Annotated in this window: 50 protein-coding genes and 2 tRNA genes; 13 read left to right on the top strand and 39 right to left on the bottom strand. The window is 43.5% G+C overall.

Going from position 1 to position 56537, the window contains the following annotated elements; translation table 11 throughout:
* Positions 1–393: hypothetical protein (locus ACYPWY_RS10885; RefSeq protein WP_459685555.1), on the bottom strand; the 393-nt coding region annotated here is incomplete at its 3' end.
* Positions 394–868: 475 nt separating this feature from the next.
* On the opposite strand from ACYPWY_RS10885, the gene ACYPWY_RS10880 reads away from it, so the two are divergent.
* Both ACYPWY_RS10880 and ACYPWY_RS10875 read left to right on the top strand, forming a co-directional pair.
* On the top strand, positions 869–3802 hold the full coding sequence (locus ACYPWY_RS10880; protein WP_459685554.1) for a calcium-translocating P-type ATPase, PMCA-type: 2934 nt from the start codon (positions 869–871) through the stop codon (positions 3800–3802).
* Between the two features lie 2 nt (positions 3803–3804).
* Positions 3805–5655 (top strand): YgiQ family radical SAM protein, encoded by a 1851-nt coding sequence (locus ACYPWY_RS10875; protein WP_459685552.1) that lies wholly within the window; start codon positions 3805–3807, stop codon positions 5653–5655.
* 143 nt (positions 5656–5798) lie between these two features.
* Here the strand turns inward: ACYPWY_RS10875 and ACYPWY_RS10870 are convergent, their stop codons facing one another.
* The 12 genes from ACYPWY_RS10870 to uxuA all read right to left on the bottom strand — a co-directional run bounded on the left by ACYPWY_RS10870 (position 5799) and on the right by uxuA (position 18238).
* Entirely contained in the window at positions 5799–6554 is a 756-nt protein-coding gene (locus ACYPWY_RS10870; RefSeq protein WP_459685551.1) for a succinate dehydrogenase/fumarate reductase iron-sulfur subunit, read from the bottom strand.
* Between the two features lie 11 nt (positions 6555–6565).
* Entirely contained in the window at positions 6566–8509 is a 1944-nt protein-coding gene (locus ACYPWY_RS10865; protein WP_459685550.1) for a fumarate reductase/succinate dehydrogenase flavoprotein subunit, read from the bottom strand.
* A 30-nt stretch (positions 8510–8539) separates the two neighbouring features.
* Complete coding sequence (locus tag ACYPWY_RS10860) at positions 8540–9028, bottom strand: hypothetical protein (protein WP_459685549.1); 489 nt, start codon at positions 9026–9028, stop codon at positions 8540–8542.
* 2 nt (positions 9029–9030) lie between these two features.
* Positions 9031–9699: a succinate dehydrogenase/fumarate reductase cytochrome b subunit gene (locus ACYPWY_RS10855; protein WP_459685548.1), complete on the bottom strand. Its 669-nt coding sequence runs from the start codon at positions 9697–9699 to the stop codon at positions 9031–9033.
* Positions 9700–9978: 279 nt separating this feature from the next.
* Positions 9979–10764 (bottom strand): acyl-ACP--UDP-N-acetylglucosamine O-acyltransferase, encoded by a 786-nt coding sequence (gene lpxA / locus ACYPWY_RS10850; protein WP_459685547.1) that lies wholly within the window; start codon positions 10762–10764, stop codon positions 9979–9981.
* 2 nt (positions 10765–10766) lie between these two features.
* Positions 10767–12152, bottom strand: a complete 1386-nt coding sequence (locus tag ACYPWY_RS10845) for a bifunctional UDP-3-O-[3-hydroxymyristoyl] N-acetylglucosamine deacetylase/3-hydroxyacyl-ACP dehydratase (RefSeq protein ID WP_459685546.1) — start codon at positions 12150–12152, stop codon at positions 10767–10769.
* 38 nt (positions 12153–12190) lie between these two features.
* Positions 12191–13234, bottom strand: coding sequence for a UDP-3-O-(3-hydroxymyristoyl)glucosamine N-acyltransferase (lpxD, locus tag ACYPWY_RS10840; protein WP_459685557.1), 1044 nt, complete (start codon positions 13232–13234; stop codon positions 12191–12193).
* Positions 13235–13354: 120 nt separating this feature from the next.
* A complete protein-coding gene (locus ACYPWY_RS10835) occupies positions 13355–14344 on the bottom strand; it encodes a hypothetical protein (RefSeq protein WP_459685545.1) in 990 nt (329 codons plus the stop codon).
* Between the two features lie 6 nt (positions 14345–14350).
* A complete protein-coding gene (purD, locus tag ACYPWY_RS10830; protein WP_459685544.1) occupies positions 14351–15622 on the bottom strand; it encodes a phosphoribosylamine--glycine ligase in 1272 nt (423 codons plus the stop codon).
* A gap of 86 nt (positions 15623–15708) precedes the next feature.
* A complete protein-coding gene (locus ACYPWY_RS10825; protein WP_459685543.1) occupies positions 15709–16116 on the bottom strand; it encodes an ExbD/TolR family protein in 408 nt (135 codons plus the stop codon).
* 33 nt (positions 16117–16149) lie between these two features.
* The gene (locus ACYPWY_RS10820) at positions 16150–16860 is read right to left on the bottom strand and encodes a MotA/TolQ/ExbB proton channel family protein (protein WP_459685542.1); all 711 of its coding nucleotides are present in this window, start codon (positions 16858–16860) and stop codon (positions 16150–16152) included.
* A gap of 205 nt (positions 16861–17065) precedes the next feature.
* The gene (gene uxuA / locus ACYPWY_RS10815; RefSeq protein WP_459685541.1) at positions 17066–18238 is read right to left on the bottom strand and encodes a mannonate dehydratase; all 1173 of its coding nucleotides are present in this window, start codon (positions 18236–18238) and stop codon (positions 17066–17068) included.
* A gap of 278 nt (positions 18239–18516) precedes the next feature.
* On the opposite strand from uxuA, the gene ACYPWY_RS10810 reads away from it, so the two are divergent.
* Both ACYPWY_RS10810 and ACYPWY_RS10805 read left to right on the top strand, forming a co-directional pair.
* A complete protein-coding gene (locus ACYPWY_RS10810; protein ID WP_459685540.1) occupies positions 18517–19635 on the top strand; it encodes a DUF362 domain-containing protein in 1119 nt (372 codons plus the stop codon).
* Positions 19636–19747: 112 nt separating this feature from the next.
* Positions 19748–21166: a tetratricopeptide repeat protein gene (locus ACYPWY_RS10805; RefSeq protein ID WP_459685539.1), complete on the top strand. Its 1419-nt coding sequence runs from the start codon at positions 19748–19750 to the stop codon at positions 21164–21166.
* A 26-nt stretch (positions 21167–21192) separates the two neighbouring features.
* On the opposite strand, the gene ACYPWY_RS10800 is transcribed toward ACYPWY_RS10805, so the two are convergent.
* From ACYPWY_RS10800 to ACYPWY_RS10785, 4 genes are all read right to left on the bottom strand, one after another.
* Entirely contained in the window at positions 21193–21507 is a 315-nt protein-coding gene (locus ACYPWY_RS10800) for a type II toxin-antitoxin system RelE/ParE family toxin (RefSeq protein WP_459685538.1), read from the bottom strand.
* The gene (locus tag ACYPWY_RS10795) at positions 21507–21704 is read right to left on the bottom strand and encodes a hypothetical protein (protein ID WP_459685537.1); all 198 of its coding nucleotides are present in this window, start codon (positions 21702–21704) and stop codon (positions 21507–21509) included. Before ACYPWY_RS10795 ends, ACYPWY_RS10800 begins: the two co-directional genes overlap by 1 nt.
* A gap of 119 nt (positions 21705–21823) precedes the next feature.
* Complete coding sequence (locus ACYPWY_RS10790; RefSeq protein ID WP_459685536.1) at positions 21824–22135, bottom strand: type II toxin-antitoxin system RelE/ParE family toxin; 312 nt, start codon at positions 22133–22135, stop codon at positions 21824–21826.
* Entirely contained in the window at positions 22132–22347 is a 216-nt protein-coding gene (locus tag ACYPWY_RS10785) for a hypothetical protein (protein WP_459685535.1), read from the bottom strand. The genes ACYPWY_RS10790 and ACYPWY_RS10785 overlap by 4 nt, the downstream gene beginning before the upstream one ends.
* A 91-nt stretch (positions 22348–22438) precedes the next feature.
* Between ACYPWY_RS10785 and ACYPWY_RS10780 the strand changes: the two genes are divergently transcribed.
* Positions 22439–22642, top strand: coding sequence for a hypothetical protein (locus tag ACYPWY_RS10780; RefSeq protein WP_459685534.1), 204 nt, complete (start codon positions 22439–22441; stop codon positions 22640–22642).
* Between the two features lie 282 nt (positions 22643–22924).
* Here the strand turns inward: ACYPWY_RS10780 and ACYPWY_RS10775 are convergent, their stop codons facing one another.
* The 7 genes from ACYPWY_RS10775 to ACYPWY_RS10745 all read right to left on the bottom strand — a co-directional run bounded on the left by ACYPWY_RS10775 (position 22925) and on the right by ACYPWY_RS10745 (position 29888).
* Complete coding sequence (locus tag ACYPWY_RS10775) at positions 22925–24052, bottom strand: metallophosphoesterase (RefSeq protein ID WP_459685533.1); 1128 nt, start codon at positions 24050–24052, stop codon at positions 22925–22927.
* Positions 24049–25164, bottom strand: a complete 1116-nt coding sequence (locus ACYPWY_RS10770) for a metallophosphoesterase (RefSeq protein WP_459685532.1) — start codon at positions 25162–25164, stop codon at positions 24049–24051. The genes ACYPWY_RS10775 and ACYPWY_RS10770 overlap by 4 nt, the downstream gene beginning before the upstream one ends.
* Before the next feature lie 252 nt (positions 25165–25416).
* Positions 25417–26097 (bottom strand): zinc metallopeptidase, encoded by a 681-nt coding sequence (locus ACYPWY_RS10765; RefSeq protein ID WP_459685531.1) that lies wholly within the window; start codon positions 26095–26097, stop codon positions 25417–25419.
* Between the two features lie 181 nt (positions 26098–26278).
* Positions 26279–27388, bottom strand: a complete 1110-nt coding sequence (locus ACYPWY_RS10760; protein ID WP_459685530.1) for a PDDEXK family nuclease — start codon at positions 27386–27388, stop codon at positions 26279–26281.
* Positions 27333–28097, bottom strand: a complete 765-nt coding sequence (locus ACYPWY_RS10755) for a DNA-methyltransferase (RefSeq protein WP_459685529.1) — start codon at positions 28095–28097, stop codon at positions 27333–27335. Before ACYPWY_RS10755 ends, ACYPWY_RS10760 begins: the two co-directional genes overlap by 56 nt.
* A gap of 19 nt (positions 28098–28116) precedes the next feature.
* Entirely contained in the window at positions 28117–29376 is a 1260-nt protein-coding gene (locus ACYPWY_RS10750) for an adenylosuccinate synthase (RefSeq protein ID WP_459685528.1), read from the bottom strand.
* Positions 29373–29888 carry a Fur family transcriptional regulator gene (locus ACYPWY_RS10745; protein WP_459685527.1) on the bottom strand — a complete coding sequence of 172 codons (516 nt, stop codon included), beginning with the start codon at positions 29886–29888 and terminating at the stop codon, positions 29373–29375. Before ACYPWY_RS10745 ends, ACYPWY_RS10750 begins: the two co-directional genes overlap by 4 nt.
* A 143-nt stretch (positions 29889–30031) precedes the next feature.
* Between ACYPWY_RS10745 and ACYPWY_RS10740 the strand changes: the two genes are divergently transcribed.
* The gene (locus tag ACYPWY_RS10740; protein WP_459685526.1) at positions 30032–30235 is read left to right on the top strand and encodes a hypothetical protein; all 204 of its coding nucleotides are present in this window, start codon (positions 30032–30034) and stop codon (positions 30233–30235) included.
* A gap of 88 nt (positions 30236–30323) precedes the next feature.
* Here ACYPWY_RS10740 and ACYPWY_RS10735 read toward each other — a convergent pair whose 3' ends face one another.
* The 12 genes from ACYPWY_RS10735 to ACYPWY_RS10680 form a co-directional block, all read right to left on the bottom strand.
* Positions 30324–32834, bottom strand: coding sequence for a hypothetical protein (locus ACYPWY_RS10735; protein ID WP_459685525.1), 2511 nt, complete (start codon positions 32832–32834; stop codon positions 30324–30326).
* 45 nt (positions 32835–32879) lie between these two features.
* Positions 32880–35354 carry an alpha-L-arabinofuranosidase C-terminal domain-containing protein gene (locus tag ACYPWY_RS10730; protein WP_459685524.1) on the bottom strand — a complete coding sequence of 825 codons (2475 nt, stop codon included), beginning with the start codon at positions 35352–35354 and terminating at the stop codon, positions 32880–32882.
* A 19-nt stretch (positions 35355–35373) separates the two neighbouring features.
* Complete coding sequence (locus ACYPWY_RS10725) at positions 35374–37689, bottom strand: glycoside hydrolase family 31 protein (RefSeq protein WP_459685523.1); 2316 nt, start codon at positions 37687–37689, stop codon at positions 35374–35376.
* 263 nt (positions 37690–37952) lie between these two features.
* Positions 37953–38025, bottom strand: a tRNA-Phe gene (locus ACYPWY_RS10720).
* A 65-nt stretch (positions 38026–38090) separates the two neighbouring features.
* Positions 38091–39278, bottom strand: coding sequence for a class I SAM-dependent rRNA methyltransferase (locus ACYPWY_RS10715; RefSeq protein WP_459685522.1), 1188 nt, complete (start codon positions 39276–39278; stop codon positions 38091–38093).
* Positions 39275–39868, bottom strand: a complete 594-nt coding sequence (locus tag ACYPWY_RS10710; protein ID WP_459685521.1) for a 3'-5' exonuclease — start codon at positions 39866–39868, stop codon at positions 39275–39277. Before ACYPWY_RS10710 ends, ACYPWY_RS10715 begins: the two co-directional genes overlap by 4 nt.
* Positions 39862–40431: a DUF5063 domain-containing protein gene (locus tag ACYPWY_RS10705; protein WP_459685520.1), complete on the bottom strand. Its 570-nt coding sequence runs from the start codon at positions 40429–40431 to the stop codon at positions 39862–39864. The genes ACYPWY_RS10710 and ACYPWY_RS10705 overlap by 7 nt, the downstream gene beginning before the upstream one ends.
* Positions 40432–40438: 7 nt before the next feature.
* On the bottom strand, positions 40439–41089 hold the full coding sequence (gene upp, locus ACYPWY_RS10700; RefSeq protein WP_459685519.1) for a uracil phosphoribosyltransferase: 651 nt from the start codon (positions 41087–41089) through the stop codon (positions 40439–40441).
* A 107-nt stretch (positions 41090–41196) separates the two neighbouring features.
* Complete coding sequence (locus tag ACYPWY_RS10695) at positions 41197–41862, bottom strand: hypothetical protein (protein ID WP_459685518.1); 666 nt, start codon at positions 41860–41862, stop codon at positions 41197–41199.
* Complete coding sequence (locus tag ACYPWY_RS10690) at positions 41859–42983, bottom strand: AAA family ATPase (protein WP_459685517.1); 1125 nt, start codon at positions 42981–42983, stop codon at positions 41859–41861. The genes ACYPWY_RS10695 and ACYPWY_RS10690 overlap by 4 nt, the downstream gene beginning before the upstream one ends.
* Before the next feature lie 41 nt (positions 42984–43024).
* Positions 43025–44377 (bottom strand): protoporphyrinogen oxidase, encoded by a 1353-nt coding sequence (gene hemG / locus ACYPWY_RS10685; protein ID WP_459685516.1) that lies wholly within the window; start codon positions 44375–44377, stop codon positions 43025–43027.
* Positions 44378–44475: 98 nt separating this feature from the next.
* Entirely contained in the window at positions 44476–45912 is a 1437-nt protein-coding gene (locus ACYPWY_RS10680; protein ID WP_459685515.1) for an OmpA family protein, read from the bottom strand.
* A gap of 173 nt (positions 45913–46085) precedes the next feature.
* Here ACYPWY_RS10680 and ACYPWY_RS10675 point away from each other — a divergent pair, with 173 nt between their 5' ends.
* The 6 genes from ACYPWY_RS10675 (at position 46086) to ACYPWY_RS10650 (ending at position 52794) form a co-directional block, all read left to right on the top strand.
* Positions 46086–46973, top strand: coding sequence for a beta-1,6-N-acetylglucosaminyltransferase (locus tag ACYPWY_RS10675; protein ID WP_459685514.1), 888 nt, complete (start codon positions 46086–46088; stop codon positions 46971–46973).
* A 418-nt stretch (positions 46974–47391) separates the two neighbouring features.
* Entirely contained in the window at positions 47392–48300 is a 909-nt protein-coding gene (locus ACYPWY_RS10670) for an ABC transporter ATP-binding protein (protein ID WP_459685513.1), read from the top strand.
* A gap of 4 nt (positions 48301–48304) precedes the next feature.
* A complete protein-coding gene (locus tag ACYPWY_RS10665) occupies positions 48305–49579 on the top strand; it encodes an ABC transporter permease (protein WP_459685512.1) in 1275 nt (424 codons plus the stop codon).
* Between the two features lie 45 nt (positions 49580–49624).
* Positions 49625–49696: transfer RNA gene (locus ACYPWY_RS10660), tRNA-Arg, on the top strand.
* A 342-nt stretch (positions 49697–50038) separates the two neighbouring features.
* Positions 50039–51004: a tRNA dihydrouridine synthase DusB gene (gene dusB, locus ACYPWY_RS10655; RefSeq protein ID WP_459685556.1), complete on the top strand. Its 966-nt coding sequence runs from the start codon at positions 50039–50041 to the stop codon at positions 51002–51004.
* Positions 51005–51120: 116 nt separating this feature from the next.
* Positions 51121–52794 carry a nucleoside kinase gene (locus tag ACYPWY_RS10650; RefSeq protein WP_459685511.1) on the top strand — a complete coding sequence of 558 codons (1674 nt, stop codon included), beginning with the start codon at positions 51121–51123 and terminating at the stop codon, positions 52792–52794.
* A 32-nt stretch (positions 52795–52826) separates the two neighbouring features.
* Here ACYPWY_RS10650 and ACYPWY_RS10645 read toward each other — a convergent pair whose 3' ends face one another.
* The 3 genes from ACYPWY_RS10645 to trxA all read right to left on the bottom strand — a co-directional run bounded on the left by ACYPWY_RS10645 (position 52827) and on the right by trxA (position 55860).
* A complete protein-coding gene (locus ACYPWY_RS10645; RefSeq protein ID WP_459685510.1) occupies positions 52827–54032 on the bottom strand; it encodes an ATP-binding protein in 1206 nt (401 codons plus the stop codon).
* Between the two features lie 138 nt (positions 54033–54170).
* Positions 54171–54986: an SDR family oxidoreductase gene (locus ACYPWY_RS10640; protein WP_459685509.1), complete on the bottom strand. Its 816-nt coding sequence runs from the start codon at positions 54984–54986 to the stop codon at positions 54171–54173.
* A 556-nt stretch (positions 54987–55542) separates the two neighbouring features.
* A complete protein-coding gene (gene trxA / locus ACYPWY_RS10635) occupies positions 55543–55860 on the bottom strand; it encodes a thioredoxin (protein ID WP_459685508.1) in 318 nt (105 codons plus the stop codon).
* Positions 55861–56084: 224 nt separating this feature from the next.
* Here trxA and ACYPWY_RS10630 point away from each other — a divergent pair, with 224 nt between their 5' ends.
* Positions 56085–56420, top strand: a complete 336-nt coding sequence (locus ACYPWY_RS10630; RefSeq protein ID WP_459685507.1) for a hypothetical protein — start codon at positions 56085–56087, stop codon at positions 56418–56420.
* Positions 56421–56537 lie beyond the last annotated feature (117 nt).

Genomic DNA, 56537 nt, shown 5'->3' with positions numbered 1-56537 from the left:
TATATTATTGTATTGATTGGGATTGTCGTGTGCTGGGCGTATGCCATACGCCCCTACGGATGCAACCGATGAATGGCGCCCCGCAATGACAGAAAATGGACGAATTATAAATTTATTTGCGAAAATCTGCGCAATCCGCGAAATTAGCGTTCCAAATGCACCATATTTGTTAAAATACGCGCACGAAAACGCGCCTCCGATAAAAATCGGCGGTAACATATTTTCAGAAAATAAATCAGGTTGTTTGTGTGAAAAGAAAAAATTTATTATCTTTCGCGAGAGTGAGCGTCTCTCTCTCTCTCTCTCTCTCTCTAATAAAATAGCTGTAACTGCCAAATAATCAGGAGAAAATCTGTCGTTAAAAATTACACAATTGTCAGTAAGATCAGCCATTAAAATCCGGTTATAAATCCGTACCAAGTTACAAAATTGAGTAAAGAATCCGCCAACCTAATGACGAAAGCATTCAAAACAGTCGTTAAATGTAATATGGTTTTTATTATATAACAAGCTACTTTGTGAAAGAAGGTGAAAATATGTAGTATTTTGGGTGGAATTCATACCTCACCCCCGGCCCCTCTCCAACGGGAGAGGGGAGGGAGCGCTTTTTCTGGGTTTGGCTAATTGTTCACCCGTAAGCTGAAGCATACGGTTAATAAAGTGTCGTCCCTGCGGGACTAAGTTTGTTTCTGTCGCTGTCATTGCGGGCCCCGACCCGCAATCTCCCGAGCATGGAACAAAACTCCTATTATTTTTGCAAAGATACAAAAATAATGTGCCAATAGGCCAATGTGAATAATTAGACTAATATTTTATAATCATAAAGATTCGTTCTATCTTTGATGCCGAAATTAATGTAAACGCTTGGATGAAAACTAAAAATCACATAACAGGCCTGACCAACGAGCAGGTTCTTGAAAGCCGTAAGAAGTATGGCGCCAATATTTTAACGCCTCCAGCCAAGGAGTCGTTGTGGAAAATGCTTCTCGAAAAGTTTGAAGACCCTATTGTCCGGATTTTGATTATTGCCGCCTTTCTGTCCTTGGCAATTGCTGTTTTTCAGCATATTTCGACGGGTGTTGGGCATTATTCCGAAACCATTGGCATTTTTTGCGCTATTTTTCTGGCTACCGGCGTGGCGTTTTGGTTTGAAATGGACGCAAACAAAAAGTTCGACGTGCTTAATCAGGTGAATGACAGCATTTCGGTGAAGGTGATTCGCAACGGGAATGTGATTGAGGTTCCGAAATGCGATATTGTTGTTGGCGACATTGTCTTGCTCGAAACGGGCGAGGAGGTTCCTGCCGATGGTGAACTGCTGGAGGCTATCTCGCTGCAAATCAACGAATCGTCCCTGACCGGAGAACCGGTTATTGATAAAACCACCAATCCCGACGACTTTGATGATGAGGCCACTTATCCTTCCAATCGGGTCATGCGCGGCGCCAGTGTGGTGGATGGTCATGGCACATTTGTTGTCGAGAAGGTAGGGGATGCCACCGAATACGGTAAAGTGGCCACAAAATCGGCTGAGATGACGGGTGAAATAACCCCGCTGAACGAGCAGCTGGATGGCTTGGCCAAGTTTATAAGTGTGGTGGGACTTGTTCTTGCCGTACTTACGTTCTCTGTCCTGTTCCTGAAGGATATTTTTGGCGGGAATGTTTCTTATGCGCTGGGGCAATTGGGTTTGCTTGGCGCTGTTATTACCGGTTTAGTTATTTCATTGATAAAAATCTGGTTGCCAATTGTCTATGATGGACTGGAGGCTATCGGTAAGAAAAAGGAATTGCCCTCAAGCGTAGAAAAAGGCGGCTGGCTGAGGTGGCTGGGTTCAGGCATTTTGGCCTTTACCGTATTGGCGGGTATTGGCTCTATTTTTGGCGTAAATCCCTTAGCCTCGGCTTCGTGGATAGATTTGGAGAGCGCCGGACGGATATTGCAATACTTTATGGTGGCTGTTACGCTTATCGTGGTCGCCGTTCCCGAAGGATTGCCGATGGGCGTTACCCTGAGCTTGGCGCTGAGTATGCGCCGCATGTTGAAAACAAATAACCTTGTCCGTAAAATGCACGCCTGCGAAACAATGGGCGCTACCACCGTAATTTGTACCGACAAGACGGGTACGCTGACACAAAACCAGATGCGGGTATCCGAAACGGCATTTTATGGTATCGAAAACCAAGTATTGGACGACAACGAAACAAGCAATCTGATAAAAGAAAACATCAGCATAAATTCGACTGCTTTTCTCGATTTTTCGGATCCTGACAAAGTGAAAACGCTTGGAAACCCCACAGAGGCCGCGTTGCTGCTTTGGTTGCACAATAAGGGGGTAAATTACCTGAACATGCGCGAAGAGGCGAAGATTATCGACCAGTTGACCTTCTCCACCGAACGCAAATACATGGCAACCTTGGTCGATTCTCCCAATTTGGGAAAGAAAATACTGTATGTTAAGGGCGCTCCCGAGATTGTTTTATCGAAGTGTGTCGGCGTTTTAACCGCCGGTGGTTTGGCGCCTGTTCCAGCCGAAAAAGAAAAAATAGAACACGAACTGTTAACATATCAGAATCAGGCGATGCGTACGCTTGGCTTGGCCTATAAAGTTATCGCCGAACAGGAGGATGACCCCATGATAGAGGAGCTTGCCGGGAATAACCTGGTATTTTTGGGTGTTGCAGCTATCTCCGACCCTGTCAGGGAGGATGTTCCGGCAGCTGTGGCGAAGTGCCTCCATGCCGGCATTGATGTGAAAATAGTAACCGGCGATACCCCCGGAACAGCCAGAGAAATTGGTCGGCAAATTGGGATATGGACAGAATCGGATACCAACGAAAACATGATTACAGGCTCCGATTTTGCCGCCCTGCCGGATAAGGAGGCTTTCGAGAGGGTGATGTCTTTAAAAATTATGTGCCGCGCCAGGCCAACCGACAAGCAACGCCTCGTTGAGTTGCTGCAAAAAAACGGCGCCATTGTAGCCGTAACCGGAGACGGAACAAACGACGCCCCCGCCCTGAATCATGCCAATGTAGGCCTGTCGATGGGCACAGGAACGGCTGTTGCCAAGGAAGCCAGCGATATAACCTTGCTCGACGATTCGTTCAACAGCATTGCAACGGCTGTTATGTGGGGACGTTCGCTGTATAAAAATATCCAGCGCTTTCTGTATTTTCAGCTGACCATTAATGTGGCGGCTTTGGCGCTTGTTTTTCTCGGTTCTATTTTTGGCAGCGACCTGCCTCTGACGGTTCCACAGATGCTTTGGGTCAACCTGATTATGGATACCTTTGCCGCTGCGGCCCTGGCCTCGCTGCCACCCGACGAAAATGTGATGAAAGACAAGCCCCGGCACAATAAAGATTTTATTATTACGCCCTCCATGCGGAATGGTATCCTCTTCAGCGGCATTTCGTTTGTTGTTGTTCTGCTGGCGCTGCTATCCGGCTTCTCGAACAACGAATGCCTGAATGTGCTGTTCGAGGATATAGAAGAGCCGCTACGGCATACTTACTCGCTCTCGTTTTTCTTTACATTCTTCGTCATGCTTCAGTTCTGGAACATGTTCAATGCGAAAGCCTTCCAGACAAAAAGAACGGCATTCAGCGGTCTGAAAGGGAGTTCGGGATTTATTACGGTGCTGCTGGTTATACTGATTGGTCAGCTCTTTATTGTTGAGTTTGGAGGAAGCGTTTTCCGCACCGTACCGCTGAACCTGCGCGATTGGCTGATAATTATTGCTTCAACTTCGCTGGTATTGTGGGTTGGAGAGCTGATACGATTGATAAAAAAGAAATAAGCGTGAAAGACTATAAGCTGACCGACTGGCTGCCCACCACAAAAAAAGAAGTGGAAATCAGGGGATGGGACGAATTGGATGTCGTGCTGTTCTCGGGTGATGCATACATCGATCATCCGTCTTTCGGCGCGGCTGTAATCGGACGAATACTGGAGGGGGAAGGCCTTAAAGTGGCCATCGTACCCCAACCTAACTGGCGAGACGACCTGCGCGATTTTAAGAAGTTGGGCAAACCCCGCTTGTTTTTTGGCGTGTCAGCCGGCGCTATGGATTCCATGGTCAATCATTATACCGCCAACAAAAGGCTCCGGTCGAACGATGCCTATACGCCTGACGGAAAAGCAGGTATGCGCCCCGACCGGGCATCGGTTGTTTATGCGAACATCCTGAAAGAGCTTTTTCCCGATGTGCCGGTGTTGCTTGGTGGCATAGAGGCTTCTCTTCGCCGCGTAGCTCATTACGACTATTGGGAGGATGTGTTGCACCGGCCAATATTGATCGGGTCTAAAGCCGATTTGCTGGTTTACGGCATGGGCGAACTGCCCCTGAAAGCTATTGTGGAACGCCTGAAAAACGGCGAATCGTTCAATAGCCTGAAAGACATCCCTCAAACGGCCTATCTGGAAGATGTGCAAACAAACCTTGGCCAATACACAGACAGGGAAGATATTCAGCTGTTTTCGCACGAGGAATGTAGAAAGGATAAGCTGAAACAAGCCAAAAACTTCCGAATTGTCGAAGAGCAATCGAACCGGATGCAGGCCAGCCGTATTCTTCAAAAGTGCGAGGACAAGCTTGTTGTCATCAATCCGCCTTATCCACCTATGAATGAGGCCGAAATAGATGCGTCGTTCGACCTGCCCTACACCCGGTTGCCCCACCCCAAATACAAGGATAAAACAATTCCGGCCTTTGAAATGATCAAGTTCTCGGTCAATATTCATCGGGGCTGTTTTGGCGGCTGTGCCTTCTGTACCATATCGGCTCACCAAGGGAAATTTATTGCTTCCCGCTCTAAAAGGTCGATACTGAAAGAGGTTGAACAGATAAAAGAAATGCCCGGTTTTAAAGGCTACCTGAGCGATTTGGGCGGCCCGTCGGCCAACATGTACGCCATGAAGGGGAAAGAGCTGGAGATTTGTTCCAAATGCAAAAAGCCATCGTGTATTTACCCCAAACCTTGCGACAATCTGGATATGAATCATGCCCGATTGCTGGAAATTTACAAATCGGTAGATGCGATTCGGGGAATAAGGAAATCGTTTATCGGCAGCGGCGTTCGTTACGATATGCTTCTGCACAAAAATAAAGAGGCGAAACTGAATAAAATTTCGGAAGAATACATCGAAGAACTAGTTAAGAACCACGTTTCGGGCAGGCTAAAAGTAGCGCCGGAACATACCTCCGACAAGGTGCTGGAATGTATGCGAAAGCCTGATTTCCAGCAATTCTATGCCTTTAAGAAGCTGTTTGACAAGATAAATGCCGACAATCGCCTGAATCAACAACTAATTCCCTACTTTATATCATCGCATCCCGCCTGTTACGAGGCAGATATGGCCGAACTGGCTGCTATCACCAAGCCATTGGGCTTCAATCTGGAGCAGGTACAGGATTTCACCCCCTCGCCCATGACGCTGGCAACCGAAATGTATTACACCGGCTACCATCCCTACACCCTTGAAAAAGTATATGCCGCCAAAACCAAAGAAGAAAAACTACGGCAAAGACAGTACTTCTTCTGGTACGACAAAAGCTACCAACCCGAAATAATAAAATCGCTAAGACGCTTGAGGAGAGAAGATTTGATTAATAAGTTGTATTTTTTGGGGAAGGGGAATAATAATGGGTAATGGTTAATCCGCGCTAGCCCGACAACCCGAAACCTTGAAACTTGAACCTTGAAACTTTGAACTTTGAACCTGAAACTTTAAACGATACAACAAAGGCCATTCCTGCAAAGAAATGGCCTTCTATTTTTAGGGAATATCCCGTCTTAGTCCTTAAACTTCGCTTTCAGGAATTCGCGGTTCAGGCGGGCGATGTTGCTTACTGATACGCTCTTCGGACATTCAACTTCACAGGCTTGTGTGTTTGTGCAGTTTCCAAATCCCAGTTCGTCCATTTTGGCAACCATGGCTTTTGCGCGGCGAGCGGCTTCCACCTTTCCTTGAGGAAGGAGAGCCAGCTGACTGACTTTTGCCGACACGAACAGCATGGCCGATCCGTTTTTACAAGCGGCTACACACGCTCCGCAACCGATACACGAAGCAGAGTCCATCGCTTCGTCGGCATCAATTTTAGAGATTGGAATGGCATTGGCATCGGGCACGCCTCCGGTGTTGATAGAAACGTATCCTCCGGCCTGTATGATTTTATCGAACGCATTGCGGTCAACCATCAGGTCGCGGATAACGGGGAATGCTGCCGAACGCCAAGGTTCGATAGTAATAGTTTCGCCGTCTTTAAACTTGCGCATGTGCAATTGGCAGGTAGTAACGTCTTCGTCCGGCCCGTGAGGATGTCCGTTGACGTAAAGGCTACACATACCGCAAATACCTTCGCGACAGTCGTGGTCGAATACTACCGGTTCTTTTCCGTCATTAATCAGTTTTTCATTCAGGACGTCTAACATTTCCAGAAACGAACTGTTAATAGATACTTCATCAAGTTTATATGTTTCGAAAGCTCCTTTTTCTTTTGGCCCTCTCTGACGCCATACTTTCAGCGTTATATTGATTGTTTTGTCCATTTTTCTTTGAGTTATGCTTTGTAATTACGTTGTTGTCTAACCACAAATTCGTAGTCAAGAGGTTCCTTTACCAGTTCGGGTTCTTGATCTTCTCCTGCATATTTCCAACAAGCGACATACGAAAATTCATCATCGCGTCTGAGGGCTTCCCCTTCGGGCGTTTGATATTCTTCGCGGAAATGTCCACCACACGATTCGTTCCGGTTGAGACCGTCCCTGGCCATCAATTCTCCTATTTCGAGGAAGTCTGCCAGCCGGATCGCTTTTTCCAGTTCGGTATTCAAGGTATCGGATTTGCCCGGGATGCGCACATTCGACCAAAAATCCTTTTTCAAGGCTTTGATGTCTTCAAGCGCTTTTTCCAAGGATTCTTTTGTCCGTCCCATTCCCACGAAATCCCACATGATTATACCCAGTTTCTTGTGAATTGAATCAACCGAATGTGTTCCGTTTATCGCCATCAATCTGGCAATTTTCTTTTGCAGAGCGCTTTCGGCTTCCACAAATTCGGGTAAATCGGTACTGAAACGTGGAACTGATATTTGATCGGCCAAGTAGTTCTGTATGGTGTATGGCAATACAAAATAACCGTCGGCCAAACCCTGCATCAATGCCGATGCGCCCAAACGATTTGCTCCGTGGTCGGAGAAGTTGGCTTCACCGATGGCGAACAATCCGGGTATGGATGTCTGCAATTCGTAATCCACCCAAATACCACCCATTGTGTAGTGGATAGCCGGATAAATCATCATCGGGGTTTTATAAGGGTCTTCATCCACAATTTTGTTGTACATCTGGAAGAGGTTGCCATATTTTGCCTCTACTACACTCTGCCCCAGCCGATTGATGGCATCCGAGAAGTCGAGATACACGGCCAATCCGGTAGCTCCTACGCCAAATCCGGCGTCGCATCTTTCTTTTGCGGCACGGGAAGCTACATCGCGGGGAACCAAGTTCCCGAATGCAGGGTAGCGGCGTTCGAGGTAGTAATCGCGGTCTTCGTCTTTTATATCTGTTGGCTTAAGTTTTCCGGCGCGGATGGCTTCCGAATCTTCTTTCTTTTTGGGCACCCAGATACGGCCATCGTTACGAAGCGATTCCGACATCAAGGTCAATTTCGATTGAAATTCGCCGTGTACGGGGATACAAGTTGGGTGAATTTGCGCAAAACAAGGATTGGCAAAATAGGCGCCTTTTTTATACGCTTGTATTGCAACCGATCCGTTCGATCCCATTGCGTTAGTCGAAAGGAAGAACGTGTTTCCATAACCGCCTGTGCCAAAAACTACGGCATGAGCCGAGAAACGTTCAATTTTACCTGTTACCAGGTTGCGAGCGATAATACCGCGAGCGCGCCCGTCGATAATAACCACGTCCAGCATTTCGTAACGGGTGTATAATTTTACCGAGCCTTTGTTTACCTGACGGCTCAATGCCGAGTAGGCGCCAAGCAACAATTGCTGTCCGGTTTGTCCTTTTGCATAAAAAGTACGCGATACCTGCGCTCCACCGAAGGAACGGTTGTCGAGCAAGCCGCCGTATTCGCGTGCAAAAGGTACGCCTTGAGCCACACACTGGTCGATAATGCTGTTTGAGACTTCGGCCAAACGGTGAACATTTGCTTCGCGGGCGCGGTAGTCGCCACCTTTAATGGTGTCGTAGAACAAGCGGTAAACCGAGTCTCCGTCGTTCTGGTAGTTTTTTGCTGCATTGATACCACCTTGTGCGGCAATGGAGTGAGCGCGGCGGGGTGAATCCTGAATACAGAAATTCAGCACATTGAAACCGAGTTCGCCGAGGGATGCTGCAGCCGATGCACCGGCCAAACCTGTACCGACCACAATTATATCGAGCCGTCTTTTGTTGGCGGGATTAACAAGTTTTTGGTGGTCTTTGTAGTTCGTCCATTTTTCGGACAACGGACCTTTGGGGATTTTTGAATCTAATTGTGTCATATTCTTATATTATTTGTTACCTGAATGAAATTAAAAAAACAAACCTAAATTGAATAGAAGGGATGCCGTCGCATTTTGCGATTTTTCCGATTTATTCGTTATTGTCCATTGCGGCCCTTTGTCAATTAGATTTCCCACCCCAATTCCGGCTTGAAACAGTTTTTTTGATCTATAAACAAACACAGGGCCTAACCATGAAGCATAGTGATTATTGCCAAAGCCTTGATGAAAATACTGAAAAGACACAAACGAAGAATTAACGCCGTCTTTCAGGTGATAATTGAGTCCACCGCCAAAGCTACTAATACCTACGCCCAATTGCACTCCTAAACGTCTCCCTGCCAACACCTCCAAGTCAGCGCCAATCAAAGAGCCTCCACCCATCATTACTCCCGCACTGAGAGCAGTTGTCTTTATCTCTTTGTCATTTTTCAACAGCGCATCATTTTCCGATGTTTGTCCGTGAAGGAGGGACGAAAATGCAACGAACAGAATCAATAAAATTATCCGGTCTTTCATATTTAACAGCATAAGAAATGTTTAACTGTGAAAAAAACCGGAACAATTGCAAAACCAATCATAATAATTGTTGCAACAACATTTGAGATAAATTTCAATCGGGGATACCATGTTTTCCCGTTCAGGCCCAGCGTTTGGAATGCACTCCATATTCCGTGCGTTAGATGAAACCAAATTGCCACCAACCAAACAATGTAAATAACTGAATAACAAGGACAAGAGAACAGTTCGGTTACTAATCCCGAACCTTTGGATACGGCATCCGGCAAGTGCAGCAATTCGGCGAATTGCATTTTGTACCAAAAGTTCCACAAGTGAAGAACCAAGCCCAATACAACGACCAGGCCCAACACATACATGTTCTTTGCAGTCCATTCGGTTTGTGTTTTGCCGGAAGAACCATACTTGTCCGCCCCTCGCGCTTTCCGATTTTGAAGCGTCAGCAAGGTAGCGTAAATGACATGAACTGCTACACCGCCCGCTAATACCAAAGTGGCCGCCACGGCATACCAGTTTGCTCCCAGAAATTCACATATCATATCATACCCTTCGGCTGAAAAAACCAGCACCAAGTTCATCGACATGTGAAACAGCAAAAACAAGACAAGAAAAATACCGGAAACGCTCATGATGAACTTCCGACCAATAGAAGAATTAAGTAACCAACTCATACAATTAAATAGTTTTTAGTTATATTTTAGATTAGATTTATTGATTTTCGCCAATTGACAAACTATGCAAAATTGTTTATTCTTTAAAGTCATACAAAAATAGCTTAAACTTGAGGATTATCAAAAAGAAACAAATACAAAATTCAACTCTTTGTGCAATTAATCCCTTATTTTTCATAGATGTAAAGATAATTATCAATGCGGAGGGCGACCCTTGTGGTCGCCTACTGCTTTGTTGTCATTGCGGGATCGACCCGCAATGACAGCCGGAACCAGTCCCTACATATATCCCCTCACAATACCGCGGGGCGAATTTTTAATAAAATTCACCACCAGTTCTACTTCCGGCGTTTTTGCAAAATCTTTTTCTATTTTGGCAACGGCATCCGAAAAGTTCAGTCCTGCCTGGTATATCAACCGGTACATTTCCTGTATTTCATTGATTTTTTCGTTCGTAAAACCACGGCGGCGCAATCCGACCAGATTTATCCCCGAATAAGAAACAGGTTCCCTTCCGGCAACGATAAACGGCGGAATATCTTTCCCCAAGCGTGTTCCGCCCTGAATCATAACATGTTCGCCGATTCGTGTAAACTGGTGAACAAGAGAGCCTCCGCTCAGGATGGCGTTGTCGTAAATTTCAACTTCGCCGGCCAATTGGGTTGCATTTCCGACTATGATGTTGTTTCTCAGCTCGCAATCGTGTGCTACGTGGGAGTAAGCCATTAAAAGGCAATTGTTTCCTACTACCGTTTTTCCTTTGGATGCTGTGCCCCTGTTTATGGTGGCGCATTCCCTGACGGTGGTAGCGTCGCCGACAATGGCAAGTGTTTCTTCGCCTTTGAATTTGAGGTCTTGTGGTATTCCGGCGATAACCGCTCCGGGGAATATCCTGCAATTTTTACCCAAACGTGCTCCTGAGCGCAGATTTGCGCCGGACATGATATACGAACCATCGCCTACTTCAACGTTTTTGTCGATAAAGGCGAAAGGTTCAACAACTACATTTTCACCGATTTTTGCATCGGGATGAATACTTGCTAATGATGATATAGTAGATGACATAACTATTTATTTTTTACTATTTGTGCGGTAAATTCTGCTTCCGAAACAACTTTTTCACCAACAAAAGCATAGCCCTTCATGTTGGCGATTCCCCGCCGGATGTCGCTTATCAGGTGAAGACGAAAAATCAGGGTGTCTCCGGGTACTACTTTATGGCGGAACTTCACGTTGTCTATTTTGAGAAAATAGGTCGAATACAATTCGGGTTCATCTACGCCCGACAGTATCATAACCCCACCTATCTGCGCCATAGCCTCCACCTGCAAAACGCCCGGCATAACGGGCTCCTGCGGGAAATGGCCTTGGAAGAAAGGTTCGTTTGTTGTCATATTCTTGACGCCGACAATGTGCTTTGGCCCTATTTCGATGATTTTATCGACCATCAGGAAGGGGTAGCGGTGAGGCAACAAGGTTTTAATTTTATTAATATCAAAAACAGGTTCCAGATTGGGGTCATATACCGGTGGCTGCACGTCGCTCATCTTAATCTGCTTGCGTATCAGCCTGGCCATTTTATTGTTGATGTGATGCCCCGGACGGGTAGCAATTACACGGCCTTTCAAGGGTTTTCCTATCAAGGCCATATCGCCTATTATATCCAATAGCTTATGGCGAGCCGGTTCGTTGGGATAGATGATGGATTTATTATTCAGGTACCCCAATTCGCAGGCATCTTTGTGTGGAACGCCCAGCAAATCGGCCAATTTATCGAGTTGCTCCTGCGAAACCTGTCGCTCGTAAATAACTATTGCATTGTCGAGGTCGCCGCCTTTTATCAGTCCGGCTTCGAGTAGTTTCTGGATTTCGCGGACAAACACAAAGGTTCTGCTTTGTGCTATCTCTTTTTCAAAGTCCTCCATATTATCGAGGGTGGCCGACTGATTGGGGATATATTTCGAGTCGAATTCGATAAAAGAGTTTATGCAAAACTTGTCGTCGGGCAAAAGAATTAACTTGGAACCTGTTTCCTCGTCAAAAACCTCCATTTTCCGTCTAACAACAAAATAATCGCGGTTGTCATTTTGTTCAACCAGTCCGGTTTTCTTAATTTGTTCAACATACCTGATCGAACTTCCGTCAAGGATTGGGAATTCGGGTGCATTGACTTCTATCAGGCAGTTATCTACATCCATGGCATACAAGGCCGACATCGCATGTTCTACGGTGCTTATTTGTACATCATTTTGTATTAAGACTGTTCCCCGCTGCGTTGCGCCGACATTTTCGGCAAGTGCATCAATTACCGGCTGGTTGGGTAAGTCAACTCTTTTTATTTTATATCCGTGATTCTCGGGAGCAGGGTTAAAAGTGATGGTTATAGCCAAACCGGTGTGTAATCCTTTTCCTTCTAAAGTAAAGCTTTCTTTTAAGGTTTTCTGTCTATCCATTTTAGGTTTTATATGCCGGCGTTTTGCCGTTTTTTTTATTACTTGTTTAATTGTTCTTTAAGTGAATCGAGTTCTCGTTGCATCTGATTAATTTGGCGGTACATGTCGGGAAGTTTCGAGAAAACGGCGCTCGACCTGAAGAAGTTCTTTATGGGGATGGCCGGCGAACCTATAATTTGAGCGCCTTCCTTGGTGCTGCTGATTATTCCCGATTGGGCGCCAATGCTGGTGTTATCGGCAATTGTGATGTGCCCCGAAAGGCCTACTTGTCCGCCCAGCACACAATGTTTCCCTATTTTTGTAGAACCCGATACCCCCACTTGCGAAGCCATGGCGGTATGTTCACCCACTTCTACGTTGTGGGCAATCTGTATCAAATTATCCAGTTTAACTCCTTTTCTGATAATGGTGGCTTCCATCACAGCCCTGTCGATGGTTGTATTGGCGCCAATTTCAACATCGTCTTCGATGATGACAATACCCAGTTGAGGTATTTTTTTGTAAACCCCGTTTTCGGGGGCGAAACCAAATCCATCGGAGCCGATAACAGTACCGGCATGAATAATGCAATTGCTTCCGATTTTACAGTTGGCATATATTTTTACGCCGGGGTACAGAACAGTATTCTCTCCAATCGCTACATTTGCGCCGACATATACTTGCGGGTATATCTGCGAACCCTTGCCTATGGTCGCCTTGTTGGCAATGTAGGCAAATGCTCCGACATACACGTCGTTCTCTATTTTTGCATCTCCGGCTATAAAAGAATTAGGCTCAATCCCTTTTTTCCTGGGATTGGTAAGACTATCGACCATTTCGAGCAGGATAGCTAAAGCCGCATACGCATTGGCTACACGAATCAAGGTGGCTTCGACGGGTTGTTCGAGTACAAAATCGGCGTTAACGAGTACAACGCTCGCTTTTGTCCCGTAAAGATAGTGGGCGTATTTGGGGTTGGCTAAAAACGTTAGAGTTTCGGGCTTACCTTCTTCTATTTTTGAAAATTGTTTAACTTTTACATTCGGATTCCCTTCAACTATACCGTGTAGAACATCCGCAATTTGTTGCGCAGAAAATGATATTTGCATAAATGTTATATATGTATTTCTTGTTCAACCTGCAAAATAAGGAATAACTTTTCAAATATGAACATTTTCAGGCCTAAAATATTCATTTTTTGCAATTATCTTATTGTCATTTCCTTATTCCATGAATAAACAGGCGTAATTGGCAAAATAAAAAACAGCCACCAGGATAAAGAAACAGACTTTCCACTTCTTGTTTGCGAGGGCAAAAAAATGCGACAGGATAAACCCCGCTATGACAATTGCTATCGCCCAATTGTGCGGGAAATGCTGAGAAAACAGCAGGTATATTAATGCCGAAAAAAGAAGCATAAACCGGAGAAAGGCGAAATTTGCCCTGACCTGTATCTTATCTTTAAACTCGCTGAGGTGATTATTTATCAGGATAATGATAGCTGTTGCAGCGCATACCAGCAGGATAATCACACTTTTTATGTCCATCTCTAAAATGGAGAAATCGAAAAAGTTATTCCATCCCGAAACGAAATAGCTCAGCGCATCGTCTTGTTCCCTGACAAAAAACAGGTATAAGAATACCGGCCAGTAAACCATCACCACAGCAAACAGCGATGCCAGAAAAACTTTGAAGCTGAAACTCCTCATCACCGAAAAACCTACCCAGAATACAATCAGGTAGATTAACAATGACGGGATAGCAAAGCTGGCTAATGCAAGGATAACCCCAATACCAAATGCCTGCTTCGATGCTTTGGGCTCCTGATACGAACTGAACAGAATATTTACCGACCACAACACCGCAACGATTCCGATATAGGGCGAAATGGCACAGATGAGGCCGGGTGAACTGCTCAAAAGAAATAGAGCGAAAACATACGGAAGAGATGTTTTGCCCCGTATGAGTGCATATTTTATGTTCAGATGCGTTAGTTGCAGCCCGATGCCGATAGTAAACAGCAAGCTGCAAATAAATAAAACATAGCGGCTCTCGAAAGGCAAGTCCAGATTCTCCGGTATAAAATCTCCTTCCTCGGGGACAGAATCAGCTGTCGCGAATAAAAGCCCAAGTCGTAGCAAAACGACAAGAAAAGTAGATAGATATATCAGACCCCTGTTTTCGGCAATGTATTTCCGGTATCTTTTTATCACTACGTCCTATTTGAGGTCGAAACCAATGTCTTTTCTGTAATATTTGCCCTCGAAACTGATTTTCCGGGCATTTTCGTTGGATTTGCTCAATGCTTCTTCTTTTGTTTTTCCATAGGAGCTAAGGGCCATCACCCGTCCTCCGCTGGTTACGATTTGGCCTGCCGATTTTTTCGTGCCGGCCTGAAAAACGATACTGTCTTTCACGTCCTCCAGCTTCGATATGGCATCGCCTTTTTTATAATCGCCCGGGTAGCCGCCGGCAACCAGTACAATGGTGGTTGCATAACGCTCGTCTATCTCCATGTTTTTTTCCGAAAGGTTTTGATTGGCTACACCCTCCAGAAGTTCAACAAAGTCCGATTTGATGCGGAGCATGACTACCTCGGTCTCGGGGTCGCCCATCCGCACATTGTATTCAATGGTCATGGGTTCTCCTTTTACTTCAATTAAGCCCAGGAATATGAAGCCTTTGTAATCTATTTTGTCCTTCTTCAAGCCTTCTACAGTCGGGATGATAATGCGCTCTTCCACTTTCTTCATAAAAGTTTCGTCGGCAAAAGACACCGGCGAAACGGCTCCCATTCCTCCGGTATTGAGGCCTGTATCGCCCTCTCCAATGCGCTTATAGTCCTTCGCCACCGGCAGTATTTTATACGAATCGCCATCTGTCAGCACAAAAACAGAACATTCTATTCCCGACAGGAATTCTTCTATCACCACCGTTTTGCTGGCATCGCCAAACATGCCGCTTAGCATCTGCCGCAATTCGTGCCTGGCTTCGTCCAAATCCTGAATAATCAATACGCCTTTTCCGGCAGCTAATCCATCAGCTTTCAGCACATAAGGCGCATCCAGTTGTTCGAGAAACCGGTAGCCATCCTCAAGCGTATCCAGCGTAAAGCTTTTGTACCTTGCCGTGGGGATATTGTGGCGCTGCATAAATTGTTTGGCAAAATCCTTGCTACCTTCCAGTTGCGCTCCCTCTTTCGAAGGGCCGATTACAGGTATATCCTTCAATAAAGCATCGTTTCCGAAAAAATCATAAATGCCTTTCACCAAAGGGTCTTCGGGGCCAACAATTACCATGTTGATGCTTTTTTGAAGCACGAAATCCTTTATCGCCGGAAAATCGGTGGCAGCAATCGCCACATTCTCGGCAATGCCGTCTGTTCCGGCGTTACCCGGCGCTACATAGAGGTTCTTAACTTTATCGCTTTGTTTTATTTTCCAAGCCAGGGCATGTTCGCGCCCTCCGCTTCCCAGTAATAGTATGTTCATATAATAGTAATTAGCAAATTAGCAAATTAGCAAATGTCTCATTATTCAATTTGCTGATTAACTAATTTTTAGATTTACTAATTGATTTAGTCTTTTTGTGTAAACAATATCATTTTCACCCGCAGCTTGTTGCCTATGTCGATAACGTTTACTACTTCTTGCAGATTCAGGGTTTTATCGGCCTGAAGCAATACGTTTACTTCTTCTCCTTCGGGCAGATTTGTTACGATGGCCGACAAGGCAGGCTCTATTTCGTCGAAGCTAAGGGCTTTGTTTTCGACAAAATACTGCAAGTCGGAGGTGATTACCAAGCTGATATTTTTCTTGGTTACCACATTTTCGGATGTGGAGGATTTGGGCAACAGCACTTTGATGGCTGCCGGCGTTACCATGGTCGATATAATCAGGAAGAACAGCAAGAGAAAGAACATGATGTCGTTCAACGATGCTGTATATACTTCTGCTGTTCTTGTTTTTCTACGTTCTATTTTCATTGTTTTCTGTTTTATAGGGCTATGCGATTTTTCTCATAAACCGGCAGCTTCCTTTTTGGAGGTTTTAACAGCCTTCAATATTTCATTCGAGCTTTTGTCGATATTGAGAACAAGCTTGTCGATGCGTCCATTTAAAACATTGAATCCCGAGTAGGCGATGATTCCCACCAAAAGCCCCGTTCCCGAGCAAATCATTTTTTGGTACAAACCGTCCGAAATGGCGGCAATATTCAAATCGCCGGTTGCCGAAATATTGTAGAATATCTGAATGATACCGAAGATTGTACCCAAGAATCCGAGCATGGGAGCAACGGATGCAGTCAGGCCCAGGTAATTCATTCCCCGTTCGAGTAGCGATATTTGCTGGCGGGCTTCAATTTGTATCGAATTTTCTATTTCTTCTGTTGTGTTTTCAACTTCTCTAAGTCCGGCGGCGACCACTTTTGCCGTTGCATAAGGTCTTTCGAGGCTGAATTTAAGCGCCTTGTCTATTTTATTCTCGTGTACCAGTTCCAACACCCTCGAAAACCATACCGAATCGTTTTTACCTAAGCGACTGATGACCATCCACCGTTCGATAATCAGGTAAATAGACAGCAGCGAGAGCAAAAAGAGCGGAAGCATAATCCAACCGCCTTTAAGAATCAGGTCGAAATAACTGGCGCTTGCAAGAGGCGCTGCCGCAGTTTCTGCAAGTTCGGAAACGGTTGTCTGGGTGGTTTGAAGTAAAATGGATATGTTCATGATTTGTTGTTATAATATTTTTAATAATCTTTCATTTTCCCTAAAAACACAAAATTCGACAAAAAAACCATACAACGATAGCTTTCTTGCCGAATTTAATATTTTTTATTACCGTTCATTAAAAACAAGTTGTAGTGGCTCATCAGCAAACCTCTGTGTTCAGGCACAATCTGAACCGAAAGAATTTTATTCGCCCCCTACAAAATTACTCATACAATGTTTTTGCTATTCCATATTCCAAGCCTCTTAATTCGGCCAGGCCTCTCAGGCGACCGATGCATGAATAGCCCGGATTTGTTTTTTTGTTCAAATCGTCAATCATTTGATGCCCGTGATCGGGACGGAAAGGAATAGAGACATTTCTTTTTTGTTGAATTTCGAGATAGCCTTTCATCACGCCATACATATCCACATTTCCTTCGAGGTGATTGGCTTCAAAAAAGTTGCCTTCACTGTCGCGTTGTGTCGAACGAAGGTGAACAAAATTTATTCTGTCGCCCAGTTCCACAATCATGTTCGGCAAATCGTTGTCGGCGCGCACACCGAAAGAGCCGGTACAAAAACACAAGCCGTTAGACTCGTTCGGCACAGCTTCCACCAGCTTCAGGAAGTCTTGTTTGGCGCTGAGGATACGCGGCAATCCGAGAATGGAATACGGCGGATCATCGGGATGGATGGCCAGTTTTACGCCAACTTCATCGGCAACGGGGGCAATTTCTTTCAGAAAATCAATCAGGTTTGAGCGAAGTTTTTCTGCATCAATTCCGTTGTACCTGTTCAGTTGAATCTGAAATTCTTCCAGCGTAAAACTTTCTTCGGCGCCCGGCAATCCGGCAATCATGTTGCGAACAAGCGTATTTTTATCCGCTTCCGACATTTTATCGAAACGGGCTTTGGCTTTGGCTATTTCTTCGGCAGTATATTGTTTTTCGGCGCCCGGACGTTTCAAGATAAACAGTTCGAAAGCGATAAATGCATCCCGTTCAAACTTCAGGGCTTTCGACCCGTCAGGCATGGTGTAGGCCAGGTCGGTACGCGTCCAGTCGAGTACGGGCATAAAGTTGTAGGTAACAATCATCACGCCGCACTTAGCCAGGTTACGGATGCTTTCCTTGTAGTTTTCGATGTATTTTTTGTAATCGCCTTCCTGTGTTTTGATGTATTCGTGCACGGGGATACTTTCAACCACCGACCAGGTCAGCCCAATGTCTTCTATCTCCTTTATCCGCTTTTGTATTTCCTCTACGGTCCATACTTCCCCATTTTTTATGTGGTGCAGTGCAGTAACTATTCCGGTTGCTCCGGCCTGTTTTATATCGGCTAAAGTTACGGGGTCATTCGGCCCGTACCAGCGCCAGGTTTGTTCGCCTAAAATCATTTGTATCTGTTTTTTATGGTTTATAATAATTGTGAATACAAATTTACGGAAAAGAAATGGAAAAATCAATTAGCGGATTGGATAATCAGGGCAAACCATGAAAAAAGTCCTTTGGACTTTTTTCGGTTCACCGACAAAACTGGTCTAGTCCCATGCGGGACTAAATACGGGGTGTTATCGGTGAACCCTTTTTCAAGGTTTGCCCTGATCAGATAATCTATTCTTTCCATTTTTCACTTTTTTTCCGTACGTTTGCACTACATAAAAATCAGCGTAAAATGAATGCTTCAAAAGTTTACTTTACCAATCTGCGGACAAGCCCATCCAGTAGCCTGCTAAAGAAGTTGGAACGGCTTGTTAAACGTGCCGGTATCGAGAATATTGATTTTAAAAACCAGTTTGTCGCCATAAAAATCCATTTTGGCGAGCCTGGGAATCTGGCTTTTATACGCCCCAATTATGCGGCGCAAATAGCCACCCTGCTCCGCACATTAGGCGCAAAACCTTTTCTTACCGATAGCAATACCCTGTATTCGGGTCGTCGCTCCAACGCGATTGACCATATTCAGAGCGCGATGGAGAACGGGTTTAATCCTATCTCGGCCAAATGCGACATTATTATTGCCGATGGACTGAAAGGAACCGATTACCGCGAAATAGCGATTGACGGAGAATATTGCAAAGCCCCCAAAATTGGGACTGCCATAGCCGATGCCGATATTATTGTCAGCATGAACCACTTCAAGGGACACGAACAGGCGGGATTTGGCGGCGTTCTGAAAAATCTGGGAATGGGCTGTGCCAGCGTTGGCGGAAAGCTGGAATTGCATTCGGCCTCGCAACCGGTTATCGACCGCGAATCGTGTACGGGCTGCGGCGTATGCGCCAAGAATTGCGCCCACGATGCCATACACATCGGAGGCGATAAAATTGCCGTTATCGACTACGAAAAATGTGTCGGTTGCGGACAATGCATCGCTCTTTGCCAGTACGACTCTGCGGTGATGGGCGATGGAGAAACCTCGGAACGCCTGAACTATAAGATTGCCGAATATGCGAAAGCCGTACTATTGGGCAAACCCCATTTTCATATCAGTTTCATCATGAATGTATCGCCCGAGTGCGACTGCTGGAATCATAACGATGCAGCAATTATTCCCGACCTGGGCATTGCCGCCTCCTTCGACCCCATTGCACTCGATCAGGCTTGTGCCGATTTAGTAACAAAAGCGCCCATATTGGGCGGAAGCATATTGGCCGACAAACACCCGCACGAACAGATGGAAGGAGAAGACAAATTCCATTTAGCCCATCCCACCACCAACTGGCAAGCCGGATTGGAACATGGCGAAAAAATTGGCTTAGGGACACGGCAGTATGAGTTGATTACGGTTTGAACAATATATCAATGTGCTGATACGCTAATGTGCTGATGTGAATAATGACTTTGTTGTCGCTTTGCGCCAATTAGCACATCAGCATATCAGCACATCAACACATTAAAGAATTATGGAAGAAAAAGATGTTTCGGACTTGGTAAGGCGGTATGAGCAGATGCTTGAATCGGGTAAGAGTATTTATTTTGATGCGGAGGAATTTGATGACCTGGCCGAATATTACGATATGCTCGACGACTTGGAGACGGCTAAAAAATTAGTTGATTCGGGTTTGAAGATTCATCCGGGTAACCAATCCTTGTTGCTCAAAAGCGCCAGATTCGTCATTTATTCGGGGCAATACCGCGAAGCGCTGGAATACCTGAATAAAACTTTCGATGGCTACGATTTTGAATTGTATCTGCTGAAAATTGAGTGTTTACTCAATTTGGATTTATATAGCGAGGCAAACCTTTTGGCGGAAGAGGTACTAAACGATGACGAAACCGATGAGGAGGTCATTTTTGCAGAATTGGGCTTTCTTTATGAGGAATCGGATTATTACGACGATGCTATTTCGTTTTTTGAGCAGAGTTTAGCTTTTGAGCACACAAATATAGAGGTACTGGCCGAATTGTCGTATGCCTACGAAATGTGCGACAACTTTGCGCTTGCCGTTGATGCAACAAATAAAATACTGGACATAGACCCCTATTCGTACGAGGCCTGGACAAATATGGGGAAACTTTATTCCTTACAAGGTCAATACGAAAAGGCGATTGATGCTTTTGATTTTGCCCTGACGATTGACGATTCGGATGCCGATTTGCTTAAACTGAAGGCACATTGCTTTTCGTTGTGTAACCGCACGGATGAGGCGATTGCCCTGTTTGAAGAATGCATCGTGCTGAATCCTGAGGATGAATCGTTGTACTATTCCTTGTCGGACTGCTATTTCTCGCTGGAATTGTACGACGACATGTTGTGCAGCCTCAACCGGTACGAAAAACTGCATGGCAAAACGGCGGAAATATTCGCCAAAAAAGCCCTGGCCTACCTGCAAAAAGAGGAGATGGAACAAGCCTGTCTGCTCATGCAATCGGGAATGGAGATAGACCCCGAATCGGAAGACCTGAATATAGTGGCCGGTGAATTTTATTTCAGACTGGGAGAGTATGCCAAATCGGAAGTTTTCTTCTTAAAGACCTATGGAAAAGAGCAGGACGACAGAGTGATGCTCGACAGATTGTCCCTCATCAGCATAGCGAAGAATGATATAGATAAAGCCATAGAATATACCGAATCGCTGGAGCAGGTAGCGCCCGATCATTCGACGAAAATACGCCTTGCCCTGCTGTATTTTGAAGTCGGCGACCGGCAGAAGTTCAATGAATACCTCAACACTTTCAACGATGAGGAGCTGAAACTGCTGACAGAGCTCTTCTTCTCGGACGAAAACTTTGTTCTACCCACAATAACAAGAGAGGCGCTGATAAGTAAGTTGAATGACGCACGGGAATGCCGACAGTTGTTTAAGAATATTGTTTATTAGGCGGTTGCCCTGGGTATGATAAAATTTTATAGTGAAAGTCCCGAGATAGTATTTGCCGGAACAATGCGGTGTATGTAAACAGTTTTGCCGTGGACGGTGTAGATAATTGCCATTTTCTTGTAGTTCAACCGGCGGACGTTGTGCCCGTATTTCAAGAAGTAGGTTCTGTTTTGAAATTGATAGCTTTCTGCATCTTTTTCTAGTTCCTGTATTCTTTTCTCCAATCCATCAATATAACGTATCGCCGTATTATATGTTTTGTAGCCATACATAATAAGATCGGACAATTCATCCATGTCTTCTCTTGCAGCTTCTGATATTACAACTATATAATTTTTCATTATCCCACCCCATAATGTCGTTTTAATTTAGCTCTCACTTCTCCGAATACTTCGTCAACTGTATATGTTTTCCCCGATATGCCTTCAGGCATAGGGTAATTCATTTCTACGCTTTTTTTTGCTTCGAGATTGCGGGCTATTTTACGCCCTTCGGGTTTCGATACGTCTATGCGAGCTGTTACCATATTACTATTCATAGCTTTCTGTTTTAATTGGTTTCATTCACAAAGTTAGCATAAAATTCCCACTTATACACAAAGGGATAAAAATGTCTTACAAAATTTATAGGGGAAAGGAAAAGGGGTATGATAAAAATTTATAGTGAAAGTTCCGAAATACTATTTGCCGGAACAATGCGGTGTATGTAAACAGTTTTGCCGTGGACGGTGTAGATAATTGCCATTTTCTTGTAGTTCAACCGGCGGACGTTGTGGCCGTATTTTTTTAATGATTGCCGGGTTTGTATGGCGTATATTTCAGGATTCGTTTCGAGTTGTTTTATTACGGCATTCAACCCTTTAACATAATTCTGAGCAGTGATTGGAGCGCTATATCTCTCACAGATAACACTATACAATTCTTCCAAGTCTATTTGTGATTCATCCGAATAGTGTATGTTATATTTCATAACTCAATACCTTTACGCATATCGTAATCGTAATGCTTACTCAATTTATCAAGAAATTTACCAAAAACTACTTCATGCGAATTTTCATTTGATATAGAACCGATTAGCGGGTATTCCAGTTCTACACTTTTTTTTGACTCAAGCTCCCTGACTATTTTACGTCCCTCGGGTTTCGACACGTCTATGAGGGCAGTTATCATATCTCTTTCCATAGTTGTATCTCTTTAATTAGTTTCGTCCACAAATATACGATTTTTTTTGTGAAAAGAAAAGCCGACATTTACATTTACTCAGGGCAAACGCATGAAAAATTTTAGACCCACTATTACGGATGAGATTCCTCCCTTTGGTCGGAATGACTCGCCTGTTGGCGGTTTAAGAGATGAGGAAGCGGCGGCTTTGCCGCCGCTTCCTCATCCCCTCTCCCAAAAAGGAGACAGTCATTCCGACCAAAGAGAGGAATCTCCTGCTCATATCAGCAACTTTACCGAAAGGCATAAGCAGTAAAATTTTTCAGGCGGTTGCCCTACAGGTTTGCCCAGTCGTGTTCGGAAGATTGTAATTATTTGTTATACAAATAAAAGCTGTGTGTTATTAGCATCATTCCGTAGGAATGCTTCGCTCGGTAGAAAAATCAGGCTTAACAGGGGTCGCATTCCGAATGGAATGCGTCCTCGTTTGGTTACTTCTATGCTACCGAGCGATGCAATCCTAACGGATTGCAGCATCTTAAACAATTATATCATTGAAATTTGCAATCTTCCGAACACGACTGGGCGTTGCCCTGATCTACTGTCGAAATTGAGCATGAATAACAACAACCTCCGAAACGGTTCCTATGCGGAATTGGGGGCCTGAAAGCCCCAGGCCGGAGGTTACATAGACCTGTGTGTTGTCTTTTTTCTTGTAGCCATGTCCTACTTCATAAATGAGGTTGATCAGGATGTTGTACGGAAAAATTTGTCCGTTATGGGTATGTCCGTAGAAAGCCATATCAACCTGTTCGTCCGATTCTTCCGACAAGCGGCGAGGTTCGTGATTCATGACTATTACGGGGTAATTTTTGTCAACTTGTTTCATCAACTCCCCAAGCGCTTTCCTCACCGGCGCTTTGTCGTCTTCCCTGCCGACAAGGTAAAAGGCATTGTTGACTTTTACAACCGAATCGCGCAGAACGGTCAGTCCGGCTTTGTCTTTCAGCCATTTTATTTTCGCTTCGCCATCGAGGCGGTATTCGTGGTTGCCGGTCGATGCAAAAACGCCATAAGGGGCCTTCAACCGCCTGAATTCCCGATCCATCTGCTGCATATCCAAAGGCCGGATGTCGTAGTCGATAATATCCCCCACTAAGAGAATGAGGTCGGGCTTTTGCTCCATAATCTTATCAATATACATCTTCAGAACATCCCGGTTTACCAGGTAACCGGCGTGTATATCGGCCACCATCACAATTTTCAGTTCTTTGACCTCCGATGGCTTATCTACCGTAATATTCAGCTCATTGACTACCGGATGCCAGAACATGTAACTGCCGTAAGTCATGGCCAGTATAACAATCAGGCTGGAAGCGGAAAAATAGATGCGCTTATTTCGCAGCCTTTGCAGATTCAGTTTGCGGGGAATCGCTTTTATCCACTTCCCCAGATAATTGACCGTGTCGTAAGCTATCAGCAGGGCAGCCATATACAGGATAAGAATTGCCCAGCTGGTGCCGGTCATCATCACCGGATAAAGTATTTCCAGCGATATTTCATCGACAAACACAAATCCGAACAGGTAAACGGACAGCTCGGCGGCAAACAGAACAACAAGAAGTATCCTGTACGCCTGTTTTGGCGGAATAATTTTCCATATCTTCCAAAAAACGTAGGCATTGAGAAAGGTATGAACCAGTATGGCGTTTATAAATACCCTCATCGCTGTTTCAAATCTATTACAACATACTCCGACTGCGTCCCAATTCGGAACTTGCCGCCCCAGATGCCGATTCCTGAGCTTACATAAATAGAGGTATTGCCCTTTTTCAGAAAGCCGTGCGATTTCTCGTAAAGTTTATCCGTGATGAGGGATATAGGCCACACTTGCCCATGATGGGTATGCCCCGAAATTTGCAAATCTATGTTGTTGGCTTCCGCTTCTTCCAGGTTATAGGGTTGATGATCGAGCAAGATGATGGGTTTAGTCTTATCCAATTGAGACACCAATTCCGACAAGGGTTTCCGGTTGCGACTTGATCTGTCGTTCCGCCCCACGATGTAGAACGAACTGTCAACCAGGGCATAGGAATCTTTCAGGAGATGTATGCCGGCATCATTAATAAAGCGGACGCTTTCGTTCACGCCACTCATATAATCGTGATTGCCCAGGCACATATAAATGCCCAACGGCGCCTTTATTTCCTTAAAGCACTGCTCCAAACTATCGCTACGCAATGGGCGGATGCTGCTGTCGATAAGGTCTCCGGCTATCAGCACCACATCCGGTTTTTCGGCATTTATTAAATCAATCCATTTCAGCAATTCCTGTTTACCAATGCCGTATCCAAGGTGCAAATCGCTGATGGCTACCATGCGAAGCGATTCCCGTTTCTCCATTTTCTTTTCGGTTACCACCGGCGCTTCCACCCGCACTTTCCAGCAATATTTGAGGTAGCCGCATACCATAAGCATGGTGATGAAGCCAAAAGCCAAAGCCAGTCCCGCCCAATTATCTTTTGTGTAATGCGAAAACGAATCGGCAGGTATGATGTGCAGCAGGCGAATCAGGTCTTTTAACAAAGTCAGGATAAAAAGGTAGAGGAAAATAAACAGCCACGATGTGCCAACCCTGTAAAAGAAAGACGACAAAGATATCGGCAGCACATCGCCAAAAATGAAATAGATAAACAACGACGACACCAGCGCCGTAGCCAGCGATACCAGTATAATGCGTCCAACATTGCTTGGCGGCATCAAAAGCCAGATGCGGTGAAAAACATAAAAGTTTCCGCCGATAAAAGCAAGCAGGATAAGGATAAAGCCGAATTTCATAGAGTTTGTTTTTTAGACAAAAAAGAGACTGTGTTATATGTTGATAACAGCACACGGATAACACAGAATAGACGGATAAATACGGATTTCATTTTTATATACATCTAATTTTCAGCATTCTATAAATCATAAAATTAAATATATTGAGTCGCCTTCGCTCCCCGAACATTGTTTCCGTGTTTATCCGTATATTCCGTGTTATCCGTGTGCTATATTATCGTAAAAATCTGAGACAAGCTCTTCTTTTAAAATTTATCTTCTGTTGCCCAAGGCAATCATCACATAATATACCAATGTGGCAAGCGAACCCAAAGCGGCAACTACATAAGTATAAGCAGCCCATTGAAGGGCATCTTTTGCCATGCCATGATTGCTGACATTGGTTATACCGGAGCTGTTCAGCCAGACCAAAGCCCTTTTGCTGGCATTGATTTCCACCGGCAAGGTTACAAAACTAAACAGGGTGGTGAGTGCAAATAATCCTATACCTATCCACAAAAGACTTGGAAAAGTATTCATCATAAAAATACCGCCCAGAATAACCCACATCACCCATTTAGAGGCAAAGCTGACAACCGGAACCAAGGACGACCGCATCTTCAAGGGGCCGTAAGCGTAAGCGTGTTGCACGGCATGTCCACACTCGTGAGCGGCGACTGCGGCGGCGGCAACGCTGTTGCTGCTGTAAACGCCACGGCTCAGGTTGACTGTTTTATTGAGAGGATTGTAGTGGTCGGTCAGCGTACCTTCGGTGGAAGTGATCGTTACATCGTAAATTCCGTTATCGTGCAGCATCTTTTCGGCCACATCCCTACCCGTCATCCCGTTAGAAAGCGGTATCTTCGAGTATTTCTTAAATTTACTTTTCAGCGTAGCCTGTATGATCCAACTCACCAAGGCTATCCCAATAAATAATATCCATCCTATTTCCATAAATTTATTCTCTTACTGGTTTTAAATTAATATTCAATTGTCTTCTATTGGTAACTTTCAAATAGCGTGCCACACAAGCGAAATGCAAGAAGTAGAACGTGAAAAATAGTTTTTTCTTGATGTTCTACCTTGTTAGTTACTACCAAGGTTGATGACTTCATAAGCTTATCAAAAACTCATTTTATTTCAATTGATCCCGTATGTCATTAATTAATTGTGATATAGGCCTCACATAACCTTTCAATCCTATATGTTCGCTCGCATATTTCAATCTCCGACTATTATCTGGCAAATAAAATATATGTCTATGCCCACCAAGAAGAGTGAGTTTATCGTCCGACAAATCCTCATCAAATGTTACAATGTGATATATATGTTTGATTTTGAATTTACTCAAAACAGTTGCTTCAGCGGAAGAGACTTGTTTCCATCGTTCACGTAAAGTCCGTTTACAAGAAATACCAATTAACCAACCATCTTTGGTTTTTACCCAATTATCTACCTCAATGTCTGCCTGAAAATGAGCTGGAGCTTCTGCCCTTTTAATCTTATAATAATCTAATATAAAATCTGTAACATCTTCTAAACTTCCTCCCGCTCGTTTTTTTCTTTTTTGCGCAACTCGCCGCTCAAATTCTTGTGTAAATGCAGTTAGGACAATATCTCTATCTTCCTCCGCTATTGAATTGTCTTTAGAGAATAATACACGAAGTGTTGCAAAAGCTCTTACTATTTCTGTCCTTTCTGCTGTTAAACAACCCCTTACACCCAAATCATCCCAAAGAGAAATAACGGTAGCCAAACCTTGTTTTCCTTGAACGTCAAGGTATGACTTGGCTATGTTCAATGTGTATTCTCTATCATCATTCGGAACATTAGTTATTGCTTGGTTCAATGGAATCATAATATTCTCACACGTAATTATGAAAACATCCATATCTTCCAATGTATTAATTTCAGCATCCAATTCATCCAGCATACGGTGCACCCGAATATCCCTTGAGGTGGTTTTTTTATACCGGTCTTCGATTATATTTCGTAAGATTTGTTTTTGCAAATTCAAAGTATCATCGCCTTTGTTTTCTTTCGCAACAAGACGTAAACTGCTTGAAAGAGTGGATAAAAGTTTAGGTTCTTTACCGATAGCAACGTACTTATCATTATTGATTAACATTCTTGAAAACCAATAAACATTATGCCATTTATTCTGAGTGTTAGCGCCAGTCATTATTCTATTACTCTGATATTGCAAATCCTTGTAGTCTAAGTTGTCTTTGTTTTGTATATTCAACTATTCGTTTTTTTGCCATAGTAGTATATTCTGGAGAAATTTCAATGCCAATGTAATTTCGTTTATTTTGAAGCGCCGCAATAGCTGTAGTCCCAGAACCCATAAAGGGGTCTAATACAATATTTGCATGAGTTGATGATATTATACGGTCAATTAAAGAAACAGGGAAAGGCGCCGGATGTGGATTATTCATCTCTTGCGTAAATTCCCAAACATCACCATAGGCATTAGCTTTTGGTGCAAGACGAAAGTCAGGTTTAGCTATCAAATAAATCACCTCGTATGTTGGTAAAAAATAACCAGCGTTAAAGTTGATTCCACCCTTTCTTTTCCAGATAATTATTTGCCGAACAGGAAACCCTGCCACAATATCTTGTCTATCTTGCAATAATCCATCTTGCACACGCCACTTATGATTATAAAATATGGCGCCATCATTTTTAATTAACCGAAACATTTCCGTTAAACAATTTCGTTGCCACTTTGCATACTCTTCATGAGGCATACAATCGTTATGGTGGGTATATCCATTCACTAATTCTGCATTTTTCCATTTACCTCCTCTTCCATCCTTCATTCCATTACCCGTTGAATTTTTAAGATTATAGGGAGGTGATGTTACAATCAAATCAATGGTGTTGTCTGGTATTCGTCTCATTTCATCCAAACAATCACCGCAAATTATTGTATTTAGATATCCTTCAATCATTGCTGTAAATTTTACTCGCTTACCTCATAATTGTCTGTTCCCTATCAGGCCCCAGCGACACGATACGGACAGGCGCTCCAAGTTTTTGTTCCAGAAAATTGAGGTAATTTTTGAATTCGACAGGAAATTCGCTCTCTTTCTTCGTCTTTGTCATGTCAATTTGCCAGCCGGGCAATTCTTCATACACAGGTTCGAGGGTATCTCCTATTTCAAAAGGAAATTCTTCCAGCCGTTGTCCGCCTACGTTATAGGCTACACAGGCCTTGATAGTGGAAAAAGTATCGAGGACATCGCTTTTTGTCATAATAAGTTGCGTAACGCCATTCAGCATTACAGCATAACGGAGCGCAACCAAATCTATCCAGCCACACCGGCGGGGACGACCTGTAACCGAGCCAAATTCAAAGCCTGTTTTGCGGATTTTGTCGCCGGTTTCGTCCAGTAATTCGGTAGGAAAGGGACCGCTGCCCACGCGGGTGCAATAGGCCTTGAATATGCCGTAAACCTCCCCTATTTTATGTGGCGACACACCCAAACCGGTACATGCTCCGGCCGATATGGTGTTGGACGATGTTACGAAAGGGTAAGAGCCAAAATCAATGTCGAGCATTGTGCCCTGAGCGCCTTCGGCCAGTATTTTCTTGGTTTGGATGGCCGTATTTATGTAGTGTTCGCTATCAATAAAGCTAAACTCTTTCAACTTTTTAAGGCCGTCGAACCATTTGGCTTCTATTTCGGGCAAACTGCTCACATCGAAGCCGTAACCGGACAATATCCTGAGGTGGCGTTTCTTTATCGCTTCATATTTTGAATCGAAATCGTACAGAATATCGCCTACTCTCAATCCGCCCCGACCGATTTTGTCGGTGTAGGTAGGGCCGATACCTTTTCCGGTAGTGCCGATTTTTGAATTTCCTTTTTGCGACTCGTAGCAAACGTCCAGTAAGCGATGAGTCGGCAAAATAAGATGCGCCTTTTTCGAAATCAACAGCCTTTTGCTTAAGCTATGCCCCGAAGCTTCCAGAGCCTCTATTTCTTCTTTAAAAAGCGCAGGGTCGAGCACCACTCCGTTACCTATAATATTTACATTGTTGCCCTGAAAAATGCCGGAAGGAACCGAGCGGAGGACGTATTTTTTTCCTCCAAATTCCAAGGTATGGCCGGCGTTTGGCCCACCCTGAAAACGCGCTACCACATCATATTGGGGAGTTAGCACATCCACAATTTTTCCTTTTCCTTCGTCACCCCATTGCAACCCTAGCAGAACATCTACTTTCATTTCTTTTTTGCCGTATTGTTTTTTGATTCTTTATCTTTCTGTATTTTCTTTTTCTCCTGTCCCAGCTTAGCCTTCATACATTTGTTGCATACCCCGTAGATATACATGCTGTAGTAGCTGATATTGAAATGTTGAAGTTTTTTTTGCCGGGAAGGAACAAATAAATTCTCGTTCTTGTATTCTTTCACCTCGCCACACGACACGCAGATCAAATGGTCGTGATTTTCGTTCCCATAAACCCGTTCGTATTGCGAAACATTGGCTCCGAACTGGTGCTTTATAACCAAGCCGCAATCGAGCAACAGCTCTATGGTATTGTACAGCGTTGCACGGCTCACCCTGAAACTATCCTTGCTCATGGCAATATACAGCGACTCCATATCGAAATGCCCTTTGGATGAATAGATATGATCCAATACGGCATAGCGCTCGGGGGTTTTGCGATGATTATTTTTGTTCAAATAGTCGGTAAACTCGGCTTTAACCTGCTCTCTTAACTTTACATTATCCATGCTAAAAACTATACAACACGAACAAAAATACATTATTTTACAGAATAACAAACTATCTGTTTACATATTTATCAAAAATAATTTTCTAATGCCGCAATTTTCTGATTTATTAACGGCAAGGGGATGGTTAGTCAGGGCAAACCTTGAAAATTTTTAGTCCCGCTATTACGGATGAGATTCCTCCCTTTGGTCGGAATGACTCGCCCATTGGTGGTTTAAGGGATGAGGAAGCGGCGGCGAAGCCGCCGCTTCCTCATCCCCTCTCTCAAAAAGGAGACCGTCATTTCGACCAAAGGGAGGAATCTCCTGCTCATATCAGCAACTTTACCGAAAGGTATAAGCAGTAAAATTTTTCATGCGTTTGCCCTGGGTGGTTAATGGAGGGGGCGGGTTTAAAACCCGCCCGTACAACCTTGAACCTGAAACTTTGAACCATTAATAAACCACCGGCGCCCCTTCGCTCGTCAAGCCTTCGGCGCTGATGTTTAGTTCTTTGCACGAGCCGTTGTTGTAGAAACTGATAGTTGCTTTTCCTGCTTTATCCGTTTTTACATCGGGATTCCAGTAGAGTGTGCGGCGAAAATCTTTTTCGTCGGGCAGGCGGGCGATGCTGTAATCGGGGTGGTAGAACTCCAATGCTTGAGAAAAGCCTTGGTATTTTGTTTGGCGCGTACCTCGCGGTTCCCTACGGCTGCGTCCGTCTTCGTTGAGGATAATTTGTATTGTAACGGCCTCGCTACTAAATTCTTGTATCAAAATGTGTTCTATCTCGTCAATGCCCGTTTCGCTTACACTTCTCGGATAAGGAGACCCAAATCCGCCGGTGATACCTGCCGGAAAGCCATCAATGAGAAATACTACACCTCTTCCTTTATATCTGTAAGAACTGTCGCCAATGGAAGGTTTAAAATGTAAATCTGTCCTTTCCAAAAACTCGAGCACATCGCTTGATTCACTGCCTCCTGCATCACGGTAGCTGTCTATTTCTTTAATGACATCATAAACCACGGTCGCATACTTCAACTCTCGTTCCATGAATGCTTTTCGTGGATTTACCTTTCCTTTAACCGTTACTTCCGGCAAAACATACGACATCGTGATTTCTTCCTGTTTGTCATCGAATCGGTTCTTGGCATAAACAAGCTCCCTTATTTCGGGCGTTAGTTCTTCTTTTTTCTGCGGGCTCTCAGTTTCTACCTTCTTCTCTTTTTTGGCGAATAAGTGGGTCTCGTAATAGTTGTAGGCCAATGGGGTAAAATCAATATTACGATCTAAAGTTATGCGCGAAACGTAGGGTTTGCTTTTCTTTTTGGCCAACAGGCTCAAATCCCATGTACCTTTTATATCGTCCAAGGCAAAATTAAATTTGCCGTCCTTATCGGTGGTACATTTTCCCCGTTGCGATGAACCGTATGGCGAAGTCATCCACATCGTTACATCAATATTTTCCTGTGGCTTTACGGTTATTGGGGAGAGCGCTTTTCCTTCAATCATCAAACTTTTTTCGATGCCGTACTTCACCTCAAAGGGGGCTGTACCGGCCATTTGCTTCCACGAATAGCGTGTCCAGCCTTGCGTCAACATCAAGAGGTCGAGGGCTATTTTGTGCTTGTTGTCGTCTGCCTCAAAATAATATGCAGGGTCTTCGATATAGCCTTTCAGGTCGGAGGATAACAGCGTGTTGTACAGTATATTATCCGTATAATTGTTTCCCGTATCCGTATCGGCATCCCTCACCGATAGCGAGAAAGTTGTTTCAACCGGATTATTGGCTGCATCTTTTATCTCGAAAGCTATGTCTATCGGGCTATATGGCTCAAACGAAGAGTTGATTTTAGTCGCTTTTATTGGCCGGGACTGATTGGCCGGGTTGACAAAAATCTGCCGTTGCGCCACTACCTCACCCCGGGGAGTAAACACCGTTATTTGTATCACTCCGGCGGGCAGGTTTTCTTTGGGAATGCGCATGGCAAAACGGCCTTCGCTGCCTGTGCCGAAAGATTTGAAGGCATACACTTTTCCCCGGCAGGCAAAAGTGATTCCCAGCGCTTGGGTTGGCTCATTGGCTGTTTTTTCCACTTGCACGGAGATGGATGCAGGATGCAGATTATCAACGCGTAACGAATAGCCGGAGGACAAACTGTGAGGTAGCTCAAACGATTGCTCTTTGCCCTCGTAGCTTAGTTTTGCCGTGTATTTATTCCCGTCGGGATAAAGCTCAAACGAACCCATTCCCTGATGCAGGCTCGAAAAAGAAGTGATTTCTTCGCCCTTGCTGTTATAGACTTTCCCTGTTACCTCAATCGCCGCTCCTTCCTTGTTCGTTGCTTTGAATGCCACCCTATTGCCTATCCCCGCAATCAGGTTGCCGCCCTCGGGAAAGAAACTGAGGTTAACATCCTTGGGTTTTGCACCCTCGCTTTTGCGGATATTCTCCCTGTTGATTTCCTTTCCTCGCACCGACATTTTCTTGGCGGCATAATCGCCCGCTTTTTGGGGTTGGTCATATACCGGAAACACGCGGTTGAACATCACATGCTCACCAAAATTCAACATGCAACGGGTATAAGCCCTCACCTGAAGAAAACCGGAATAGTAATCTTCTTTCAGCACAAAGCCGCCGCTGGCCTGTCCGTCCTCTATCTTTATCTTTTTTGCTTCCAGAACATCCCCTTCGGCAGTCAGCAAATCAACATACAATACTTTGCTCAAGGGCGAAAGGGTGTTGTTTTCGGAGGTAACAACGTATGCTTTAAACCAGATGGCCTCGCCTTTGTAATAACCGGTATTGTCGAAATGGAGATACACTTTTTCCTGCGGATACAGGTTGTTGAAGGCATTGATTTTGCCAACAAACTCAGCGAGTTTCTGCTCTTCGGTTTTTTGCTGAGCAAAAACAGAAAAGCAAGATAGTGTGAAAAGGAAGATAAATAACAGTTTTTTCATGGTATAGCTATATAATCAAATGTGTCAATTGCTGCGAAGCGATATTTAATCCTTCATTTTAATGCGTATAACCGTAAACGAATAGGCGGGCAAGGTACAGGGGAAATCGGCTGATACTTCGCAGGTTCCGCTGGTTGGTTTGGCCTGTTTATCGGCAGGCGAACCCGTCAATACTGTTTTTGAGGCTACCGGATCTATATTCTCCCACTTATCCAGTTTCACGCGGGTATTGACTTCCACCGGCAGCATATTTACCAGCTTCACGATTAAATCATTCGTCCGGCTATCGCGAACCACCGAGCTTGCAATCCGTTTCTTCACGGCATCCCGGTTCTCCGAAAGGGCTACTTTCGTGGGCAAATACATATCTCCCGCATTTTGCCCGTACAATTGCTGAACATAATAGCCTACCGTTGGCTTTACTTCGGTATTATTGAAGTAAATCAGGTCGGGATTCCATTGTGTATGACCTTCTTTGGCCAGCAGAGGGGCATACGATGTCATGCTCACCACATCGCCGTTGCGTTCTACGGCTGTGAGGTAAAGGGCTTCGGCCAAAGCCGTTTCCATGTTGTTGGGTCTGCCGGGTAAATGAGCAGCATACTCGCCCAGATAAACCTTCGGTTTTGTCCGGTCGTATTTATCGTAAAAATCCTGATTATGAATAAACCAGCCGGGCGGATTGTAGTAATGCTCATCTATCATGGGTACACCCAATTGGGTGGCAATCTTCCAGCCTTCCACATAATCCGTTCCTTCGTAAAAAGGCCCTGCCGTTCCGATGACCGTAATCTCGGGATGCTTTTCTTTCACAGCATTGAAAATCAGCGTAAAACGTTCCTCGAAAATATCTGTTATCTGGTCTTCGTTGCCGATGCCGATGTATTTCAGGTTGAAAGGTTTTGGATGACCTGCTTCGGCGCGCTTCTTTCCCCAAGTGGTTTTCAGGTCTCCGTTTGCATATTCTATCAGATCGAGGACTTCCTGCACGTAATCGTCCATTTCGTCCATGGTGATGCCTCCTTGCTGACCTCCCAGCCCCTTGCTTCCGGTTCCCGAATTTTGGCAGGGTACGCCTGCCGGAAGAATCGGAACAGGTTCGGCGCCAATATCTTCGCAAAACAAAAAATACTCAAAATAACCCAATCCGGCAGTTTGATGATAGTTCCAGATATTTCGTTGCGGTTTACGGCTTTCTAGGGGGCCAATTGTATTTTTCCAGCGGTACATGTTCTCCAATCCGTCTCCATGAGCCACGCAGCCGCCCGGAAAACGCACAAATCGGGGTTGAATGTCTGCTACCACTTGAGCCAAATCGGAGCGCAAGCCATTCTTTCTGTTCCTGAACGTATGCTGAGGGAACAGGGAAACCATGTCAATGGAGAATTGAGAGTTGAGAATTGAGAGTTGCAGGCGGGCATCCGAAACCGTTTTATTGGCAATTAACACAGTTTCGTATTTCTTCCAATTATCAGCATTAATGCTTAATTCGGTTTTTCCTAATTCATTATCTTGATTATCTATTAATTGAACGAGCAATTTCCCTTTCTTTCCTTTGGCGAAAACCGAAAAATCGTATTTCTCGCCCGCCTTGACAGGGATGCCGTCAAAGCCATTGTTAATCAGGGTTTCGCCATTTTTTAGCACAACGTAATGTTTATTATTGGGATGAACCGGATTCACCGTATCAATTCTCAGTTCGCCATTTTTAATTTTCCATTGGCTTGTGCTGTTCCAAGTCTTGTCCCGCCCCTGCTTGTCGCCCAAGGCATATTCAAAATCCCGGTTTTGCACCAGCTCTGCGTATAATCCCCCATCGGCGGCGTAATTAATGTCCTCGAAGAAGATGCCGGTTAGCATATTGCTGATGTTTTTGCCATTCGCCACATCAACTGAGATGGTCGCCTCCACAGGCTTCAACGAAGCGAAACGCCCCGCATCACCACTCGTATTTTCGCTGTACAACAGATTTTTATACGCCGACAGTTGTTGAGCTTTTATCAAGTTGTCAACAACCGGCCATGGTACTTTGTGTGTGTTTCCACTTTCGGGTTTACCTGATATGGTCGAGGTTTTTACAAGAATTTCGTTAGCAGGCAAATACATTTTAATGTCCTTGAGCGCCGGATAAGATTGCCTTCCCCACTGAATTAAATCTGTTGATGCAGCCTGCGCAAATGCATCCACGGTTTCGTTTAACGTCCACACACAATGCCATAAACCATCAGAACTCTGAAATAACTTAGGCTGTATCATCCGCTTTTCGGAGCCCCAACGCCCGTAATCGCACTTCAAAAAACTGTGTCCAGGCCCTATTGGGTGCCAATCTTCCTGGTCGATGCTCCAAGCAAAATGCAGGCCGTTTCTGCCACCGTCGGTTTCGGACGCATACGAAAACAAATAGACCGAATCGGGTTCGTTTTCTACTTTATGATTGGCCGAATAGACCGGAAACGAGCAGAGAACCGTTAAAACCGCCACTGCTAAAAATTTTAATTTTACCTGTCCAAAGTATGTCATAAGTTTCATTGTATTATCTCTAAAATTTTATTGCTAATTCTTTCCCATTGTACGATACCTTTTTATCGGCTTTTTTCGTGGGGGCATCACCTGTTCCTTTTTGTGAGCCAACCAATACGAAATTGAATTTCCGGCTTTTCAACATGCCGGGGAATGCGCCTTCACGGTTCTCAATCGTCAGGCTACGTTTGGCATCGTCCCAGCGGAATTTTATGGTGGAATAGACGCCCTTTTCGTAGTTGTAATTGTCGTTTTCGTCCTCATAAAGTACAAATTCGCCGTCTGCACCCGGGTATATCCGCATTTCGAGGTCGTCCCATTTCTTTTCAGTGGTATATTGCACGTCCGGCCCCCAAGGAAGAATGGAGCCTGCCTTTACAAACAGGGGAATAATATCCAGTGGAATATCTTTTTTAACTGCTTGCCCGCCCTTGAATGTTTCGCCCGTCCAAAAATCAATCCATTTGGCGCCTTGAGGAAGATACACATCCCATTTGCTTGTGCTCGGCTGCGTTACGGGAGCCACGAGGATGGAACGCCCAAACAGGTATTGACTGCCTAAATCGAAAGTGTTTTTATCTGCCGGAAAATCCATTATCAGGGCGCGCATAAAAGAACCGTTGTTTTGGCTCACATCCCAGGATGTGCTGTAAATATAGGGCAATAAGCGGTATCGCAGGTTGATGTATTTTTCAATTCCATCAAAACACCATTCTCCCCGTTGACCGAAATTCCATATTTCGCGAGGTATATCCGTTCCGTGCGAGCGCATCATGGGGCAGAAAGCGCCGAATTGCAACCAACGCAAATACAACTCCTGAAATTCGGGATTCTTTGCCCCTCCGCCCGATTTCCAGCGTCCGGCGAAGAAGCCGCCAATATCGCTGTTCCAGTTGGGGATGCCCATCAAGGTATAATTCAGTGCGGCAGGAATTTGCTTTTCCAACATATCCCAAGTCGATTGCACATCGCCGCTCCATGTATTGGAACCGTATCGTTGTTGCCCCACAAAGCCCGAACGCGTAAGTATCACCACCCGTTTGTCTTTGGTCAGCTCTTTTTGGTGCGTAGCTATTCCCTTGTTGTGCATGGTGGAATACGCATTCTTCACACTTCGGTACGAGCCCAGGTGAGTAGGCAGGTCATAATCCGATTCTTTGCGTTCGATGTGGTCGGGTTCGGTAGAATCGAGCCACCAGCCATCATTGCCTATGTAGCTGAATACGCCTTTGTTCAGGTATTTCCAAAAAATATCCAAGGCTTCGGGATTATATACATCGTACGGACGCGCGTCGCTTTGGGGTGGATAGGTGAGGAAGTTTATAATCATATTTTTGCTATCCAGCTCTTTGCGTTGCTCCGTTTTACCTCCAAATCCGGGCCAGGTAACAATCAGCAATTTGGCATGATTTTTATGAATTTCATCCGCCCATTTCACCGGATCGGGAAAGCGTTGAGGGTCGAAACTCTGCGAGTTCCAAGCGCTGTCGGAACGGTTGTACTCCGGCCAGTAACGCCAGTCCTGAATCATCACATCAATAGGAATTTTCAACTCACGGTATTTTTTCAGCACATCCAGACTTTCGTCCTGTGTAGTATAACGCTCCTTGCTCTGGAAATATCCATACGCCCACAAAGGCAGCATCGGCGCTTTACCGGTTAAGTCGCGCATACCGGCAATCACTCCGTCCGCATTTTTCCCATACACAAAGTAGTAGTCGGCACATCGGCCAATACTCGAAAAAGAAAGCTCCTGCGGATTATCGACAAAATCGGAAATAGAATAATTATCCCAATACAGACCATAGCCTTTGATGGACATGAAATAGGGCGAAACGGTAAACGTATTCTCATTTTGCAGGTGATGTTTGGAGTTCCGGCGACTCATCTTGTTATCCAAAATCTGACCAAGGCCGTAAACAGGTTCATCCTTATCCAGCAAAAATGCGCCTCTGACCTCGTTAGCAAAAAATTGTGTCCCATAATCCTTATCCAGCAACAACGATTCTCCGGCGGCATTGTAGAACTGCACAGCGCCGGTTTTCAGGTTTAGCGTCAGGCTTATCTCGGCGCTTTTCAACGTGATGAAATCGCCATTCTCGGAAAACGTTACAGGAACGGCTTCCGGCGTTTTGTTCACCACCAAACTCTTTTTATCGTCAGGTTTCCCCTCCGGCGTCTTATACACCCGGACAATAGAAGGGCTGTAGAATTGTACTTCCACGTCCATTGACTGAACAGGCGCCTTTATACCGCCATTCGTTTTCTGGTAGCTCAGCGCAAACAATTGTGTCGATGCCAATAAAAGGCTAAACACATAAATAAATTTTTTCATGGGGATAAGATTTTTAATTTTTGTGTGCTTGCAAATATAGGATTTATTCTTTTAAAAAAGAAAGGGTGGAGGTTTATTAAAGTTCAAGGTTCAAAGTTCAAGATTGTAAGACAGCCACATACCTCCCTCCCAAAAAAATAAAAATAATTCCCCCTATGGAATAAACATAAGATTTTGCTGGTGAACCAAAAAACGGACTAAAAACAGTCATTTTCCCCACAAAAAAAGCAGCTACCTTTTACTGTAACTGCTTGATTTTCATGTGGTGCCACCAGGAATCGAACCGGGGACACAAGGATTTTCAGTCCTTTGCTCTACCAACTGAGCTATGGCACCATTTGCTTTTGCGTGTGCAAAGGTAAAATATTTTTTTATTTCTGCAAATGGATTTTAAATAAAAATCATTCTATATACAGAACCAAGCCTTTTAGATACTCGCCTTCAGGGTGATAGATGCTGATGGGATGGTCGGCGGGCTGTGTTAACTGGTGCAATATTTTCACACTTCTGCTCGATTGGGCGGCTGCGCTGAATACGGCCAAGCGAAACGCATCTTTACTTATCACCTGCGAACAGGAGAACGTAAACAATATTCCGCCGGGAGCAATCTTCTCAAGGGCAATGGCATTCAGCCTTTTATAGCCTTGAAGGGCATTCCGTATGGCGCCCCGGTGTTTGGCAAAAGCTGGCGGATCGAGTATGACCAGGTCGTATGCTCCTTTGTCCATTTTTGCCAAATATTTAAAGGCATCTTCGGCAAAGGCTTCATGACGGGTATCGTTGGGGAAATTCAAGGCCACATTTTCGTTGGTCAACATAATTGCTTTGGCCGAACTATCGACCGAATGAACCAGCTTGGCGCCCCCTTGCATGGCGTAAAACGAAAAACCGCCGGTGTACGCAAACATGTTCAGTACAGTCCGGTCTTTTGCGTATTTTCCCAGCAGGGAACGATTATCGCGCTGATCGACAAAGAAGCCTGTTTTCTGGCCTTTTAACCAGTCGGCGCGAAATTTCAGTCCATTCTCCATCGCCACATCGTCAACGGCTTGTCCGCCCAGCAAATACTCGTTTTCGGCGCCTAAGTCGGCTTTGTAGGGCAAGGTGGTCTCCGATTTGTAATAGATGTTTTTAATCGTGTCTCCCATCACCTCCTTCAATGCCGTGCATATTTGCCGGCGGTCTTTATGCATCCCTACCGAATGGGACTGTATTACAGCGGTTTGTGCATACACATCAATAATCAGTCCGGGCAAATTATCCCCCTCGCCATACACCAGGCGGTAAGCATTATTAAGTGGCGACAGCAAGCCGATGGATTGCCTGAGGGACAAGGCAACAGTCAGTCTGTTTCGCCAAAAATCCAAATCTATTTCAACCGGACTAAAGGAAAGGACGCGCACCTCGATACTGCCAATCTGGTAATGCCCGACGGCAATAAACTCATTATTAGCTGTATAAACATTCACTACCTCTCCTTCATCAATATCTTCGTCTTTTCGCGCAATGGCGCCCGAAAATATCCAGGGATGAAAGCGTTTCAGCGATTCTTCCTTTTTGGGTTTAAGTATTATTTTTTTGTAATTCATATGTGCTTCTTCCCCGAGTTAGAGATTTTATCCAGTTCATTATATATTTTCAGACAAGCCCAAGCATCCAGGGCGGCATACATTTGTTGTCCTTCGGTCAATAATTCCGCTTCCCAGTTGGTCAACCGCTGATTTTTCGAGATTCTTTCGCCGAACAGAATGGCATAAATGCGCTGTAAGCTAATGTCTTCAATGCCAAAATCCTTGACATACACCTGCAAATCAATAAATCCTTGAGGATTGAATGTCGTACTTCTTCTGATGATCGAAAAATCGTCTTTGAGCGATAAACCTATTTTCTTCACCTTCGGGTTCATCAAAAAGTTTAGTAAAAGCGCTGGGAACCCTAATACGTTCAGCCGCAAAAGAAAGCAAGTATCTTCTGTCGCCAATTGCATCAGGGCTATTTTATGGGAGCGTCCTTTTTGGAATGCCGGACGGGTCTCGGTGTCAAAACCTATTTTATCGCACTTCGATAAATACGAGACAGCTTTCTCCAGTTCACTCTCCGTTTGTACCAATACAATACGGCCTTTGAAACAGGCAAGCGGCAGATTTATAATTTGATCTTTTGATATAGTTCTTACCACGATTCGTCCATGTTATTATAGTCCTCATCCGGCATTTCCGGCAGGTCTATCGAATATTTCAAACTATGCAAAGCCCGCAGTACATTCACCAGCTTTTGCCCCCAATATGCCTTAAAATTTTCGATGCAGATATACATGGCATCGTTCATGTTCTCAACAATTCCCCGTTCGTATATGGTGATAAAGTTTTTCAAATCCTGATAAATATCGGTCAAATCCTCGGATATACTTGCCGAAATTGGTGTTTCGCTATACTTCATATCTTCGAGAAACACCTCCAGATAGGTATCATCCTTCGCATAAATAGCATATATCTTGGAAACGATGTAACTATAATCCTCTTCGGTAACGGTTATCTCCGGTTCGTCCTCTTCTACCGTATCGGTTTCGGGCAACAGTAGCGCTTTCAGATAGAGGAGCGGCAGAATCTTGGTGAGTTTGTCGGTGGCCTCCGCTGCCGGGATGGTTTCAATATTTTCCAGAAAGGCGCAATATTGTACCGCAACCGTTACAAATTCGACAGAATTTTTAGAAAAAACCAGGTCTTTAATTTCCTTTTGCATGATTCGTTCAATTTTTTGTGCCGTAGGCCAAATCGCCGGCATCGCCCAATCCGGGAACAATATATGCGTTTTCGTTCAGTTCGGGATCAATGGCCGCCGCCCAAAGCGTGGCTTGAGGCAGTTTGTCCCGGCAATAATCTATGGCAAACTGACTGGCAATAATGGTGGCTATATGCACTTTTTGGGGCGTTCCCTTGGTCATCAGGGCATGATAAGCCAGCTCCATACTCTCGCCTGTCGCCAGCATCGGATCGGTCAGAATCAAGGTTTTGCTATCCAGAGATGGCGATGCAATGTATTCGATATTCACATTAAAGCTCAGGTGGTTTTCTTTGTACTTGCGGTATGCCGAAACAAACGCATTTTCCGCCCCGTCGAAATAATTGAGGAAGCCGTGATGAAGACCCAAGCCCGCACGAAGAATCGTCCCCAAAACAACCGGGCTTTCGGGCAGGTTTGTCAACGAATATCCCAATGGCGTTTGAATTTTGTGCGGAGAATAATCCAGCTCCTTACTAATTTCGTAAGCCATGATTTCGCCGATACGTTCAAGGTTTCTACGAAAGCGAAGCCTGTCATTCTGAATATTCACATCACGCAATTCTCCCACATATTTGTTGAGGATAGAATTTCGTTCCGAAAGATTAATTATTTCCATGGTTGTATATTTTTGTTCGCAAAATTATAGTAAAATTTTTACCGTTGTATGCGATTAATATATATTATTGAATCTAATTTCATTGAGATTTAAAAATTTCAGTAAATTCATTTGCTTCTTTTATCGGCCATATTTACCGGCGATTCTGCAAAATCGATTGGATTTGTTGAACTACTTTTAAGTAAATACGTTTGCTCTCCCGAAAATTCCCATAATTCAAAGTCATAAGATTCAATATCAGGATTTGTCATTTTAAAGCCGTGAGGAGACAGAGTTGGTAAACGTCCGAAAGCCTCAGTTGCTTTAATATGCTTTGGTGATTGTGCTTTTTTGTTGAAAAAGCAACATTGACGAACTAAATGTTGTTGTACAAAGCGTAATATTTCAGGGACACCTGATAAAATTTGTATAGTTTGTAGCATTTGAGATATGGCTTTTGTCTCTTTTCTCCCTTTACCCTTATTTGTATTTGTCAATTCATTCAACAAAAAATACCGACTATCAGAAGTATATACAATTAAATCACAGATTTTCTTATTGTTTTGGAAAAATTGGGGCAAAGACCTAAAAAACAGTTCGTAGTTGATAATATTTACTTCTTTCAAACTAAGATTGCTGTATTTTGCAATTCCCAATCCCTTTGGATACACTAGTGTTGTATCGTCTTTCAGGTCAAAATCGCCGTTGTTCGTTGAAACGACATTTACAGAGGGTTTTACAGCAAGCTTGTAATGAAATATGAAATCCTTTTCCAACAACTCTTTCATCATCATAATTCATTGTACTCGTTGTATATATCGTTGATAGTGTCCGAAAGAGGATTGGTATTAATCAGTCGTTCGTTCTGTATCTTTAAATTATTGATTTTTCCACATTCAACTTGATACACTGCCAAATCCTCATAAGATATTTTTGCGCCCTCAACCAACTTATTTTTGTCATTAGCCTTAATTAATAAATTCAAATGATTGATAATATATGGGCTGTGCGTTGCCAACATAACGGTCATATTATAATCATTATGCCCCTGAATAAAACATCTATTTACAATGAAATTCAATAAACTGCGCTGGCTTTCGGGGAACAAACTCAATTCGGGTTCTTCTATGTGGATATGAATGTTTTTATGCTTTATTTCTCCAATATTTAGCCCCGGATTAAAATTTTTTAGATTATCACTTTGAGCCATATATTTTAAAATAATGTCGTTGAATGTTTTTTGGAAATTGTAATACTTTGAAAAGTATTCAACTATTACGGACAACGGTGTTACGGTCTGCATTCCTGAAGAGGCATGTTCTAAGTTTATTGGTGAATATTGCTTATCTTCGTCAATATTTTCAATAAAATGTTTAGTAACAGCTCCAATTTTCTTCCGAGAATATTTTACTCCCAAATAATCTATGGGTAATTCTTTAATGAATGGGTATGCAATCCTAAAATCATTGTATGTTTCATTAATAAAAAAACTTTCCACATTTGCTTCTCTTGCAAGAATATCAGGGATAATATTTCGCTTATCTGCGACAAAAGACATTTTTTCTAAACTCAATTCGTTCTCAGGTATAACTACTGCTGTATCAAGAGAACCTTTGTAGGAGATTTCATTGTTCCCCCGCTTGTATATTATTTCTGTATTATCATTTTTTTCAAAACCAAAATTTGTCAGATAAAAGTTGAAATCAAATTTAAATGGAGACGTTGTTATATTTGCATGTTTAAGATACGAGCGAATATTAACCATTTTGTATATCCACCGGAAAAGAACAATAACTTTCATAATTGTACTTTTACCGCTTCCCGATTCGCCAATGAAAACAGTTAAAGGCCGTATATCATCAATCTCGATTTCTTTTATCGGCCCAAAGTTTCTTATAATTATTGATTCTTTCATCTTCTATCTTATTTTGTTAGCAAAGATAATCGTTTTTTTCTTTATATCTCTTCCACTACTTCAAATGCTTGCCGTATGCGGTCGGCAATGCCTATTCCGTTGCGGATATTACCGGCAAGTATTAACCCGGGATGTTCGCTTTGGATTTTATTTATGGCGTCTAACCGGTCTTTAGTCGTTTTTTCGTACTGAGGAATTGCATCTTGGTGCCGGAAGATATGCATAAATTTTATGTCCTCTTTTGCTATGTCAAAAAGTTCGGATAATGCATCCGATACTAACTTTCCTATTTCATCGTCTGTTCGTTCAAAAAGGTCGGGACGGCTTGTTCCTCCCAAATAAACGGCCAAGGTAGCACAGTTTTCCGGCGCTCTTCCACTAAAACAACAGGAGGGCAGTAGCACGCCCAGCAAGTCCTTGTTCTCTTTTTTAGGTATCAGTCCGCCGAATGACGCATATTTTTCATTCAAGGCATTTTCGTTCAGGGCAACGGCAACTTGTATCACTTTGGCGTAGTTCAGGTTGGTTATGGCGCTCATCTCTTCAGTCTGAATAAAAGGGACTAATTGGGGCAGCGCGTATGCTCCGATGGTAGATACAACGAACCTTGAGCTTATATCATACGCAAAATTGCCGGCTGTACAGGCTGTTGTATAGCCATCCTGTTCTTTACTAACCACCATGTTGTGCGCATTGCAAATAATATTGTCAGCGCCGATTTGCTCTTCCAACGATTTCACTAATTGGCCGAACCCGCCTCTTACCGAGAACACTTTTTTTGATGCCTTCTTTTCTCTTCCGGTTTTTTTCTCCCTGCTTTTCCGAAAACTTCCGCCTATGAAACTCCCGTAAGTTTGTTCCAGATTATAAAGTTTGGGCAGAGCGTATTTTGTAACCAGTTTTTCGGGGTCGCCGGCATATATCCCCGATATAAAAGGGTTGACGGCATAATCGACAAAAGAGTTGCCAATCCGGCGTCTGGCCAGAGATGCCACCGATTCATCAGGCTCAGTTCCCCGTTTTCGGAAAGGCTCGAACAGGATGCTGAATTTATCGGTAACTGTAAATAGCGGCGTATTCATAAACGACAACGGGCCTGCGGGTAGGGGATGCCATTTTCTGTTTTTCAGTATCAGTCTTTTTTTCGCCGTTTCATCGGCAACTTCATAGTTTAATCCGAGCATCTCGAAAAGTTCTGCTACTTCGGGGTTGGAAACAACGCCGGTATTGGGGCCTTCTTCAAACACATAGCCTTTTTCGGTTTGTGTATGCATCGTTCCACCCGTTCTATGGGCTTTTTCGAGTACAACCACGTCATACCCTTTTCTTTTCAATAAGAAAGCCATTGTCAACCCGGTCAGTCCTGCTCCGATGATTACTACATCCTTTTTCATCACGCTAAGTTACAAAAAATAGCCTGAAGCCCATTCTTTTTCAAAAAAAATACCCGGGCAAACAATTTACCCGGGTATCTTTTATAATTTATAATTTCTTATTCTTCAATCACAAATACAACAACACGGTTCCATTCGTTCACTTCAAAAGGTTGAATCTTATCACCTTCCCAGTTGATTGATATTCTCAATGGATTAATTCCGTATTTTTCTGTCAACGCTTTCGCAACAATTTTCGCACGGCGTTCCGACAATCTCAGGTTGTAGTCAGGATAAGCTGTCTTTCTGTCGGCATAACCTGTTACAATTACATTTGCATGAGGATATTTGGTTAAGTAATCAACTGCTTTCTCAATTTTCGACCATTCAGAAGCATCAATTACCGATTTGTCTATACGGAAGAATACAGGATCGGGTAAGAATTTACTGATTTTATTCTCTGTATTGGGGACAAATGTACCATCTGCGGCAAAGGTTCCCACAGATTCCGGCAATACCGGACATACCGGACATTCGGGACATGGAACTACAGCATCAAGCTGGGCTCTAAGGTTATTTATTTTTTGATTTAAGTCTTGAACCAGTTCGTAATTAACAGGGTCGGCAACTTCCCAAGTGCTTTTTCCTACTTTATAAGTAATACCAACAAACGCTTGGGTTACAAGGTCTAAAGTTTCATTGTCTCCTGCTTGTCCGTCAAAATCATCGGGATAGGCAGTTGCGTTTCCTTCAATGTTAAGATCGAACTTGCTGGTTAATCTGATTCTAGCATTTAACCCTGCATTCACACCCACTACGTCATAAAATTCATTATTCAAGTGCGGGAATACATGGCCGACAGAAGCTCCCGCAAAAGGAGTTATTTCAAAAGCTCTTCTAGGATCATAATGTCCAATCAATGTCAGGAAATCGAACATAAAATCGAAGTTGGCAGCAACATATTTCACGTGCTGCATATAGAAAGATTTATTGGCGCCATCTCTTCCGGGTACCCAGTAATATGCGGCTCCATTTCCTCCTGCTATATCACCGCTAGCGAATGCATCAGGATACATGGTGTTCCACTGTGGGTCCCATGTATTGAAATCAGGATCTCCATCTGTTCCGTGGTATGCCGGTGGATAACCCGGAGTGCCGGTAACTCCTAAACCCATATAGTTCTTGCTTCCGGTATTCCACTTCCGGTATGTTCCGGATTGACCGTCATTGAACCCATGCAATGTACCTCCGGTCAATTGCAACCTGAACCCCCATATAGGAGAAAAGTATTTGCCGATGGTAAGTGATGGAGCAACAGTTACCCTTCTGTTAAAATCTACTTTTCTGTCATCTTCGCCCCATACAGTTTGGGCGCCAACTCCAAGAGTAATAGACCATGTGTCTTTAAAACGATTTTTTGCCCATGCTGTTTTGTATGCGCTAAGATTAGCCTCATCCTGAGGAGATGCAACAGTGAAAGCTCCATCTTGGGAATAAGCTGAAAGAGCCCCGCTCATGATAAATACTGCTACAATACTTAAAAATTTCTTGTTCATATCGTAAGTTTGATTAACGTTAATTCACATCAATGTGCAAATGTACAACTTTATTTTTAAATTTCAAGCAAATCTTCTGTTTTATTTGAAGCCAGTACTCATTAATTAGAATAATTTGCCACAATAACGTTGATTATTTCCTATTTTTGCGAGTAATAACAGCAATATACATTATGCAGCAAGCAATACTGATAACGGCCTATAAAAATAGCGGACACCTGAACAAGATTGTTGACTTTTTCAGCAATTCGCCCTCCGGTTTTTACTGTTTTATTCACATTGATAAAAAGAGCGCTATTCCGAAAGATGAAATAGAAAAACTACGAAGAAAAGACAATGTAAAACTTGTTTCACAAAAGTACAGTGTAAACTGGGGCGGAATAAATCATTTGAAAGCAATATTGTTGCTTTTGGAAGCTGCGTTGAAGAATTCTGACGCCAAGTATTTCCATTTAATCACGGGACATGATTTCCCTGTTCAATCAACAGCTCAATTCGAGGCTTTCCGGGAAGAGAATGAGGGAAAAGAATTTTTGGAATTCAATCCCTTTCCTTACAAAAACTGGGAAAATGGAGGCTTGGACAGGATCTCCTTATTTAATATATACGATCTGATTGACGGACGGACAGGCTGGGGCGAAAAAATAGCCAAAGGAATCATCAAGTTGCAGAAGAGGTTGAAGATAAAAAGAGGCTTTCCGAACGATTTTCCTCCTTTGTTTGGCGGATCGACTTACTGGTCGTTGAGCCGGAATTGCATCGGATACATTTTTGATTATCTTCGGGCGCATCCGCGGTTTTTAAAAAGGTTCAACTATTCATTTTGCTCCGAAGAGGTATTCTTTCAGACGATTATTATGAACTCGCCATTGAAAGAGCATGTAGTAAACAACAATCTGAGGTTTATTGTCTGGGAAAAAAGAAACGGGAATTTCCCGGCCAATCTGGACGAATCCGACTACAATGACATTATTAAATCGAACGCCCTCTTTGCCCGGAAATTTGAATATCCTGTCTCGGAATCACTTGTGAGCAGGATAGAGAATGAGTTTAAAGTTTAAGGTTGCATCTCAAAAGTATTTTTGAACGCAGATTACGCGAATTATCGCAATTTATTTATTGTTGAAATTCAATTAAATAAGAAAAGATATAGTGAAACGCATGAAAAATTTTAGGACTACTGTTACGGATGAGATTCCTCCCTTTGGTCGGAATGACTCGCCCATTAGTGGTTTAAGGGAGTAGGAAGTGGCGGCGAAGCCGCCACTTCCTACTCCCCTCTCCCCAAAAAGAGGCCGTCATTCCGACCAAAGGGAGGAATCTCCTGCTCATATCAGCAACTTTACCGAAAGGCATAAGCAGTAATTTTTCATGCGTTTGCCCTAGGGCTTATTTGCGTAAATTTGTGTAATTCGCGAAATCTGCGTTCTTTTGAGACAGCGCTACGTACATTCGTAACTTAAAATAATTCGCATAACTATGTATTATTTAGAAACAATTGATGTTACAAAAAAATATGCTCACCACCTGGCATTGAATGGGGTGAATATCCGCGTCAGGAAGGGCGCTGTCTATGGTTTGCTTGGGCCAAACGGCGCCGGAAAAACCACCCTGATCCGAATTATAAACCGGATAACGGCTCCCGATAGCGGAGAAGTATTTATAAACGGACAGCCATCGGTCCAGAATGACATATATAATATAGGGTATTTGCCCGAGGAGAGAGGGCTCTATAAAAAAATGAAGGTGGGCGAACAGGTCTTGTTTTTGGCGCAACTCAAGGGCTTGTCGAAAAAAGAGGCAGAGCAAAGGATTGGCTATTGGTTCGAGAAGTTTCAGATTATGTCCTGGCGAAACCGGAAAATAGAAGAACTATCGAAAGGAATGCAGCAGAAAGTGCAGTTTATAGCAACGGTTATTCACGATCCCGAGTTGTTGATTCTTGACGAACCTTTCAGCGGATTCGACCCTGTTAATACCGAACTGCTGAAAAACGAAATACTGGAACTGAAGGCGAGAGGAAAAACGATTATTTTATCGACCCATAACATGGAATCGGTGGAATCACTCTGCGACGAGATTTCGTTAATCAATCAATCGCAGGTAGTGTTGCAGGGCAATGTCTCGGAGATAAAAAACCGCTACAAAGACAATATCTTGATGATTAAAGTGGCAGGGAATGAATTTTCGATAGAATCACCCATGTTCTCGATATTGTCTGCCGTGCAAGAAAACGATTATACGGTTGCCAGGATTCAAAAACAGGATAATCAGTCGAATGCCTGCCTGCTGAAAACAATTATAGACAAGTACGAGGCGCTGGCCTTCGACGAAGTCCTGCCCAGCATGAACGATATTTTTATAAAAACAGTAACCAACAACCTATAAGAAAATGAAATCACTCTATCTTATCATACAACGCGAATATTTTTCGCGGATAAAAAAGAAATCGTTTATTATAATAACGCTCTGCATCCCGTTTTTATCGGCGGCCTTGATATTCCTTCCACTTTTGCTCGCCCAAGTTGAAGATACGGAAGAGAAACACATTATTATTATAGACCAAACGGGTTTGTATGCTCCGTATTTTCAGTCTTCGAGCCAATATTCTTTCGATTTGGCAGACAACAATACAAGTGATTCGCGGTCGAAAATAGGAAAGGAGATTTTCGGCATATTGCAAATAACCGGAGACCTGAGCCAAACGCCCAATGCAGCCACATTTTTATCGGAAAAGCAAGTCCCCCTGGATTTACTGGGCTACATCAATCAAACGCTTACCGAAGTTACAAAAAGGAACCGCTTAACGCAATACACGCAAGCCGTTTCGGTTGACGAAGAAGTCGTGCAGTCGATACGGGAAATACTGGAATCGAAAAATAAGATAGCCGTAAGCGCCATTCGCCTCAATCAGGATGGGGATGAAAAGGAATCTTCGGTTAAATTGGCATCGGGACTGGGACTAGCCCTCATTCTATTTATGTATATGTTCATTATGGCTTATGGCGCGATGGTGATGCAAAGCGTGATAGAGGAAAAAACAAACCGGATAGTAGAAGTGATGATTTCGTCCGTCCGCCCCTTCTATTTGATGATGGGTAAAATAATCGGCATCGGACTGGTTGGTTTCACGCAGTTGTTTACCTGGATAGTGATGGGAGGCGTGTTGATGGGCGTTAGCAGCTCGCTTATGCCCGCTGTCGGGGCCGGAGCTGCGCTTTCTTACGTTACGCTGCTGTCGTCGGTGAATTGGGTATATATTCTCGGGTTCTTTATTTTGTTTTTCATTGGCGGTTACCTTATTTATGCAGCCATATTTGCCATGTTTGCTTCGGCGGTAGATAATGCACAGGATTCGCAACAATTTATGATGCCCGTAACACTCATTTTTATTTTTGCCCTCTATACCGGCATATACAGCGTAAATAATCCGGATGGGCCACTGGCATTCTGGTGTTCCATTATTCCGCTTACTTCGCCCATTGTGATGATGGTGCGCATACCGGCTGAGGTGGCGTTGTGGGAAATGCTGTTATCTCTGGTCATCCTTTATGGCTCGGTTATTCTGACAACCAAGTTTGCCGCTAAAGTCTATCGCATAGGCATATTGATGTACGGAAAGAAACCCAGCCTGAAAGAAGTTTTCAGGTGGGCTAAATATAAATAAGATACTTGCTTCGTAAGTAAAAAACTATTACTTTTGCCACGATTTGGCGCGATAGTTCAATGGATAGAATAGAAGTTTCCTAAACTTTAGATCCGGGTTCGATTCCCGGTCGTGCTACGATGATATAGCCGTTAAGGCTGAAGGCCTTTAAGCAATAGCATAGGACAACGCCCTATGTTGTTGTAAATCGGAAAATTAGGGCTCATGCCGAAAAACTGGGGATGACAACTATCCAGCACAGTAAACACAAAACATAGGAACGCAAATTACACGGATTACGCAAATTTTCGCAATTTATATATTGTTTAAAACCAGTTGCGCGAATTCGCGTAATTTGCGTTCTTCTTGTGTTCGACTATTTACCCCCATATTTCCGGTCATGTTTTTCTATTGATATGCAAGTCCTAACGGACTACTCTTATGTTGAACTCATGCCAATTGGATTTTAGCTATACCGAAATGAAAATAGGAAACATACAATTCCCCCCATACCCCGTTTTTCTTGCTCCGATGGAGGATGTTACCGATATTGGGTTCCGCCTGTTATGCAAACGGTTTGGGGCGGATATGGTTTATACCGAATTTGTGTCGAGCGATGCGCTTATCCGCCACGTAAACAAAACGCAGGTGAAGTTAGCCATTAGCGAAGAGGAACGCCCCGTAGCCATACAACTATACGGGCGGGAGGTAAGCGCCATGGTGGAGGCGGCCAAAATATGCGAGGAAGCGAAGCCCGATATACTGGACATAAATTTCGGCTGCCCCGTGAAGAAGGTTGCCGGAAAGGGAGCCGGATCGGGGATGCTCCGAACGCCCGAACTGATGCTGGAAATTACGCGGGAGGTGGTGAAAGCCGTGAATATTCCGGTTACCGTAAAAACACGCCTGGGCTGGGATCAGGACTCGAAAATAATAGTGCAACTGGCCGAAGAATTGCAGGATGCCGGAATACAAGCCTTGACCGTACACGGTCGCACCCGCAGCCAGATGTACACAGGCGAGGCAGACTGGACACTAATAGCTGAAATAAAAAAGAACCAAAGAATGCACATTCCCATCATTGGAAACGGCGATGTAGCAAGCCCGCAAACCTGCAAGCAACGCTTCGACGAAACAGGCGTGGACGCCGTGATGATAGGGCGGGGCAGCATCGGTTGCCCCTGGATATTTGAAGACGTAAAGCATTACCTGAATACAGGAGAATTGCCCACTGAGAAGCCTTTCGACTACTACCTCGGTATTTTGAAAGAATACATAAGCAAAAACATCGACTACTCCGGCGAGCGTGGCGGCATAATACACAGCCGACGGCATCTGGCAGCAAGCCCCCTGTTCAAAGGCATTCCCGATTTTAGAAAAACACGAATCGCCATGTTGAGGGCATCTACAAAAGACGAGCTGTTTGAGATTATGGATGGGATTTAAAGCCCCTCCAACCTGCCCGAAGAGTCAAAACTTTTTGCTAATCTATTCAAAAATTGTTACATTTGAGGGCATATTACAAAAATATGCTTCTAAATCGAGTAATATCAATTTTGAATATGGACAATAAACTACGGGTTTTCTGTAAAAATAGCAATACCTATCTGGATGTGGCGCCCGGCACATCGCTCCTCGAAATAAAAGAAACACTGGATATTAAGATGCCTTACCTGATTTCTTCGGCCAAGGTAAATAACAAAACCGAATCGCTCCATTATCAGATATACCGCCCCAAGACTGTTGAATTTATCGACATTGGCGAATCGTCTGGCCGGAGATGTTATGTTCGTTCGCTGTGTTTCATTCTGGCAAAAGCGGTTTACGATGTGTGTCCCAAAGCGCAGGTGCATATAAAGCATCCCGTATCGAGGGGGTATTATCTGACCATATCGGGAGAAGGAGATTGGAAGTCGGGGAACATCGACCTTCGGCGGATAAAGGACAGGATGTGGGAGTTAATCAATCAGCACATTCCTTTCGAGCCCTTGGAAGACGAAACGGAAAAAGTGGTGGGACTTTTCAGGGAACAGGGATTTGAGGATAAAGCGCTGCTGCTCGAAACCTCCGGTACGCTTTACTCCAACTATTACCGCCTAGAAGACTATGAAGATTATTTTTACGGAACACTTGTTCCATACAGCAGCTACGTTACGCTTTTCGAAATAGAACCGCTCTACGATGGGTTCTTACTGCGCATCCCGAACAGAGCCGATCCGGTTGAACTGGAACCGGTTATCAATCAGTCGAAAATGTTCAATGTATATAAGGAGCAGGATATTTTTCAAGGGATTATCGGGCTTGACAATGTGGGCGATTTGAACAAGGCAAACAAAGAAGGCCGGATGTCGGAAATTATAAAAGTATCGGAAGCCCTGCAAGAAAGGTCGATTGCCGAATATGCCAATAAAATAAAAGGAAGGTACAACGAGGGCGTCCGGATTGTGTTTGTCGCCGGCCCGTCATCATCGGGGAAAACAACATTCCGAAAAAGATTGGAAGTGCAGTTGATGACACACCTGCTAAAACCGGTGGGCGTATCGTTGGACGACTACTTTGTTGACAGAGAGCTGACCCCCTTGGACGAAAACGGGAACTACGATTTTGAGTCGCTGTATGCATTAGACCTGGACTTGTTCAACTCCGATTTGAACAAGCTGCTGAACGGTGAAAAAGTATCGCTGCCCAGCTTCAATTTTCAGACGGGGAGAAAAGAATACAAGGGACAGACGCTTCAGATTGATAACCAAACGATTTTGGTGATTGAAGGCATTCACGGCTTGAACCCCAATTTAACCCTGCAAATAGACCCGGCGAAAAAATTCATGATCTATGTATCGGCCCTGACAACCATTTCGCTCGATAACCACAACTGGATACCAACCACCGACAACCGCCTGTTAAGGAGGCTGGTACGCGATTACAAATACCGTAGCTACTCGCCCATAGACACCCTGTCGCGGTGGAGAAGCGTAAGAAAAGGCGAAGAAAAATGGATTTTCCCGTTTCAGGAAAATGCCGATATAATGTTTAATTCGGCCATGATATACGAACTCGCCGCCCTCAAAAAATACGCCGAACCAATTCTGAGAGAGGTGCCTCAAAGAGTTCCCGAATATGCCGAAGCAAACCGCCTACTCAAGTTCCTGGGCTATTTCAACGGAATAAGCGACCACGAACTTCCGCCTACTTCGCTTCTGCGCGAATTTTTAGGGGGGAGTAGTTTTAAGTATTAAAGCTTGGAGATTCAATTGGGATTTACAATCATTTATTTATGTAATAACCAATTAATTACATTTTTCTTTTGTATGCCTTCGATTATGGCATTATCGTAATCAAGAGTTAGAAGGTACTTAGGATAGTTGTCCCGTATCGTTCTTAATGACGAAATTTCCCGTTCAAATGTTTTTTCGTCATTAACAGTATAAGCAACTTGATAATATTCGCGTTCATTATTTGCCTTCTGTACAATAAAATCAACTTCCTTATCTTTGTTTTTGCCGACAAAAACCTTTCCGCCACGACACAAAAGTTCCAAATAGATAATATTTTCCAATTTATGCCCCAAATCTGCATCATACCTATTGGTTTGGATGATATTTTTCAATCCCAAATCAACAACATAATACTTCTCATTGGTTGATAATAATTCCTTTCCTTTAATGTCGTATCTTGGAGCGGCATAGAGAATATATGCCTCCGTAAGGTAGTGTATTAGCTTAATAATAGTGTTGTGCGAAATTTTTTTGCCTGATTTTTTGTTCAACTGTTCGGCAATATTGGTTGGCGAAACAAGAGAACCGACAGAATCGAACAAAAACTCAATAATTCGCTGTATATTATTCAAATTTCGCAATTTATGCCGATACACAATATCTTTTCCTATAACCGTATCGTAGATTGACTGCAAATAGTCATTCACAAGTTCGGGCGCTGTTTTTGAAATAGTTACAGCTTCGGGAAAAGAGGAGTTATTTAGAAATTGGCGAAACAGGCGATCGTTATTCTTTTCTTCGGGAAATGCAGAAACATATTCGGAAAAAGAATAAGGGTGCAGGTTGATTGCAATATAACGACCCGTAAGCAGCGTAGCCAGCTCGCTCGAAAGCAGATAGGCATTAGATCCTGTAATGTAAAGATCAATATTTTTCTTGACAAACAAACTATCCACAAGTTTCTCAAAACCGGCAATTAATTGCACCTCATCCAAAAAGATGTAGCTTTTTTGACTGGAATTTACTTTGGATAGAATTTCGTCATAAACTACAGTCCAATTACTGAATTTGATGTTTTCCCGTTCTTCAAAATTGAGGAAGACAATATTTTCGGGACGAACCCCCGATTCCTCCAATTCATTGCGAAACGCTCCCAAAAGTGTAGATTTTCCACAGCGGCGCACGCCTGTAATTACCTTTATCAAATCGTGGTCTTTGAGCAGACGGAGTTTTTGCAAATAGATTTCTCTTGCTATCATAAGAATAAAACTTTCGCAAATATACGCCTTATTGACGAAAGATACAAATATTTGCTACTTTCGTCAATAAGGCGCCCCTCACAGTTGGATTAACAATCTAATAAAATTGATTATCAGCGCTTTAATATTGGACTCAAATCAGATTGAAAATGCATCGAAACCACCGTCAATAACCAAAACTATTCCGGTTACAAATTTGGAAGCATCGCTGATTAGATAGTGCAACGAACCTAAAAGCTCGCTTGCTTCGCCGAAGCGTTGGTAGGGCGTGTGGGCTAATATTGTTCTCGAACGGTCGGTATATGATCCGTCCGGATTTAATAAAAGATCCCTGTTTTGCTCTGTAATAAAGAATCCGGGCGCCATAGCATTTACACGAAACTCTGCTCCGAATTTCAGCGCCAGTTCGCCAGCCATGTATTTGGTGAAGTTGGCAACAGCCGATTTGGCGGCGCCATATCCTGCCACACGGGTCAATGGGCGCAAAGCCGATTCGGATGCAATATTTATGATGTTACCCGAACCATTGTCCACCATCGCTTTCGCAAACACCATGGTAGGTATAACTGTTCCAAACAGGTTTAGGTCAACCACTTTTTTAAACGCATCTATCTGCAAGTCGAAAATTGTTTTGTCGGGCGCTATTGTAGCTCCGGCCATATTGCCGCCTGCCGCATTTACCAGCACATCAATTCTGCCGTATGCTTTTAAAATATCGGCGCGGTTTTGCTCCAATACTTCCTTGTTCAATACGTCGGTTAGCAAGAAAATAGCATCGCCGCCATCGCCCTTAATTTTGCCAACCAAGGCATTTCCACCCTCTTCGTTCCTGTCCAATACTACCACTTTAGCGCCTTCTGAGGCTAGATATTTAGCCATATCGGAACCTAAAATTCCACTACCACCGGTAATTACAATAACTTTACCTTCAATGTCAAACAAATTTTTCTTCATGTCTATTCGCTAATTTCAGTTTATATATTTTGTTAATGATTCCGAATCCTTACATTGCTTCTAAGGTCGAACAAATATACTCGAGATTTTCGTATAATAAAAGTGTGTGCGTACACACACAAACACAATTATTCCTATTTATATGTGTATCAATACACTATACCTATCCGCATCACGAAAATATGTTGTAGAACATAAAAACAAGTTTTTGCAATGCCCCAATTGGCGTTGTAATAGATTATTAGTCGCTGAAAGTATGCTTTTTATACCACTTTCAGCGAGCAATAATTGGAACATACCGGAAATATGGGGAGTAAATATCTGAACACAGAAAGAACGCAGATTACACAAATTCACGTAAATAAATTATTATTTTCTTGATAATTAACTGATTTTAAGCTATATATAAATTGAGATAATTAGCGTAATCTGCGCAATTTGCGTTCCTATGTTTCGTGTCCTTCGCGGTGAATGGTTTTGCTGGTGAGCCCCAAAAAAAAACCGGATATTCGATTTTAAATCGAATATCCGGGCTATGCTTGTTTATCCTGATAGATTACGCCAATAATTTATTGATTTTTTCGACTAAAGTCGATTTTTGTGCAGCTCCCACATGTTTATCGACAAGTTCCCCGTTTTTGAAAAACAATATTGTTGGGATATTGCGGATACCAAACTTGGCGGTAACGGCATCGTTGTTATCAACATCCACCTTTCCGATGGTTACTTTACCGGCATATTCGGTAGCCAATTCATCAACAACAGGGCCTACCATACGGCATGGGCCACACCATTCCGCCCAAAAATCAATTACCACGGGTTTTTCTGATTGTAGAATTTCTTCGTACGTTGCATCTGTAATTTCTAGCGCCATAATTTTTATCTTTTTATACTTGATTAGTTATCATCCTTTACGCCAGCAAAATTAATCATTCTATTTTAATTAGGAAAGTTGTTTTGCAATTGTTTGTATTTTATTAAATTTTCAAGTTCTTCTTTTTTCTTCAGTACATTTCCAATTTAGGTAACTACATTAGAATAAAATCAAAAATTATCATCTATCTTTGCTATATGTTATACTATAGAAGAAAAATATTATTGGCTCTATTAGAAGTATTTGATGGACAACTTACGGCTAAATGTCTCCAAAAATACTTATTCTTGTTTACCCGAAAGCAGGATGTGAAATCTTATGACTTTGTTCCATATAAATATGGTTGTTTTTCTTTCCAAGCAAATCAAGACATTGCTACTCTTGGGAAATATGGGTATCTTGAAGTAATGGATTCCGAAGATGGTCGTTTTATCCGATTGAAAAATAGGAGCAATTATTGTGCAACCTTAAACTTGTTTGACAGGCAATATTTGGCTTCAATTAAATCTGATTTCGGCGAATTATCGCAAAGCGATCTTATCAAATATACATATAAGTAAGTACTCAAAATTAAGCGACATTATGCGAATAGTTAATGAACAGTTCTTTACCCACCGCTGCCACCGCCCTGTTGGTGGAGTAGAAAAGTGTGTCAGTACTCGCATAGTCCTGTGGTC

It is taken from the genome of Viscerimonas tarda (genome assembly GCF_054601255.1).
Note: the sequence above shows the minus strand (reverse complement) of the source record. Positions and strands in the feature narration are given on the sequence as shown.

Bases quoted from the DNA above. Each gene is read 5' to 3' on its own strand.
- ACYPWY_RS10880 (WP_459685554.1), top strand. From the start codon at position 869: ATGAAAACTAAAAATCACATAACAGGCCTGACCAACGAGCAGGTTCTT.
- ACYPWY_RS10870 (WP_459685551.1), bottom strand. From the start codon at position 6,554: ATGGACAAAACAATCAATATAACGCTGAAAGTATGGCGTCAGAGAGGG.
- ACYPWY_RS10865 (WP_459685550.1), bottom strand. From the start codon at position 8,509: ATGACACAATTAGATTCAAAAATCCCCAAAGGTCCGTTGTCCGAAAAA.
- ACYPWY_RS10860 (WP_459685549.1), bottom strand. From the start codon at position 9,028: ATGAAAGACCGGATAATTTTATTGATTCTGTTCGTTGCATTTTCGTCC.
- ACYPWY_RS10855 (WP_459685548.1), bottom strand. From the start codon at position 9,699: ATGAGTTGGTTACTTAATTCTTCTATTGGTCGGAAGTTCATCATGAGC.
- lpxA (WP_459685547.1), bottom strand. From the start codon at position 10,764: ATGTCATCTACTATATCATCATTAGCAAGTATTCATCCCGATGCAAAA.
- ACYPWY_RS10845 (WP_459685546.1), bottom strand. From the start codon at position 12,152: ATGGATAGACAGAAAACCTTAAAAGAAAGCTTTACTTTAGAAGGAAAA.
- purD (WP_459685544.1), bottom strand. From the start codon at position 15,622: ATGAACATACTATTACTGGGAAGCGGAGGGCGCGAACATGCCCTGGCT.
- ACYPWY_RS10825 (WP_459685543.1), bottom strand. From the start codon at position 16,116: ATGAAAATAGAACGTAGAAAAACAAGAACAGCAGAAGTATATACAGCA.
- ACYPWY_RS10820 (WP_459685542.1), bottom strand. From the start codon at position 16,860: ATGAACATATCCATTTTACTTCAAACCACCCAGACAACCGTTTCCGAA.
- uxuA (WP_459685541.1), bottom strand. From the start codon at position 18,238: ATGATTTTAGGCGAACAAACCTGGCGCTGGTACGGGCCGAATGACCCC.
- ACYPWY_RS10810 (WP_459685540.1), top strand. From the start codon at position 18,517: ATGAATGCTTCAAAAGTTTACTTTACCAATCTGCGGACAAGCCCATCC.
- ACYPWY_RS10805 (WP_459685539.1), top strand. From the start codon at position 19,748: ATGGAAGAAAAAGATGTTTCGGACTTGGTAAGGCGGTATGAGCAGATG.
- ACYPWY_RS10800 (WP_459685538.1), bottom strand. From the start codon at position 21,507: ATGAAAAATTATATAGTTGTAATATCAGAAGCTGCAAGAGAAGACATG.
- ACYPWY_RS10795 (WP_459685537.1), bottom strand. From the start codon at position 21,704: ATGAATAGTAATATGGTAACAGCTCGCATAGACGTATCGAAACCCGAA.
- ACYPWY_RS10790 (WP_459685536.1), bottom strand. From the start codon at position 22,135: ATGAAATATAACATACACTATTCGGATGAATCACAAATAGACTTGGAA.
- ACYPWY_RS10785 (WP_459685535.1), bottom strand. From the start codon at position 22,347: ATGGAAAGAGATATGATAACTGCCCTCATAGACGTGTCGAAACCCGAG.
- ACYPWY_RS10780 (WP_459685534.1), top strand. From the start codon at position 22,439: ATGAAAAATTTTAGACCCACTATTACGGATGAGATTCCTCCCTTTGGT.
- ACYPWY_RS10775 (WP_459685533.1), bottom strand. From the start codon at position 24,052: ATGAGGGTATTTATAAACGCCATACTGGTTCATACCTTTCTCAATGCC.
- ACYPWY_RS10770 (WP_459685532.1), bottom strand. From the start codon at position 25,164: ATGAAATTCGGCTTTATCCTTATCCTGCTTGCTTTTATCGGCGGAAAC.
- ACYPWY_RS10765 (WP_459685531.1), bottom strand. From the start codon at position 26,097: ATGGAAATAGGATGGATATTATTTATTGGGATAGCCTTGGTGAGTTGG.
- ACYPWY_RS10755 (WP_459685529.1), bottom strand. From the start codon at position 28,097: ATGATTGAAGGATATCTAAATACAATAATTTGCGGTGATTGTTTGGAT.
- ACYPWY_RS10750 (WP_459685528.1), bottom strand. From the start codon at position 29,376: ATGAAAGTAGATGTTCTGCTAGGGTTGCAATGGGGTGACGAAGGAAAA.
- ACYPWY_RS10745 (WP_459685527.1), bottom strand. From the start codon at position 29,888: ATGGATAATGTAAAGTTAAGAGAGCAGGTTAAAGCCGAGTTTACCGAC.
- ACYPWY_RS10735 (WP_459685525.1), bottom strand. From the start codon at position 32,834: ATGAAAAAACTGTTATTTATCTTCCTTTTCACACTATCTTGCTTTTCT.
- ACYPWY_RS10730 (WP_459685524.1), bottom strand. From the start codon at position 35,354: ATGACATACTTTGGACAGGTAAAATTAAAATTTTTAGCAGTGGCGGTT.
- ACYPWY_RS10725 (WP_459685523.1), bottom strand. From the start codon at position 37,689: ATGAAAAAATTTATTTATGTGTTTAGCCTTTTATTGGCATCGACACAA.
- ACYPWY_RS10715 (WP_459685522.1), bottom strand. From the start codon at position 39,278: ATGAATTACAAAAAAATAATACTTAAACCCAAAAAGGAAGAATCGCTG.
- ACYPWY_RS10705 (WP_459685520.1), bottom strand. From the start codon at position 40,431: ATGCAAAAGGAAATTAAAGACCTGGTTTTTTCTAAAAATTCTGTCGAA.
- upp (WP_459685519.1), bottom strand. From the start codon at position 41,089: ATGGAAATAATTAATCTTTCGGAACGAAATTCTATCCTCAACAAATAT.
- ACYPWY_RS10695 (WP_459685518.1), bottom strand. From the start codon at position 41,862: ATGATGATGAAAGAGTTGTTGGAAAAGGATTTCATATTTCATTACAAG.
- ACYPWY_RS10690 (WP_459685517.1), bottom strand. From the start codon at position 42,983: ATGAAAGAATCAATAATTATAAGAAACTTTGGGCCGATAAAAGAAATC.
- hemG (WP_459685516.1), bottom strand. From the start codon at position 44,377: ATGAAAAAGGATGTAGTAATCATCGGAGCAGGACTGACCGGGTTGACA.
- ACYPWY_RS10680 (WP_459685515.1), bottom strand. From the start codon at position 45,912: ATGAACAAGAAATTTTTAAGTATTGTAGCAGTATTTATCATGAGCGGG.
- ACYPWY_RS10675 (WP_459685514.1), top strand. From the start codon at position 46,086: ATGCAGCAAGCAATACTGATAACGGCCTATAAAAATAGCGGACACCTG.
- ACYPWY_RS10670 (WP_459685513.1), top strand. From the start codon at position 47,392: ATGTATTATTTAGAAACAATTGATGTTACAAAAAAATATGCTCACCAC.
- ACYPWY_RS10665 (WP_459685512.1), top strand. From the start codon at position 48,305: ATGAAATCACTCTATCTTATCATACAACGCGAATATTTTTCGCGGATA.
- dusB (WP_459685556.1), top strand. From the start codon at position 50,039: ATGAAAATAGGAAACATACAATTCCCCCCATACCCCGTTTTTCTTGCT.
- ACYPWY_RS10650 (WP_459685511.1), top strand. From the start codon at position 51,121: ATGGACAATAAACTACGGGTTTTCTGTAAAAATAGCAATACCTATCTG.
- ACYPWY_RS10645 (WP_459685510.1), bottom strand. From the start codon at position 54,032: ATGATAGCAAGAGAAATCTATTTGCAAAAACTCCGTCTGCTCAAAGAC.
- ACYPWY_RS10640 (WP_459685509.1), bottom strand. From the start codon at position 54,986: ATGAAGAAAAATTTGTTTGACATTGAAGGTAAAGTTATTGTAATTACC.
- trxA (WP_459685508.1), bottom strand. From the start codon at position 55,860: ATGGCGCTAGAAATTACAGATGCAACGTACGAAGAAATTCTACAATCA.